Below are 41,179 nucleotides of genomic sequence, written 5' to 3' on the forward strand. Positions count from 1 at the left end.
CCTCCCCGGCCGGCCCCGCAGCGGGGCCGCCGCTGCTCCTGCCGCCGCTACAGCGGCAGGAGCAGCGGCACCATCACGACGCTCACGATGAGCACGAGCACGGTGAACGGCACACCCAGCCGCAGGAAATCGCCGAAGCGGTAGCGTCCGGGCTCGACGACCAGCGTGTTCACGGGCGAGGACACCGGTGTCATGAACGCGGAGGATGCCGCGAGCATCACGATCATCGCGAACGGATACGGCGACGCCCCGAGGTGGTCCGCGGCCGTGATGGCGATCGGGGCCATGAGCACCGCGGTCGCGGTGTTGGACACGAACAGCCCGATGACGGCGGTCGTCACGAAGAGGGCCGCGAGGATCAGCGCGGGGCCCGCACCGCCGAACGCGTTCAGCAGGGCGTCCGCAGCGAGGTCGATGCCGCCCGTCACCTCGAGGGCCTGCGCGAACGGCAGCATGCCCGCGATCAGGAGCAGGGTCGGCCAGTGGATCGAACGGTACGCCGACGGCATGTCGATCGCGCGGAAGAGGCCCATCATGAGCGCGGCGATCAGCGCCGCGATGACGTTCGGGACGATGCCGGTCACCATCAGCACGATCATCACGGCGACGCTCACGAGCGCAAACGGCGCACGGTCGGCGGCCGGCGCGACCTCGTCGCCCTCGGTGGGGAGGTCCATCGGCGCGAAGTCACGGGCCTCCTCGCGGAAACGGTGGATCTCGCTCCAGCCGCCCGTGACCAGGAGCGTGTCGCCCGCGCGGAGTCGCCGGTCGCTGAAGTCCTCACCGGCCGCGTGCCCCGCGTGCCGCACGCCGAGCACCGTCACCTCGTACTCGGTCCGGAAGCGCAGTTCACGGATGCTGCGCCCCATGGCCCGCGAGTCGGGAGTGACGATCACCTCCGCCATGCCGACCTGTCGCGCGTAGGAGTCGAAGAAGTCGCCCACGACATCGAGCCGTTCGAGATCGAGACGCCGGCACTCGGCCGGCGACGGCGAGATGTCGAGCACGAGGGTGTCGCCGCGCTGCACGATCGTCTCGCCGGCGGTGGTAAGCGTGGTCCCGCGCAGGAAGCGGTTTCGCTCGAGGCCGAGGACCGAGCTCAGCGAGGGCGCGAGATCCGCCGCGGCGAGGGGGCGGCCGATCAGCGGCGACGCGGCGCCGACGCGATAGCGCCCGGTGCGGCTGTCGACGCCGTATTCGGCGGTGAGGCTGCGGAACGTGCGGCGCTCGCGCCCGGACGCCCCGCGCTCGTCGCCGAGGAACCGGCGCGCCAGGAGGATGTAGCCGATGCCGAGCGCCAGGATCACGAGGCCGAACGGGGTGACGCTGAAGAAGCCGAAGCCGTCGAGGCCCACGCGGCGCAGCTCCGCGTCGACGACGAGGTTGGGTGCGGTGGCGATGAGCGTGAGCATGCCGCTCATGAGGCCGGCCATGCTGAGCGGCATCATGAGCTGCCGGGGCGACAGGCCGGTCCGCGCCGCGATGCTCAGCACCACCGGGATGAAGATGGCCACCACGCCGGTCGAGCTCATCACCGCCCCGAGCGCGGCGACCGACAGCATGAGCAGCACGATGAGCCGCGGGGTGCTCCTCCCCGCGTGCGCCGAGAGCCAGTCGCCCAGGCGATAGGTCACCCCCGTGCGCGAGAGACCCTCGCCCACCACGAACAGTGCGGCGATGAGGATCACGTTCGGGTCGGCGAAGCCCGCGAGCGTCTCGGGCACCGTCAGCACGCCGGTGAGCGGCAGGGCGACGATGACGAGCACCGCCACCGCGTCCATCCGGGGCCGGCCGATCGCGAACAGCGCGATCGTGATCGCCAGCAGCACGAGGACCAGGATCAGCTCGCCGCTCATCGCATCTCCGCCCGCGGGCCGGGGTCGCAGCATCCGCCCGCTCTGCGCATGCTATCGACGTGCCTGCGTCCACATCACGTGATCTCGCCGAGATCACCCGTCGTTCACGTGCGGAACGGGTGGTCTCGGCGAGATCACATGATGTGGTCGGCGCAGCGGCGCCGGGTCACTCGTCGCGGGTCGCCTGCCAGACGGCGCGGCGCGCGGCCTGCTGCTCGGGGTCGGGCACGGGCAGTGACGCGAGGAGGCGCTTCGTGTAGTCGTCGTGCGGGTCGGTCAGCACCTGCACCGTCGTCCCCTGCTCGCGGATCTCGCCGTGCCGGAGCACGATCACGCGGTCGGCGACCTGGTCGATGACGGCGAGGTCGTGGCTGATGAACAGCGACGCGAAACCGAACTCGCGCTGCAGTTCGGCGAACAGCTCGAGCACACGCGCCTGCACCGAGACGTCCAGCGCGCTCGTGGGCTCGTCGGCGATGAGCAGCTTCGGGTTGAGGATGAGCGCCCGCGCGAGAGAGGCGCGCTGGCGCTGGCCGCCCGAAAGCTCGTGCGGGTACCGGTCGCCGTACGCGGTGGGCAGGTGCACGGCGTCGAGCAGCTCGTCGACGCGCGCCCGGGCGTTCTGGGCCGACGAGTTGCGCCGGTGCACCACGAGCGGCTCGGCGATGCACTCGGCGATCGTGAGCAGCGGGTTGAAGCTCGTCGCGGGGTCCTGGAAGACGAACCCGATGTCGGGCCGGAGCTTCGCGAGGTGACGGGACTTCACGCCCTTGAGCTCCTGCCCGAGCACCGTGAGCGAGCCGCCGAGGACCTCGGTGAGGCCCACCATCGCGCGGCCGATCGTCGTCTTGCCGGAGCCCGACTCGCCGACCAGGCCCAGCACCTCGCCGGGGGCGATCCAGAAGTCGACGCCCTTCACGGCGACGACGCCCGGCGAGCCGAAGCGGCCCGGGTAGCCGATCTGCACCTTCTTCGCGACGACGAGGCTGCCCGCCGGTGGCTCCGTGGGCGCGGGCGCCGCGGGATCCTGCGTCGCGCTCTTGCCCCGGCCCACATGGGGCACCGCCTCGAGCAGGGACTTCGTGTAGTCCTCGCTCGGGGCGGCGAACAACTCGCGCACCGGTGCCTGCTCGACGATGTCGCCCCGGTACATCACGACGACGCGGTCGGCGAGGTCGGCGACCACGCCCATGTTGTGGGTGATCAGCACGATCGTGGCGCCGAACTCGTCGCGGCACGCACGCAAGAGCTCGAGGATCTCGGCCTGCACGGTGACGTCGAGTGCGGTCGTCGGCTCGTCGGCGATGATGAGCTTCGCGTCGAGGACCAGCGCCATCGCGATCACGACGCGCTGCTTCTGCCCGCCCGAGAACTGGTGGGGATAGTCGTCGACCCGCGTCTCGGGGTCGGGGATGCCGACCTTCCGGAGGATCTCGACCGCCTTCGCCTTCGCCTCGGATTTCGACAACTTCTCGTGCGCGCGCAGTCCTTCGGCGATCTGGAACCCGATCGTGAACACCGGGTTCAGCGCCGTCGAGGGCTCCTGGAACACCATCGCGGCGTCCCGACCGCGCATCTCCTGCAATTGGTCGTGCGACGCGTGCACGACATCGGTCTCACCGCCGTCGCGGCCGCGGATCAGCACGGCGCCCGACAGCGTCGCCGTCTCGGGGAGCAGCCCCAGCAGCGTGTTCGCCGTGACGGTCTTGCCCGATCCGGATTCGCCGACGATGGCGAGCACCTCGCCGGCCCGCGCCTCGAGGCTGATGCCGGTGACCGCCTTGACGGGCTCCGCGTCGGTCGCGAAGGTGACGTGCAGATCGCGGATCGACGCGACGGCCGGGATCCGGTCGTCGTGCGTGGTCTGAGGACTCATGCGGCACCTCCGGCGCGGCGACGGCGGCGCAGCCGCGGATCGCTGAGATCGTTGAGGCTCTCGCCCACCAGGGTGATGCCGAGGACGACGAGCACGATGGCGACGCCGGGCGGGATCGACGTCCACCAGATGCCGCTGGAGGCGTCCGCGACGGACCGGTTGAGGTCGTAGCCCCATTCGGCCGCTGCCGTGGCATCGATGCCGAAGCCCAGGAAGCCGAGTCCGGCCAGGGTCAGCAGCGCCTCGGACGCGTTGAGGGTCACGATCACCGGGATCGAGCGCAGCGAGTTGCGCAGCACGTGACGCGTGAGGATCCGACGTGTCGGCACACCGATGACGCGCGCCGACTCCACGAAGGGTTCGGCCTTGATCCGCACGACGTCGGCGCGGATGACGCGGAAGTACTGCGGCACGAACACGACGGTGATCGCGATCGCCGCCGACAGGATGCCGCTCCACAGCGTCGAGCGGCCGCCCGAGATGACGATCGAGATGACGATCGCCAGCAGCAGCGAGGGGAACGAGTAGATCGCGTCCGCGATGACGACGAAGATGCGGTCGAGCCATCCGCCGAAGTACCCGCTGAGCAGGCCGATCGCGATCCCGAGGAAGATCGAGAACAGGATCGCGCAGAGGATCGCGAGGATCGCGGTCTGGGCGCCCCAGATCGTCCGCGAGAACACGTCGAAGCCGCCCACGGTCGTGCCCCAGATGTTCATGGGGTTCGGCGGCTGCTGTGTGCCGAACTTCACGCCGTCGACGCTGCGCTGCGCCCAGCTGTACGGCGCGATCCACGGCGCGAACACCGCGACGAGCACGAAGACCGTGAGGATGACGAGTCCGGCGACGAGCATGAAGCGCTGCAGGCCCACGCTCTGACGCAGCTGCGAGACGACCGGGATGCGGTCGCGCAGGGGCGTCTTGCGCGTCGTGAGCTGTGTGGCGCCATCGGACGTCGCGACGGGAGCCGGGGCCTCGGCGGCCGGGGTGGTGGGTTCGCTGGACATCAGTACCTCACCCGCGGGTCGATGAGCACCGCGACGATGTCGACGATGAAGTTCGTGACGGCGACGATGACAGCGATCATGATGACGATGCCCTGCACCGCGACGAAGTCCCGCGCCAGGATGTACTGCGCGAGATGGAACCCGATGCCCTTCCATTCGAAGGACGTCTCGGTGAGCACGGCGCCGGCCAGCAGCAGGCCGATCTGCAGGCCGATGACCGTCACGATCGGGATGAGCGCCGGACGATAGGCGTGCTTGGTGAGCAGCCGGTACTCGCCCACGCCGCGCGAGCGCGCCGAGGTGACGTACTGGGCTCCGAGCGTGCCGATCACGTTCGTGCGCACCAGCCGCAGGAACACCCCGGCCGTCAGCAGGCCGAGCGCGAGGCCGGGCAGGATGGCGTGCCACAGCACGTCGCCGACCGCATCAGGACTGCCGAGGCGGATGGCGTCGATGAGGTAGATGCCCGTCGGATTCTCGAGCGACTGCAGCTGCAGCTCGGTGCGCGTCGAGGCGCGACCGGCGACCGGCAGCCAGCCGAGCCAGGCCGAGAAGACGAGCTTGAGCAGGATCGCGACGAAGAAGATGGGCGTGGCGTAGGTGAGGATCGCACCGATCCGCAGCACCGCGTCGGGCCAGCGGTCCCGCAGGCGCGCGGCGACGAGGCCCAGCGGGATGCCCACGAGGAACGCGACGATGAGCGCGTAGATCGCGAGCTCGAGCGTCGCGGCGCCGAACTGCAGCAGGATCTGGCTCACCGCCTGGTTGTCGGTGAGCGTGGTGCCGAAGTCGCCCCGGAAGACCCCGAAGATGTACTCGAAGTACTGGACGATGAGGGGCCGGTCGTACCCGGCGGCGTGGATGCGCTCGGCGAGCTGATCCGGAGGCAGCCGGCCGCCGAGGGCAGCCGTGATGGGATCACCGGTGATCCGCGTGAGGAAGAAGACGACGGTCACCAGGATGATGACCGTGGGGAAGATGAGGAAGAAGCGGATCAGGATGTAGCGCCAGAGTCCGCTGCCCTTTGCGGAGACGAGCGGGTCGGCGGTGACCGCTTCTTCGGCCGCGAGAACCATGCGTGAGCCTTAAGGGTATGGCGCGGGCCGGGGCCGGGCTCCGGAGCGGAACTCTCGTCCGCCCGGCGCCCGGCCTGCCGGCCCGCGCTGGGTACTACTGCTTGTTCAGCGGCGCGTAGCGGAACTTGAACGAGCCGTCGAGCGTTGCGCCGTCGACGTCGGCGCCGACGATCGCGATCTGCGTGCCCTGGAGCAGCGGCAGCGTCGAGATGTCCTGGGCGACGAGCTGCTGGATCTGGTTCAGCTCCTCCTCGCGCTTGCCCTTGTCGGTCTCGGACGCCTGGGTGGCCAGGAGCTCCTGCACCTGCGGGTTGTCGTAGTGGTTCGCCAGGAAGTTGTCCTTGACGAAGAACGGCACCAGGAAGTTCGACGCGTCGGAGTAGTCCGGGAACCAGCCGAGCTGGTACGCGGGGTACACGTCGGCCGTGCGGTCCTTCTGGTACTGCACCCACTCGGTCTGCTGCAGGTTGACGGTGAACAGGCCGCCCTCTTCGAGCTGCGACTTGACCGCGGCGTACTCGTCACCCGACGAGGGGCCGTAGTGGTCGCCGTTGTACTGCAGGTTGAGCTCCACCGGGGTCGTGACGCCTGCCGCCTCGAGGGTGGACTTGGCCTTGTCGACGTCCGGCGCTCCGCTGCCGTCGCCGTAGAGCTCCTTGAAGGGCTCGGCGGCACCGGTCAGGCCCTGCGGGACGAAGGAGTACAGGGGGGTGTAGGTGCCCTTGTAGACGTCGGTCGACAGCTCGTCGCGGTCGATCAGGTCGGCCGCCGCCTGACGGACGGCGAGCGACTTCGCCGCGTCGGCCTCGGACGTCGTCGCGCCGTACGGCATCGTGTTGAAGTTGAACACGATGTAGCGGGTCTCGCCGCCGGGGCCGTCGACCACCTTGACCTTGTCGTTCTTCGACAGGTCGTCGATGTCGGTCGCCGAGAGGCTGCGGTACGCCACGTCGATGTCGCCGTTGCCGATGTCGAGCTTCAGGTTCGAGGGGTCGGCGTAGTACTTGACCGAGATCCCGGAGTTCTCCGGGGCACCCAGGGCGCCCTGGTAGTCGGCGTACGGCGAGTACGAGATGAGCTCGTTGACCTTGTACGAATCGATGACGTACTGGCCGGCGAAGGCCTTGCCCTCGACGATGTCGTTGTCAGGCGTCACGGCGTCGGCCGAGAAGACCTCCTCGTCGACGATCGGGGCGGCGGGGCTGGAGAGGATCTGCTCCCAGGTCTGGTCGTTCTCGCTCTTGAGCGTGAAGACGACCGTGGTGTCATCGGGCGCGTCGACGCTCTCCATGCCGCTGAGGAGCGACGACGGACCGTTCGGGTCGGCGATCGCGAGCTGGCGTTCGAACGTGAACTTGACGTCCGAGGCGGTGAGGTCGTGGCCGTTCGCGAACTTCAGGCCCTCCTTGAGCTTCACCGTGTATTCGGTGGGCGACGTGAACTCGCCGGACTCGGCGATGTCCGGCGTGACGTCGGCCGTGCCGTACGCGCTGTTGAAGAGGAACGGGTAGATCTGGTTCATCACCGCGAACGAGCCGTTGTCGTACGAACCCGCCGGGTCGATCGACGTGATCTTGTCCGTCGTGCCGACGATGAGCGGCTCACCCGAGGCGTCGCCTCCGCCGGTGCTTCCGCCGTTCCCGCCGCCACCGGCGCAACCGGCCAGGAGGAGTGCCGAGGCGCCGAAGGCGCCGATCGCGAGGCCGATGCGGCCGCGCGTGCTGTGGTGCAGTGACATAAGTGCTACCTCTGCGTAGTGGTGTCAGTCGCGTCAGATGGTCGCGGCCAGAGGCTATCTTCACCCTGCGGGAGCGTTACGGCAATCCAGTAAACGATTCGTAACCAGAACGAAACCCGCCCGCGATCGAGCCGGATGCCCTCTCTACGCCTGTTCAGCTGGGCGAACTGCCCCCTGACTGCTCCGGTCCGAGGCCGAAATGCACGAGCTCTTCGCCGTCGAGCATGCGGCTGCGGATGATGAACCGGTTGCCCGTCGGACCCTCCACGCTGAAGCCCGCGCCCCTGCCGGGAACGACGTCGATGGTGAGGTGGGTGTACTTCCAGTACTCGAACTGGGCCTCCGAGATGAGGACCTCGATCGGGTCGTCCAGGCCGACGTCGAGGTCGCCCAGCCGCACGTCGGAGGGACCGACGATGAACATGCCGATCGGGAAGCACATCGGGGCGCTGCCGTCACAGCAGCCGCCGGACTGGTGGAACATCAGCCTGCCGTGCTGCGCCGTGAGCTGCCGCAGCAGGGCGGCCGCAGCATCCGTCACGGCCACCCTGCTGAAGTACTTCGTGTCTGACATGGCAGCTCAGAAGAAGCCCATGGCTCCGTCGGCGTACGACACCAGCAGGTTCTTGGTCTGCTGGTAGTGGTCGAGCATCTTGAGGTGGTTCTCGCGGCCGATGCCCGACTGCTTGTACCCGCCGAAGGCCGCGTGCGCGGGGTACTGGTGGTACGTGTTCGTCCAGACGCGGCCCGCCTCGATCGCCCGTCCGGCGCGATAGGCGGTGTCGCCGGAACGGCTCCAGACGCCGGCGCCGAGGCCGTAGAGGGTGTCATTGGCGATCGAGATGGCGTCGTCGAAGTCGTCGAACGACGTGACCGAGACGACGGGTCCGAAGATCTCCTCCTGGAAGATGCGCATGTCGTTCGTGCCCTCGAAGACCGTCGGCGCGACGTAGTAGCCGCCCGACAGCTCGCCGCCGAGATCGACGCGCTCACCGCCGGCGAGCAGCTTCGCGCCGCCCGCCTTGCCGATCTCGATGTACGACAGGATTTTTTCGAGCTGGTCGTTCGACGCCTGCGCGCCGATCATCGTCGCAGGATCCAGCGGGTTGCCCTGCACGATCTTGCCGACACGGCCGAGGGCGTCGCCGAGGAAGCCGTCGTAGATCGAGCGCTGGATGAGCGCGCGCGACGGGCATGTGCAGACCTCGCCCTGGTTCAGGGCGAACAGCGTGAAGCCCTCGAGCGCCTTGTCGTAGTAGGAGTCGTCGGTGGAGCGGGCGACGTCCTCGAAGAAGACGTTGGCGCTCTTTCCCCCAAGCTCGAGCGTCACCGGGATGAGGTTCTGCGACGCGTACTGCATGATGAGGCGGCCGGTGGTGGTCTCGCCCGTGAACGCGACCTTGCGGATGCGCTTGTGCTGCGCGAGCGGCGCGCCCGCCTCGATGCCGAAGCCGTTGACGATGTTGACGACGCCCGCGGGCAGCAGATCGCCGATGATCTCGAAGAGGAACAGGATCGACGCCGGGGTCTGCTCGGCGGGCTTCAGCACGACGCAGTTGCCGGCGGCGAGCGCCGGGGCCAGCTTCCATGTGGCCATGAGGATCGGGAAGTTCCAGGGGATGATCTGGCCGACCACGCCCAGCGGCTCGTGGAAGTGGTACGCCACCGTGTCTTCGTCGAGCTGGCTGAGCGAGCCCTCCTGCCCGCGCAGCACGCCCGCGAAGTAGCGGAAGTGGTCCACGGCGAGCGGGATGTCGGCGGCCAGCGTCTCGCGGACCGGCTTGCCGTTCTCCCACGTCTCGGCGACGGCGATGCGCTCCAGATTCTGCTCGATGCGATCGGCGATCTTGTTGAGGATCACGGCGCGCTCGGCGGGCGTCGTCCGCTTCCAGGACTCGAACGCCTTCCACGCGACGTCCACCGCGCGGTCGACGTCTTCGACGGTGCCGCGGCCGACCTCGGTGAAGGGCTTCCCGGTGACGGGCGTGATGTTCTCGAAGTACTGGCCCCTGATCGGCTCGACGAACTCGCCGCCGATGTAGTGCCCGTATCGGGGACGGTAGTCGGCGATCGATCCTCGCTGCCCGGGTGCGGCGTAGACGCTCGAGACGCCCTCTTCGACGATGGTCATTGCTGGTCTCCTTCGACGCTTCGCGACGGTCGTCGTCGCGTGTCACCGAAGGTAGGCGGCGCAACGTTGCACAACGTTGCGTCCGCACTCAGAGGTCGGCTTCGAGCCTCTCGATGCGGGTCACGAGGCCGGCGCGGCGGGGCGAGCGGGCGGGCAGCATCGACAGGCACAGCCGGAGCAGCGGGGCGTCGTCGGCGGCGGCATCCGTCTCGGCGAAGGCGAGGAGGACGTCGACGGATGCCTCGGCCATGAGTGCCTCGCGCAGCGCGACCCGGACGGTGTCGCGGAACTCCTCCACCCCGGGCGCGACCGAGTCGGGGAGCACGTCGCCGCGGTAGGCGGCCAGTGCGACGCGATGCGCACCGCGGTCGAGGAGCGACAGCACCTGATGCGCATCGGTCTCGACCTCGACGCCGAGCCGGTACGGGCGGGACTCGGGAACGAGAGCGGGGGCGGCGGTCGTGAGCGTCTTGCGGAGGCGCACCATCTCGGCGCGGAGGGTCACGGATGCCGCATCCCCCGCGCTTTCGCCGTACACGAGGTCGCCGAGCCGCTCGGCCGACAGGCCCTGGCGGTGGACTGCGAGCATGAGCAGCAGCTCGGCGTGGCGCGGACCGAGCTCGGACACCGTCTCGAACCCCTCGCCCGTGACCTCGAGCTGGGCGCGGTCGCGGCCCAGCACCCGCAGCACCGCCCGCGTGGGCTCCACCCGCCGGGCGGGCGCGCGACGTGCGGGTCGCGGCGGCTCCGCCCGGGCCCGGAGGCGCGCGACCAGGAGCTCTCCCTCGATCGCCCGGGCCGTGGCATCCACCAGCAGCTGCGCCTGCGGGGTGACGGCCTCGAGGCCGCCGGTCACGTCGATCACGCCGAGGATGCGGCGCGTCTCGGGATCGTGCACGGGCGCGGCGCTGCACGACCACGGCTGCACGAGCCGGTTGAAGTGCTCGGCGCCGGTGATCTGCACGGAACGGTCGAGCGTGATCGCGGTGCCGGGCGCGGCAGTGCCGACGGAGTCCTCCGACCAGTTCGCGCCCTCGACGAATCCCATGTCGCCCGTGAGACGCCGCACGTTGCGGTCGCCCTCCACCCACAAGAGGCGCCCGGATGCGTCGCCCACCGCGACGACGACGCCGGAATCGGATGCCTCGCCCGGCAGCAGCAGGCCGCGCACCATGTCGATCACCGCGGCGAGCGGGTGGGCGCGGCGGTACGCCTCGAGCTCCTCGGCCGTCAGATCGAGGGGCGGCAGCGCCTCCGCCCCGACGAGGCTGTCGAGGGAGCGGCGCCACGAGTCGCGCACCAGCAGCCGGACGTCGCGCAGTCGCTCGTCGGCGGCGTTGCCCGCCACGAGCTCCTCGTGGGCGCGCTCGATCAGCAGGCGGGAGGTCTCGGGCGACACCTCGCGGCGCTGCGACCAGGATGATGACACGGCGGCTCCGATCGACGTCGGTGGAGCGTGCCTCCAGTGTAGGTGCGGGCGGTGCTACGCCGCCGCGGTGGTGACCTTCGCGCGCAGCGGCATGAGCGCGCCGGCGACCTGGTCGATCGCGTCGGCGTCGACACCCGCCTCGGCGAGCGCCGCGGCCGCGTGGGAGATGACGCGGTCGAAGTCGGCGTCGGAGATGCCGCGACCGGCGTGGGCGACGCCGAGGTCCTTGCCCTTGTACCCGTCCGGACCGCCGGCCGCCGCGGCGAGGAAGAGCGCCATGTGGCGCTTCTGCTCGATCATGCGGGTGTGCTCGAAGAAGGGGGCCAGAGTCTCGTCGGCCATGATGCGGCTGTAGAGGCCGTCGACCACCGCGGCGATGCCCGCGCCTTCGCCGAGACGCTGGTACAGGGTCGCTTCGCTCGTGTCAGTCATGCGGATGCTCCGATCGTGAGGAGGGGGATGTCATCGTGCGGTCGTTCAGTATTCGAAGTCGCTGCGTCGCCGGCGGCCGCCCTCGTCCGAGGAGTCCGCAGGGGCGGGGGGGGGGGGGGGGGGGCGGGGGCGCCGCCGGCGCCGGCGCCGGCGAGGCCGGCGGGGCCGTTCGCGCCGGGGTGGCGCCAAGGCGTCCGAGTTCCCGTTCGATCGACTCCAGCAGCGAGTGCACCTGCGCGGTGGCCATACGCGCGAACTGGCGGGCGCGCACGACATCGTCCGGCGAAGCGGGACCTGCGACCCCGAGGTCGTCGGTCGCGAACGCGAGGGCGGGCGACCGGTCCGCGGTCCACGGCGGGGATGCGGAGGCGGATGCGGGGGCGGCTGCGCCTGCCGCGGGGGCGCCGGCCGTGGCCGCCGCGACCTGAGCCGGGTGCGCCGCCGCTTCCTTCTCGATCGAGTGGGCGACCTGCTGGGCCCGCTCGACGATCTCGCGGTACTGCTTGCGCGCGGTCTCGATGAGGTCACGGGCGTACGACTCGGCCTCGGCGACGGCGTCGTCGGCGATGCGCTGCGCGCTGCTGAGCAGCAGCACGGCGCGGCTCGAGATCTCGCCCTCGTCCGCGCTCACGCCGCTCGCGGTCAGCGCGGCGTTCTCGCGCCAGGCGACCTCGAGGGCGTCCGCCGCGGCGGTCAGCAGCGCGTCGACCTCGCCGCGGGAGTAGCCGTGGCGCTCGTCAGAGAACGACGCGGCGCGCAGCGTCTCCGGTGTGGTGGATACGGATTGGATCGCGGTCATGATCGCCTTCGCTCTACTGGACTCCCAGCGAGACGGCGGGGCGGACGAGCTCCGGGGAGTCTGCTCGTCCGGCGGCGGCGCTGGGTTGCTGGGTGAACGGGTCTTCGTACTTCTCGCTGCGGATGCGGTGCTCGTCGAGGCCTGCGCGGCGCAGGGCGGCAATGGTGTGGTCGACCATTCGCGGCGAGCCGCACACCATCGCCAGGCGCTCGTCCCACGGGCCGTCGGCGGCCGCGAGGTCGCCGATCAGGCCGCGGCGCCCGGGGAACGACGGGTCGTCCGACACGCCGTACTCGACGTCGAGCCAGGCCGCGTCGGCGTACCGCTCGAGCTCGGGCTTCGCATAGAACCCCCACGGATGCCGCACGCCCTGGTAGAGCGCGACGCGCGGGCCGTTCCCGCGGGCCGCGTGGCGCGCGGCGACCTGGTCGATCACGGCGAGGAGCGGCGCGAGACCGGTGCCGCCGGCGACGAGGAGGAGGTCCGGCCACTCGCTGTCGAAGGGGAGGGTGAGCAACTCGCCGATCGGCGGGCCGAGGCGCACGCGATCGCCCGCCTTCACGTCCCGCAGCAGTGCACCGCTGACCTGTCCGCCGGCGACCAGCTGGACGTGGAAGGTGATCGTGCCGTCGGCGCGAGGGGCGTGCGTCGGCGACAGGTAGCGCCACTGCCGGGGCCGCTGCGGGATCTCGAGAGCCAGGGACTGGCCGGCCTGGTAGCGGTACCGGTCGTCGGGGCGGATCGTCACGGTGCCGACGTCCATTCCCCGTCGCGCCGTCCCGACGACCTCCGCGGCCCACGTCGCGGGCTGCGACTCGACGGCTTCCGCGGCCGTGATCATGGTCGTGGCGATGAGCCCGTAGGCCTCGGCCCAGTCGGCCGCGAGCTCGGCCGTCCACGCGTCGCCGAGGAAGTGCTTCAGCGTCGCGAGCAGCGACGCGCCGACGGCGGGATAGTGGCCGGCGATCGTGCCGAACTTGCGGTGATCGCGGCCGAGATCCTCGATGTACGGCACGACATCGCCGACCCGGTCGACGTTGCTCACCATGTGGCCCAGCGCCTTGACGAGGCGATCGCGCTGCGCCGCCATCGCGACGGGGAACAGGTCGCGCGTCTCGGGGTGGGCGAGGAAGAGGTGCGCATAGAAGTACCCGGGAACCGCGTCCCCGTGAGCGGCGACCTGGCTCCAGGTCCGCTTGAGCGCTACCGCATCCACGTGTTTCCTGTCCCCTCGTCGGCGATCCGGTCTCGGGCGACGCTAGCGCGTTACAGATGTAACTGCAAAGCAACCACGTGCAACTGCAACCGGATAGCATTGCCCTGTACAGCGCTCAGGGGTGGTGCGCGACACAGGTCGGGGGGCCGGATGAGCGTGTTGTTGTCGAACGGGACAGTCTTCATAGAAGAAGGCCTGCGCGAACAGGCCGCCGAGCTTCTGCGCCGCATCCCCGACCTCAGCGCCGTCGGGTTCACCATCGCCGCCGAGGACGGCGCCCAGAGCGCGGTTCCCGCGGATCTGAGCTCGTTCCTGGCCCACGTCCTCAAGGGCTTGGCGCGTGGTCGCGTGTCGGTCGCCACCCTCCCCGATGAGCTGACCACGACCGTCGCGGCGGAGCTCGTAGGGGTGTCCCGGCCCACCTTGATGAAGCTGGTGCGGGCGGGCGAGGTGCCGTCCCACCAGGTGGGGAGCCACACGCGGCTGCGCACCGCCGACGTCCTGGCGCTGCGACGGAGCCGGGCCCGCGCGCGACGCGAGGCCCTCGACGCCCTGCGCGACCTCGACGACGAGATCGGAGCCGGATTCGGAGCCGATTGACAACCGGCGCTGGGTAGTCTGACCGGGTGCTGCACCGTGTCTTCGTCGACAGCGACGTCCTCGCCGCGCGCACCCCGTACGAATGGCTCGCGCTGCTGCGCCACCAGTCCGGGTCCTTCCAGCTCCATTCGTCCGCGGGTGTGGTGACGGACTCGGTCCGACTGTGGTCGAGGCGGCAGCCGATGCGACGCGCGGCCTCACGGCGCCGTCTCGAACTCCTCGCCGCCAGCCTCGACGAGATGATCGGCTCGGTCGACGCCGACATCGACCTCGACGATGCCGTCGAGCCCCGCCTCGCCGCGGCCGACGCCGCGACCGGCGGCGCCCACGTGCTGGTCTCGAGCCACCCTCACGGGATCGCTGCGGAGGATCCGCTGCCCTTCGACGTCTACAGCCCCGACGAGTTCCTCTGCCTCCTCGACGACACCGCGGGTGCGGACGTGAGGCACGTGACCTCCGCGCAGCACGCCCGCGCCCGCCGGACGGGGGATGGCCGCCGCCTGGCGCCGATCACGGAGGCGCTGACGGCCGCCGGATGCCCCGGCTTCGCCGCGCGGGTCTCCTCGCATCTGCACGCGCTCGCCCGGTGATCCACGCGAGCCGGCGGAGCGGAGGATCCGTCGCTGAAGCGGATCAGGCGCGCGCGGCCCACCACTCCCGCAGGCGCCGCTCTGCCTCATCCGCGCCAACCACGCCCTCGTCGAGGCGCAGGTCGAGGAGGAACTTGTACGCCTCGCCCACCTCGCGACCGGGCTTCAGGCCCAGCACCTCCTGGATGCGGTTGCCGTCGAGCTCCGGGCGCATCGCGTCGAGCTGCTCCTGCGCCGCGAGCTCGGCGATGCGGCGCTCGATGTCGTCGTAGGCGCGCGCGAGGCGCGTGGCCTTCTTGACGTTGCGGGTCGTGACGTCGGCGCGCGTGAGGATGTGCAGGCGATCGAGCTCGGCATCGGCGTCGCGGACGTACCGGCGCACCGCCGAGTCGGTCCAGGCGCCCTCGGAGTACCCGAAGAAGCGCAGGTGCAGCTCGATGAGCCGGCTCACGGTGGCGATGGTCGCCGAGTCGAAGCGCAGCTCCTGCAGGCGCTTGCGCGCCAGCCGCGCGCCCTTGAGGTCGTGGTGGTAGAACGTGACGCCGCCGCCCGGCTCGAGCCGGCGGGTCGCCGGCTTGCCGATGTCGTGCAGCAGCGACGCGAGCCGCAGGGCGACGTCGGGCGCAGCATCCGGATTCCGGGCCTTCTCGAGCTGGATCGCCTGCCGCAGCACTGTGAGGGAGTGCTCGTAGACGTCCTTGTGGTGGTGGTGCTCATCGACCTCGAGCTGCAGCGCGGGGATCTCGGGCAGGAACTCGGCCATGAGTCCCGTCTCGACGAGCAGGCGGATGCCTCGCACCGGGTCGTCGGTCGCGAGAAGCTTCACGAGCTCTCCCTGGATGCGCTCGGGGCTCACGATCTCGAGCGTCGTGCGGAGCTCTTCCATCGCGGCCTCTGTGGCGGGCTCGACGGCGAACCCGAGCTGCGATGCGAAGCGGGCGGCGCGCAGCATCCGGAGCGGATCGTCGCCGAAGCTCACCGCCGGATCGGTGGGGGTGCGCAAGACGCCGCGGACGAGGTCTTCGACACCACCGGTGGGGTCGACGAGCGTCTGCCCGGGGATCCGCAGCGCCATCGCGTTGACGGTGAAGTCCCGGCGCACGAGGTCGCCCTCGATGGTGTCGCCGAACTCCACGGTGGGCTTGCGGGTGACGCCGTCGTAGCTGTCGGCACGGTACGTCGTGATCTCGACCTGCTCGCCGTGGACGCGGGCGCCGATCGTGCCGAATGTACGGCCGATGTCCCACTGCGCGGACGAGATCGGCTTGACGATCTTGAGGATGTCGTCGGGGCGCGCGCTCGTCGTGAAGTCGAGGTCGTTGGTCGGCCGGCCGAGCAGCGCATCGCGCACCGGGCCGCCCACGATCGCGAGGTCGAAGCCGGCGTCGGAGAAGGCACGCGCGAGCGTGGAGACGACGGGGGACTCGGCGAGCGCGCCGAGGCGCGCGATGCCCTCGGCCATGTTGAGCATGACATCGAGCCTATCCGCGCGGACGGGACCCACCGAGACGGGCGCGTCAGTCGTCGTCGATGATCGTGATCACCCCGGTGCCGTCGGCGACGGTCGCGCCGGCGCTCACGTTGCTCAGCCCGACGATGATCGTCTCGTTCGCCTCGTCCGCCTTGTCGGCCACGATCGTGAGCGAGAACGTCCCCGACGTCTGCCCGGCCTTGATCGTGAGGGTGACCGTCGTCGCCCCCTTGTAATCGGTGCCGCTGGTCGCGGTGCCCCCGATCACCGAGACGGTCACGGTGATGTCGACGGTGGATGCTGCGGACAACGTGATCTTGAGGCTCGCGGTGGTGCCGGATCCCTTGCTGCCTTCCGTCACCGACGTGTCGGAGATGCTCAGGGTGGGGAGGGTCGCCGGCGCCGCGGACTCCGCCGGGTCGGCCAGCCGCGGGCCGGTGCCGACGCCGTGCTGGTCGAGGTCGGAACCGTAGTTGTTGTAGCGGTCGAGCTCGGTGGCGAGGGCGTTGATCTGGGCGTTGCTGCCACTGGCGAGCGCAGCGTTCACGCGGGCGATGACCTGGGCCGTCGTGTACGGGTAGGGGATCTCGGGGTGCGCCGACGACAGCAGGGCCGACACCGCGTGGCGCAGCAGGGCCGTCACGCCACCGCCGCCCGCGCTCAGCGCCTGCAGCAGCGTCTGCGACGCGTACGCGCCGGTGGCCGCGGTGAACACACTGCCGACGGTCTGGTCGGGGCGGTACAGCAGCGAGCCGTCAGGCAGCCGCGGCCACGCGATGGCAGCCCAGTTGGTCGCGTTCGTCTTCCAGAAGCCGGGCGTGTGGCCCTCGGCGGCGCCCGCGGCCACGGCGCGGTACACGGCGGCGTCGCGGTCGGTCGCGGTCTGGCCGGTGACGGCATCGGTGCCGGTCGCGGTCGCGGTGTTCGTGTAGTCGACGGTGCGGACCGTGCTGCTGTAGCTGTACAGCCAGACCTCGTCGGGGTCGAGCAGCCCGTTGCCGTTGGTGTCGCCGCCGACGAAAGTCGGCGCGAAGTCGTCGGCGGCGCTGCCCGGCGTGCCGTTGTCGTCGACGAGGCTCACCGCGATCGGCGTGTTCCCGGTGTTGCGCACCAGGTAGGTCCACACGATGGCGTTGCCGGCGAGCAGCTGCGGGCCGCTCGTGTCGGCGTCCTCGAGTCCGTTCGGGTGCCACGGGTCGACCGCGTTGATCGCCTTCTCGACGTCGATCCCGACGACGGCGCCGTAGACGTGCGCCGGGTCGTCATCGCTGAAGACGCGACCGAACCGGTCGGCGCCGGAGACCGTCGCGACATTGCGGAACGCGCCGACGGTCGCGATCGTCGTCCAGCGGTAGAGCCAGACCTCGCCCGTATCGAGGATCCCGTTGCCGTTCACATCGCCGCTCACGAGCGTCAGCGCCACGTCGTCGGCGGTGTCGGCCGTGCCGCGATCGTCGACCAGCACGATGTCCCCCAGCGGCAGCGAGCCGTCGATGAGGCGCACCTCGAACGACCACTCGATCGTCGAACCGGGCATCACTCGCACGGCCGCGGCGGCGCTGTCGGCATCCTGTCCGTTGGCGCGCTTGACGACCACGATGCCGGTCGGCGGGACGACCACCCCGACGTGGTGTGCGTCATCGGTGTCGCGGCCCGTGATCGCCGTGCCCTGCACGGTGCCCACGACGGTCGCGGTGTTGACGTACGCGCCCTCTGTCACGGTCCCGGTCGCGCGGTAGAGCCAGACCTCGCCGGGGTCGACCAGCCCGTTGCCGTTCGTGTCGCCCGACACGTACGTGGGGGCGAAGTCGTCCGCGGGGTTCGCGGGCGTGCCGTTGTCGTCTGTCACCGTGACCGCGAGCGCGATGTTGCCGAGGTTGCGCACCTCGTACGTCCACGTCACGGGGCCGCCCACCGGAAGCTCGATGCCGGGTGCGGTCGCAGCATCCTGTCCGTTCACGTACTTCACGATCCGGGGAAGCGCGATCGCACCGAAGTGGTAGGCGGCGTCGCGTGCCGTGGCCGGCGCGTTCGCCTCGTCGTAGGCGGTCACCGTCGCGGTGTTGCCGTAGAGCCCCGCGATCGCCGCGAAGACCCGGACCCCGAGCGACGTGAAGAGCCACACCTCACCGGGATCGAGCAGACCGTTGCCGTCGGCGTCGCCCGAGACGTACACCGCGGTGAAGTCGTCGCTGGCGTCGTCGGGGGTGCCGTTGTCGTCGACGACGGTGACGCCGTGGAGGCTGAACGTCGTGAGGCTGCGGACCAGGTACGTCCACACGACGGCGGTGCCGACGCCGATGGGCTTGGCGAGGACCGCCGTGTCGGCGTCGTCCTGGGCGGTCGGGGCGAGCGGGGATGCCGCGTTCACGGCCTTCTCGATCGAGACCAGGCCCACCGGGATGCCGAGGTAGTTCGCGACGTCGGTGGCATCGAGGCTGACGCCGCCTGCCGTTCCCCGCGCCGTCGCGATGTTGGAGTACTGGCCGAGGACCGCGGTGCGGATCGCGCGGTACAGCCACACTTCGCCGAGGTCGAGGATGCCGTTGCCGTTGGTGTCGCCCGAGACGAACGCGGGCGTGAAGTCGTCGTTCGGATTGCCGGGTGTGCCGTTGTCATCGCGGAGCGTGACGCTCGACACCGGGCCGCCGACGGCCGACACCAGGTATGTGAACACGACCTGCGAACCGACGATCAGGGTGGGCCCGGTCGCGAGGTCGGCGTCCTCGGCCGACGTCGGGTGGAGCGGATCGACGGCGTTGACCGCCTTCTCGACGAACAGCTCGGTGCCTTCCACGGGCACCCCGAAGTAGTTCGCGGCGTCGGTGGCCACCAGCGGCGCGTCCCCGGCGGCGCCGCGCGCGGTCGCGACGTTCGTGTACTGGCCGAGGATCGCCGCCCGGACGGCCCGGAAGTACCAGATCTCGCCGGGATCGAGGATGCCGTCGCCATTCGTGTCGCCCGACACGTACACGGGCGTGAAGTCGTCGCTCGGGTCGAACGGCGTGCCGTTGTCGTCGCGCAGCATGAGCGCCGAAACCGGGCCGCCGACGGCGGTGACGAGGTAGGTGAAGACCACCTGCGATCCGACCGTCACGCGCGGACCCGTCGGCGAGTCGGCGTCTTCGGCGAGCGTCGGGTGCAGCGGATCCACCGCGTTCACGGCCTTCTCCACGTACAGCACCGTCTCGTCGACCGGAATGCCGAAGTAGTTGGCCGCGTCGCTGCCCACCAGTGCGCGCCCGGCGCCGGTGCCGCGCACCGCCGCGATGTTCGTGTACTGACCGAGGATCGCGGTGCGCACGGCGCGGAAGACCCAGATCTCGCCGAGGTCCAGGATGCCGTTCTGGTTGGTGTCGCCTGAGACATAGGTCGGGGCGAAGTCGTCGTTCGGGTTGCCCGGCGTGCCGTTGTCGTCGATCAGCGTGACGCCCGAGACCGAGCCGTTCAGGGAGGTCACGAGGTAGGTGAAGACCACCGGCGAGCCGGCGGTGACGAGGGGGCCGGTCGCGGTGTCGGCGTCCTCGGCGGGGGTCGGGTGCAGCGGGTCGACGGCGTTCACGGCCTTCTCGACGAAGAGGAGCACGTCGTCGGGGCCCGCGATGCCGATGTACACGGCGGGGTCGCTGTCGCGCCGGGCCTGGCCGTTCGTGCCGACGCCCTCCGCCGTCACCACGTTCATGTACCGGCCGGCGCGCGCGATGCCGGTCGCGCTGAAGCGCCAGATCTCGCCCGGATCGACGAGCCCGTTGCCGTTCGCGTCACCGCCGAGGTACACGGGCGCGAAGTCGTCGCTCGGATCGGCGGGCGTGCCGGCGTCGTCGAGGAGCCGCGTGAGGCGGATCGAGATCGTGCCCGCGACGGTGACCTCGTACGTCCAGACCACGGTCGACCCGACGGGGACGGTCGGACCCGTCTCGTTCGCGTCCTGCCCGTTCACGTACTTCACGACGCGGAGGATCGTCTGCGGGTCGCACGGGCAGTGCAGGTTCTGCCCGCCGACATCGTCGCGCCCGGTGCCGCCGATGTTGCCCGGCTGCGGGTCGCGGGGGCCGCCGTGCTGGTCGTTCCACAGCTGGCCGTCGCTCGGTTCGACGAGCGCCTCCTCGTCGAACGGCTCGCCCGGAGGCACTCCCGGGCCCTCGTCGGAGCCGCCGGCGACCGACAGGGCGCGGATGAAGTCGCGGATGTGCGGGCTGAAGCCGCGATTGACGGTCGGCGAGCCGAACGGGCTGAACGGGACGAGGTAGCTGTTGAACTCGCCGCCCCAGTCGAACATGCGGTCCTGCGCGGTGTTGGCGATGAGCACGTCGCGCCCGGCGCCGCCGAAGGCGAAGTCGCCGTCGCGGAAGCGCGGGTCGTCGTTCTCGGGGTCGGTGTTCGCGCCGCCGGCCGTCTCGAGGTTGTCGTCGAGCTGGAGCAGGTCGTCGCCGAAGCCGCCGAACAGCCAGTCGCAGTTCGTGCCGCCGACGAGCCAGTCGTGCCACAGGTCGCCGTACATGCGGTCGCGGCCGTCGTCGCTCTTGACCTTCATGCCGTCGATGTCGATCGGCAGCCCCGTCGCCTCGTCGAGCACGTACGCGTCGAAGTTCAGGAGGAACCCGGGGATGATCGACCGCGGATCGTCGGCGTCGTAGTCGGCGAACATCGTCGTGTCGGCGTTGTAGTGCAGCGGGTTGGTGTCGACCGTCGGCAGCTCGGTCGCCAGGCGAGTGAGCGCCCCGATCCGCAGGTCGCGGTTGTAGAACTCCTGCATCGCCTCGGCGCCCGACATCGAGTCGCTGCCTTCGCCGCCGTGCATGAAGTCGTCGCCCAGACCGCCGTAGAGCACGTCGTGGTTGACCGCACCGTCGATCCAGGTGGCGAAGTCGGCACGCTTGAGCAGCTCCCCGAGGATGTAGATCTCGGCGCCCGTGAAGGGACCGGGGATCGACACGAACTGGGCCGCGTCGGCGGTGTTCAGGTTGTTCAGCGGCTCGGTGAGGCCGTTGCGGCTGGTCTGCAGCTTGCCGTCGTCGCCCATGATGCCGTCGACGCCGGTGCCGCCGTAGATGCGGTCGTTGCCCCAGCCGCCGTAGATGTCGTCGTCCTGGCCTTCGCCGAAGAGCACGTCGTCGCCGAGCTGGCCGTGGATCGTGTCGTCGCCGTCCTCGCCGTGCACGACGTCGGCCGCGCCGATGCCGGCGCCCGACCCCTGCGTGTAGTCGAGGAAGGTGTACGCCCGCGGCAGGAGGCGCACGGCCCCGGCGTAGGTGTCGTAGGTGAAGGTGAGGAACGCGGTGCCCGGCGTGTACGGGTCGGCGTCCGCTGCGGTGGCCACCATCCGCACGAGGCGGTGGATGTTGCCGTTGTCGCCCAGGATCACGTCGCTGTCCGCCGCGTGGCCGCCCTCTTCGAGGTCGCCGTAGTTGTTGCGGACGAGACGGATGCCGGCACCGCCGAAGATCGTGTCGGCGCCGTCCGGCCGGCGCGCGGCCGTCGTGAGGCTGAAGAGCTCCGAGCTGCCGCCGATGAGGTCGTCGCGGCCGAGGCCGCCGAAGATGACGTCGTTCCCGCCGTTGCCCTCGATGTAGTCGTCGCCGTCGCGGCCGGGTCCGGCCCAGTCCTCGGCCGACTGGCGCGTGGTGCGCACATCGACGGTGATCGCGCCGGTGTCGTCGATCGCCGATCCGTCGCCCTGGATCCAGTCGTCGCCGAGCTGGCCGAAGATGAGGTCGTCCTCGGCGCCGCCGGCGATCACGTCGTCGCCGTACAGCCCGGGCTGTGTCGACGTGTCGTGGTCGAACAGCATGACGTCGCGCTCCTTGGCGCCACGCGGGTCGTCGTAGGGGTTCGCCGGGTCGGTGCCGCAGGCGCCGCCGGCACCGCTCAGGATGTTGGCGCACCCGGTGTCCTGCGCGTAGATGCCGGTGCCGGTGAGGACCTGGAACCGCCGGCTCGAGATGTCGCCGGTGCGCAGCAGGCTCGCGTTGTCGCCGGCGATCGCGTCGTCATCCGCTCCGCCGTCGATGACGTCGCCGATGTCACTGCCGCCCGCGACGTTGTGGCCGCCGATGAGGTCGTCGTCGCCGTCGCCGCCGGTGATGCGGTCGGCGCCCTGGCCGCCGATGATGACGTCCTCGCCGCCGTCTCCGCGCAGCAGGTCGCCCGCGCCGCCGTGGCCGGCGAGCGTGTCGATCGACGTCCACCGGAACGGGTGCGCGGCGAGCGGCATGTTGAGCGGGAGCAGCTCGAGGAAGATGCCGAGCACGCCGTTGTACAGGACGGTGGACTCGACCTTGCCGTGGTCGCCGAAGATGAGGTCGTTGCCGTCGTCGCCCGACACCGTGTCGGCGTCCGTGCCGCCGAAGACGATGTCGTTGGCCGTGCCGCCGAAGATGACGTCGCCCGCGCCCTGGTTCGGGTCGGTCGTCGTGATGAGGTCCCACGTGCCGTTCGCCACGGCCGGCGTCGCGCCGTCGCGCACGAGACCGTGGTCGCCGAGGATGACGTCGGCCTCCGCGTCGCCGCGGATCGTGTCTGCGCCGTTGCCACCCAGGACGACGTCACGGTCGTCGCCGCCCGAGATCACGTCGTCGCCCGCCGCCACCCCCGGGTCGGTCGTCTCGATGACCGCGATGGGCGCGTCGGGCAGCGCCCACACGACGTGGCCGTGGTCGCCGAAGATCACGTCGGCACCCGCATCGCCCGAGATCGTGTCGCCGCCGTTGCCGCCGAAGATCACGTCGGCGCCCGCGTCGCCGGAGATCGCGTCGGCGAGGCCGTCGGTGGGTTCGAGCGTCTTCGCGTCGAGCCGTCGCGTCGTTGTCTCGATGCGCTGGGGCCTCAGAGCCGACCGCACGTAGCCGTTCGGGCCGACGACGGCCTCGATCGTGTCCTGCACGAGCGCGCCGTGGTCGCCGAAGATGAGGTCGTCGCCCGCGTCGCCGGAGATGGTGTCGCGACCCGCGAGCAGCGAGTCTGCCGCCGCCTCGGCGCTCACGCGGTGGGTGGGAACGCTCAGGGTGCGTGTGCGCACGTCGACGACGACGCCCGAGTCGCCCCAGATGAGGTCGCCGCCGGCGTTTCCGGCGATGACGTCGTCGCCCGAGCCGCCGGCGAGCACATCTCCCGCGCTCGAGCCGCGCAGGGTGTCATCGCCCGCGCCGCCGTAGGCGATCACGCCGATCGACCAGGCCGGGTTGCCGATGGCGGAGGCATCGATCGTGTCTCCGGCGCCGTTCGCGAAGCTGCGCGCGACGCTCACAGTGAAGACGGGTGCGTTGCCGATCTCGTTCGCGAAGGGCTTCGAGCCCAGCGACGTGAGCGACACGGTTCCGGCGTGTCCGCTGTACCAGAGCCCCGTCGCGTCGGTGTCGCCGTAGAGCACGAGCGGCGAGAGCGGGCCCGCACCGCCGGTCACCGTGATGGTGTCGCCACCGCCGCCGCCGTGGATGAGGGTGAGACCCCCGTGCACCGCGGGCACGCCGGTCGAGGCATCCGTTCCCGGAATCAGGGTCGACGCGACCGTGAAGGTGTCGGCGCCCGTGCCGAGGAATACCGAGATGACCTCGAGCGTGTCGCCGATCGTGATGCCGGCGCCGGACGAGGCGGGCTCGCCGTGCGCCGTCGGGATCGCGAAGGTCAACGCGCCCGCGAGGCCCAGCCCGGTGAGCGAGGTCGAGGAGAGCACACCGGTCTGACCGGTGGTGGCGCCGTCGTCGAACACCAGCAGCAGGTCGACCTGCTGGGCCTCGGTCGGCATCGGTGCCAGCGCGAACAGCGCCTGGTTCGCCTCGCCCGGCAGCACCAGCGCGATCCACAGCGGCCGCGCCGGTCCGTCGCCGCCGATGACTTCCAGCGGTCCATCGATTCCGGTGAGCACGTGCGAGCCCTCGCCGAAGACGATGAGCGCACCCGAGACGTCGCGCGCGACGACGTCGGGCCGCACGTCGCCGGCGATCTGCACCAGGTCGCTGCCGAGACCGGCGTACACGCGGGTCGCGACACCGGAGGCGGTCGAGAGCACGTCGACCGTGTCGTCGCCCTCCATCGCGTCGACCTCGAGCACCTCGATGGTCGTGTACGTGGCGCTGATCCCGGCGCCGTAGATGCCCGACGCCGTCACGACGATGTGGTCCGCGAACTCCGTCGCGATCATCATCGTCTTGTCGAACCCGTCCCCGCCGTCGATCGTGACGGGGCGGTTCTCGTGGTAGACCACCTGCGTGCCGACGAGCTTCGGCATCGGCACGCCGGGCGCGTCGGTGCGGAACACGATGCTGCACGTCGGGCTCACGGCGTCCGGGGTGCAGTCGCCGGTGGTCTCGGCCAGCGCGAACGCCCGCAGCGTGAAGAGGTCGTTGCCGGCGCCGCCGAGGAGAGTCAGCAGCGCCTCGTTCGCGTAGACCGCGAAGACGTCGTCGCCCGCGCCGCCGATGGCCACCGTCGCGCGACTGATCCCCGCGCTGAGCCAGCCGCGGGTCGTCGCGATCGTGCCGAAGATGTCGCCGCCGGCGAGATCGCCACCCGCCGGTGCCGGGGCTCCGTTGCGCTGCGTGCCGTACAGCTGGCCGATCTGGAAGGTGTCGTTCCCTTCGCCGCCGTCGAGCACCGTGCGGGCACTGTTGTCGTCGGAGGCGAACGTGTCGTCGCCGCCGAGACCGAGCACGATGAGCCCGCCGAGTGCGTCGTCGAGTCCGAGGTCGTAGTTGATCCGCTGCACGGACTGCGGACGGATGCTGCCGTCCCCGGTCGGGTCGGACGCCCGGGCGTCGTCGGTGTCGACGTGCAGCAGTGCGACGAACGCGGGCCGGTCCGGCGTCCAGCCGGCCTCGACGAGCGTCGCGAACCGGCGGAGGAGGAACACGTCGGCGCTGCCATCCGTGCCGCGGATCGTCAGCGTGTCGGTCCCGGAGTCGCCCGTGTCGAGCACATTGATCACGTAGTCGCGCTCGGCGCCCTCGCTGCCCGTGGTCTGGACGAGGTAGGTGTCGCCCTCGTCCTGGCCGTCGAGGGTCAGCGTGTGACCGAGGTCGACGAGCATCGTCTGCAACTCGGTGACCGTGAACGTGTCGGCCCCGTCGTCTGCGGTGCCGCCGTTCGCCGCCGTGCGGCTGCCGAAGACGTGCGTCTTCGCGCCGAGGTGAGTGCGCGTGAAGGTGAAGACGTCGGGCTCGGAGTCACCGAAGATCTGCGTGAGGTCGGTGCGGTCGGCGCAGCCGCCGGCGCAGAGATCGAAGACGCCGCCGACGACGCCGGCGAAGACCATCGTGGTGCCGGTGGCATCCGCGTTGACGCCTTCCGGAGCATGGTCGCCGTGGATCGAGATGAACCGGCCGGCGACGATCCACGTGTCGACGGGTGCGGAGACGTCGTCGCCCACCCACAGAGTGATGTCGGCGGCGGCCCAGATCCCGCTGCGGTACGCGGCGGTCTCGCCCTTGGGGAGGGCGTCGGTCGGGAGGTTCTGCGTCAGCAGCACCTCGCCGCGCGCGACGAGGATGAGGTCGTCGGGCTGGCTCGCATCGGCCAGTTGCGGGTCGGACACGAGCGGCGGGAGTCCGGTGGGGCCGCCGAGCGACGGGGGTCCGCGCGGCGAAGCCGAGTCGGGCACGGTCAGCACGACCGATCCGTTCGTGGAGATCGCGCCGAGGAGCACCAGCTCGTCGTCGGCCTCGGTGATGATCACGTCGGCGTAGCCCGAGGCGAACAGGTGACCCGAGCCCGCGCCCGCGATCGACGTGTCGACGATGAGGGCGGCGCCGAGGGTCGGGCCGCCGATGCCGCCGATGCCGCCGGCGAGGAGGTTGACCCGCACGCCCGAGACGATGGTGCGAGCGGTCGTGGTGCCGAGGAGGGAGCCGGCGCGCGTCGTGAGCACGACGTCGGCGGCCACCGTGCGGTCGACCGACCCCGACGTCACCTCGTCGATCCGGAGGTCGCCGCCGACCTCGGTGATCATCACGACCAGTCCGGCCCGTGCGATGAGCGCCCCGGCGGCCGTCTCGCACCCGACGACGGCGCACGTGACGGGGTTCGCGATCCCCTCGATGAGATCGACCTCGAGGAAGTCGGCCGCGGTGCCGATGCTGCCGTTCGGTGCGAGCAGGGTCATGCTGCGGCCTGCGACGTCGACCGGGTCGGACGCGTCGGACGCGTCACCGGGGTCGCCGTCGAGGATCGAGCCCTGCTTCGCGAGGAGTTGCACGTCACCCTGACGCGCGCGCACCAGTCCGAGCCGCAGGTCGCCCGCGTTCTCGGTCGCGACCACGTAGCCCGCGACGTCCACGTCGAGCACGGCCCGGACGTTCGCGGCGACGGCGTCGGCGAGTGCCGTGAACGCGAGGACGGAGATGCGGGATGCTGCGACCCCGGCGCCGAGGTCCTTCACCGAGATGTCGAACGCCGCGGTGAGGCCGGGCTCGGCGACGCCGACGGCCGAGACGCCCGCAGCGGTGATGGTCACCGGGGTGCGCGGCGAGGTCTGCGCGTCGTAGGCGAGATCGGTCCCGAGGTAGGTCGCAGACTCGAAGGCCGGAGCGGCCGTGCGCCGCTCGAAGCGATAGGTGCTGTCGATCACCGCACCGATGCCGCTCACGTAGGCAGCCGGGTCGCGCAGCAGCGGCGCGAACGTGTCGGGGCGGAAGTGAGAGGAGTGGTGGCCGTCGTACACCGGGAGGAGGGGCTGGAGCGGCGCCGCCGTCGCCGGCGTGTACGCGAGGACGTGGACCGTCACCCCGACGCCGTCGCCGATCTGCAGGCGGCTGTCGTCGAGGCGGATGTCGACGTCGCCCTGGGCCGAGCGCACCTCGTCGACGTAGACCGTGAAGACGGCCGGACGCAGCGCGTGCGTCGTCGGCACGCGGTCGACGGCGAGGATCCGCAGGTGGACGTCGCCCTGGGCGGTGGCCCACATGCGCGTCAGGCGCACGGCGTCGTCGGCGGTTCCGGGGGCGCCCCGGTCGAGGCTCTGGACCAGCGTGACGCGCAGGGGCACAGCATCCGTCCCGATCGCCCCGTTCGGGGCCTCCAGGTGCAGCACGTTCGTGACGATCCCCGCGCCGCCCGCGGCGAACTCGATGTCGCCGCTGGTGTGGAGGATGTGCGTCCAGCCCGTCGGGTTGTTGATGGGACCGGCCACGATGAGCCGTCCGGTCGCGCGCTTCTGGATGTCGATCGTCGTGCCCAGGGCGTTGCGGGTCACATCGAACTGCAGCGGGATCTGCTCGTTGAACGAGAAGCGCGTCCGGCTCAGCAGCCACACCGTCGGCTCGGTCATGACCGATGCCGGCGTCACCACGTCGATGGAGCCGAGCGTGATGGCTGCGTGGGAGTGGTCGATGATGACGACGTTCGACAAGGTGTCGCTGAACGTGAACAGCGGCCACCCGGTCGCCGCGCTCGTCCCGCCGTTCGTGATGGTCGCCTGCTGCTGCGCCTCGCCCTTGCGGTCGAGGCGTCCGTCGGCGGTGATCAGCACGTTGCCCGGGCCGTCGTTGGCGACCGTGACGGTGAAGGCGCTTCCCACCTGCTGACCGACGTACGCGTCCGCGCCGTCGATCTTCACGCCGTTGGCGACGACGACGTAGCCGTTCTCATCGATCACCAGTCGCGGTGCACCGTGGCTGCCGCCGAAGATCGTGACGTCGGCATCCCAGACGACGACGCCGAGACGCGTGGTGCTCGAGTCGTCGCTGTCGAAGTAGCCATCCTCCGTGCTGAGGTGCCACTTGTCCGCCTCGATCGTCGTCACGGCGGTCTTCGCGTCGACGTAGAGGGCCAGGCGCGGGTAGGCCGTCGCGGCCGTCAGACCCGACCACGGCTTCTCGAGGCGGGTCGCGTCCACCCGGACGCCTGCCTGCACCAACGCGGCGATCTGCGTCGTCACACTCGACGTGATGGTCAGCGCGCCGGTGGCGTGGGCCTCGTTGATGGGCACCGGGAAGGCGACGCCGAGCCGGCTCGCGAGGCGCTTGACGGTCACGTCGAGCGTTCGCGCGATGAGGTCGACGCCCGCCCAGCCCGTCACCACGGCGCCCGTACCGATGGTGATCGACGACACGATCGACCCGGTGAGGTCGGCGTACGAGCGGGCGGCCGCGCCGCCGAGCAGCAGTACCAGGATGGCCTCGGCACCGGTGTGGGCCTGCACGTCGACGTGGGAGGTGATCGCACGCATGCTCACCTCGTCGGCCTCGAGCCGCGCGTTCGGAGCGATGAAGATGGTCGAGGTCGTCGACACATGCGTCCCCGGAGGCTCGAAGCCCTCGTTGAAGGACCAGTTCGAGTCGGCGCCGGCGAAGCCGATCGTACCGATGCCGAGCGTGTCGGCCTCGGAGAGCCCGACCACCATCACGTCGGTCGCGAGCGCGAGCAGGCCCGCGGCGATCAGCGTGACCGCGATCCCGACCGTGATCTCGGCGTGCGCGCCGATGACGGCACGGGCGTCGCTCTCGGTCACGGCGATGAGCCCGCCGCCCTTGGCGATGGCGCGCACCTCGAGATGCGAATCGGCGGATGCTGCGATCCGCATGTCCGCGCCCGAGACGACGCGTGATCCGCTGCCGATGCGCGTGTGCGCGTAGCCGTTGCCGAGGGTTCCCGCGGCGCGGGCGATGCCGACCTTGATCGCGGCGCCTGCCCGGATGTCGGCGTAGACGCGTGCGGTGCCGGTGGCCGTCGAGTCGAGGGTCACGTCTCCGCCGGCGACGAGGGTCCCGGCCTGCGAGCACGTCTGGGCCGCAGCATCCCATCCGATGCAGGTGTCGACGCGCGGCGTGTACGTCAGCTCGGCCGTCGGCAGGCCCACGGTCACGATGAGCGCGCCGGAACCGCCCACCGCGGTCGCCTTGGACGCGCCGTCGCCGCCGGCGCCCAGCAGCACCGCGAGGTCGGTGCCGCTCGGCGACACGAGGCTGCCGGCGTTCGGGCCACCACCTGTGAGGTCGAGGTAGACGGCGAAGTCGCCGGTGGCAGCGCCGAGGTCCACGCCCTCCCCGCCGATGCGGTGGACCACCCCGGCGCCCAGCCCGGTCTTATCGAGCGTGATCGGTGTGCCGTTCGGGGTCTCGGAGAGCTTGAACGTCTCGTCGCTGCGCTGCACGACGTAGTAGGTGCGTCCATCGACGAGCGGGGAGATGCCGCCCTCGGTCGTGCGGGTCAGCGAGTAGCTCCAGTCGTCGGCGGGCGCGGGGCGCGTCACCGAGAGCGAGAGCGGCGCGGTCGACAGCGTCGTCGAGCACGAACCGCTCAGCCCCGAATCGCTGGTGAGCACCATGGTGCCGCCCGACACCGAGAGGACGGTGCGCGTGCCGGCGAGGCATCCGGTTCCCGTGAAGACGTCGCCCGCCGAGAACCCGGAGCCCGCCCACGAGCCCGAGCCGCGCGTCACTGTGTCGTTGTCGCCGTTGTCGCCCAGGGTGACCGTGCCCGAGAACCAGGCCCTGACGAGCTGCAGCTGATCCTTGTCGATGCGGATGACGCGGTACGTGCCGCCGACCGCCAGCCCGCTGACGGGGTTGGACCCGGGCCCCGCGGCCACGACGCGGAACACCACGACGTCTCCGGTGCCGAACCCGTGACCCCGGATCACGATCCGGTTCAGCGACAGTGCGTCGTCGAGGGTGAAGCTCGTGACCGTGCCGCTGCCGTCGACGGTCTCGCTGTAGATCTTGTCGACCGCGCCGCTCGTGAAGCCCTGGGCCTTGCCCGGATCGTGGTAGGTGACGGCGTCGCCGTCCTCGAAACCGTGGCCGGGGAGCGTGATCGTGTCGCCGGTGACGTCGCCGGGGGTGAGCACGAGCACCCCGTCCTCGGTCCCGTCCTGCAGTTTGATCGTCGTGGCGTCGATCACGAGCACGGTGTATGTCCCGGCGCCGAGGCCGGGGATCATGCCGCCCGCGATCCGCACGCGGTCGCCGGTGCGCAGCAGATGCGGTCCGTCGAAGCGGATCACATCGAACACCGGATCAACGGATGCCCCGGCGAAACGCACGCCGAACCGGTACACGCCGTCGTCGACGACGACGATCGAGAGGTCGCGGTCGGCGGGGATCTGCACGCCGCCCGCGGTGATCGGGTTCGCCCCGGCGACGTACCGGACGATCTGGCCGTCGAGGAGGCCGAGCTCCAGCGAGATCGTGTCCTCGGTCGCGTTCACCGTGACGATGTCGCTCGAGGGTGCCTCGCCCTGCCGGATCAGCGCGGCCGACACCGTCGCGTCGCCGCCCGCCGTGATGACGGCGCCCGATCCGACGAGCGCCTGCACGCGCGGGGTGACCGTGGTCGTGGCGTGCGCCGCGCCGCCGTCGCCGAGGCCCGCGCCGCCGTAGGCCTGCGAGGTCGCGTCCGCCTCGGCAGAGCCGGTGGCGGTGACCGACACGTCGCCGTTGCCGAGTCCGGGGGTGTTCGTCGTGGCGACGAGGCGCACGGTGATCTTCGCCGAGGCACCGATCCAGGCCTTCGTGTCGCCGGTGACCGTGCTGGTCGCCTCGGCGTTGCGGCCGCCGGCGATGCCGCTGCCGGTCGCGATGAGGGTGTCGACCTGCGTCCGCAGAGACGAGGTCGCGGCGACCGAGACGTGACCGTCGGTCACGTCGATGACCACGCCGTCCGCGATGTACGCGGTCGTGCTGCCGCTGACGGTGGCGGTGCCCTCGGCGTCGCCGCCGCTGGCGATGAGCGATCCGGTGCCGACCGTGACGGAGACGATGGCGATCGCGTGGGTCATGGTGGCGGTGACGTCGATGTCGCCGCCGGTGACCGTGGTGCTGCTGGCGAGGAACGCCTGCACCGAGAGGGAGGAGGTGGCCGTGGCCGAGTGGGAGTCGCCCGCCGCGATGAGGGAGCCCGATCCGCCGCGGAACCGTGCGGTGACGTCGATCGTCGCCTCGGCTGCGATACGGACTCCGGCGGAGCCGATCGTGAGCACCAGGCGCGGAGGCCCGCGGCTGGGGTCGGCGGCATCGACGAACGCGGTGACCACGCCCTCGACGCTCGCGGTGACGGGGCTCACCGATCCGGTGCCCGCACCGGCCAGGCCGACGGCCACCGCGAGTACCGACGCGTCCGCCCGGCTCTGCCCCGCCGTCGCGGTGACGACGAGTCCGTTCGCGGTGAACGAGCCGGGCTCTCCGGCGGGCCCTTCCAGCAGCCCGACGTAGCCGCGCGTGTCACCGGTGACCTTCGCCGTGGCGTCGATGATGCTCACCGCGATGAGGACCGATCCGGTGCCGCCGTTGCTCGTCGCCTTCGCCCAGGAGTTCGTGTTCACCGCGCTGATCTCCGCCGTGCCGGCGAGTGTGATCACCGTGGGGAGCGCGGGGACGGATGCCTCGGGGCGCTGCCCGATCCAGGCCTCGACGTCGCCGGTCACCTGCGCCGAGGTCTTCTCGCCGATGCCGGCGCCGATCAGGCTGACGCTGCCGAGCTCGGCGTAGACGTCGACGACCATGCGCGGAGCCTGCGCCGAGACCTTGAGGGACCCGGCCTCGACGCGCGTGCCGTCGTCGATGTGCGCGTAAGTGTTCCGGCTGATCGTCCCGGTCGCCGACATGACGCTGGCCGAGACGACGAGGGAGCCCGAGCCGCCGTACGTGCCCACCGAGACGTGTGCGTCGGTGGTGGCCAGCACCTCGACCGCACCCGCCGCCTTCACCGTCGAGCGCTGGGCGGGGACGGCCCCCTCCGGCGCCGACGAGCCGATCGCCGCCTCGGTGCGACCGCTGATCGTGCCGGTGCCCGAGATCTCGCCACCCGCGCCGCCGATCGAGACGGTGATGCTCACGCTCGAGTTCTTGGTGGTGCGGATGTCTGCGGTCTCTTCGGCCGAGACGGTGACCCCGCCGCCGGTCGAGGTGACCTTCGAGCCCAGGATGAAGGCGAGGACGTCGTGGGCGATGGTGTTGGTGAGTCGTGCGATGACGACCGATACGCCGATGACAGACACCTGCACGCCGAGGCTCGTGGATGTGGCGTCCACGGTGGACGTGTCCTCGGCGGACACCCGTACCGGTCCGGCTGCGGTCACGTCGGACCGGACGATCTGGGCCGTCGTGTGGCCGGTGATCGTGTTGGTGCCGACGATGCCGATGCCGACGCCGCCGAGCGAGATCGGCACTTCGGAGATCTGGATGGCGACGCCGATCGCGACGGCGGCCGCCTCGGCCCAGAGCGTGCGCTGCGAGTCGGCCGTCACCGACACGCCCCCGGCGCTCGCGACGGACGAGTCGCGGATGAACGCGTCGATCGCCCCGTCGATGACGTTGTCGGCCAATGCGACGGCGATCGAGATGTTGATCGCCAGGCCGTCGCCGGTGCCGATGGCGACCGAGAGGGCGCCGACGCCCATCTTCGCGGTCAGCGTCGACACGTCCTTCGCCGAGACCACGAGACCGCCCGTGCCGATCTGCACCGCAGCGGCGCGGCCGGGGAGGGTGGTCTTCGCGTCGTCGATCGCGGCGACCACGATGTTCGTGACGGTGTTGCCCGCCCATGTGACCGCCAGCGCTCCGGCGAAGCCGACGCCTTCGCCCATCGTGATCTTGCCGGAGCCGGCGGCGGCGAGCGTGAGCGTCTCGATCGTCGCCGCCGCGTCGGCGGCGACGCGCGCCGAGACCGCGTCGACGAGGGATGCTGCGACCCGGGCGATCACCGTGTTCGTCACGCGCGACTCGCCCACCGCGATGCCCGCGCTCAGGACGGCGCCCGAGCCGCTGCCCGTTCCTGTGATGGCCAGACCGAACCCGCCGGCGTCGGAGTGGATCCTGGACCGGTCGGTCGCGGTGACGGTGAGCGCCCCGCTTCGCGCGAACGCCTGTGCGCCGCCTCGCAGCTCCGCCGCGACGTCGCGGGTGATCGTGTTGATCGCGACCGACAGTCCGGCCGCGAGGTCGAGCCCGTTCGACTCGCCCGTGCCGAAGTGGAAGGCTGCCGCGATACCGAGCGCCAGCACGTCGATCGTCGTCTGCTGCGTGGTGCCGGCCGAGATCGTGACGGAGTCGCCGCGGACGGTCGTGCCGTCGACGATGGCGTGCACCTCGCTGTCGATCGTGTTGAGGGCCACCGCGATGCCGAGCGCCAGGTTGAGGCCGTTGCCCTGGCCGAGTGCGAGCAGCAGTCCGAGCGCTCCCGCGTCCGCGGTGATCTTCGACACGTCCTGCGCCGTCACGGCGAGGGCGCCGGCCGACGTCGTCACGATCCGCGACGGCGTGCCGCCCTGGATGAGCGCCCGCACCGAGGTGTGGATCACGTTGCTCGCGCCCGCTCCGCCGCCGGCCAGGTTGAATCCGCTGGGCGAGCCGAGCTGCGCGTTTACGGCGCCGCCGAGCACGAGCGCATCGATCGTCGGCGAGGACGTCGCCGAGACCGACACGCCGGTCGCCGCACTGACCGCCGAGGCGTCGATGACTGCCTCGATCACATTGCGGTGGCGCGCCGTGGGCTGCGACGGATCGTGGGTGTAGATCTCGTTGATCGCGACGCCGACGCCGATCCCGCCCGAGAATCCTGGCTTGTCGCCCGACGCGTACTCGGCCGCGATGCCGACGCCGGCGCCGTCGGCGTGAATGGTCGAGGTGTCGGACGCCCGCACGCTCACCGCGCCGCCGGTGGAGGTGACGACACTGTTCACGACGGCCGCCCGTACCAGCGGAACCGCCCCGGCGTCCCATCGTCCCCCGATGCTGTTGAAGGCGCCCGCGCCGCCCCCCGCGAGCTGGAGCGTGGGGTTGCTGGTGGCGACGCTCACCGCGACGCCGAAGGTGAGCGCATCGATCGCGGCCGACGCGACGCTCGAGACGACGAGGTCGCTAAGGGCGGTCACGGTCGATCCCGTGATGAGGGCGAGGGTCTCGCTCACCACGTCGTTGACGGCGACGCCGATGCCGATCGCGACTGAGGCCGGGTTGCCGCTCTGGAAGAGGTCGGCGGCGAAGCTGATGCCGCCGGCGTCCGCGGTGATCGTCGCGGTGCTCTGGGCGTCGACGAGCACGCCCGCGCCGCCTGCCGTGACCGTGCTGTTCGCGATCGAGGCGCGGACGATCTGGTCGATGGTGTTCCCCGAGCCGGCGCCGGCGCCCGCGATCGGGTCGGTCGTGAAAGCCCCAGCCAGCGTGATCGCCAGGATCGTGGGCGACGACGTCGCGGCGACGACGACCGCGTGATGCGCGCCCGATCCGGCTCGCGGGTCGTCGGCGAGCGCGCCGCTCGTGGACACCGTCACGCCCCTGATCGTCGCGCGCACGTCGGAGACGACCGTGTTGTCGGCGACCGAGATGCCGAGGACCCCGGCGATGGGCGAGCGGACGGGCTTGCTCGCCGAGATCGCGAGGGCGCCTGCGCCGGCGACGATCGACGCCGTGCTCTCGGCCTGGACGAGCACCGCCCGGGCCGCGATGACCGACGCACCCACGGGAGAGTTCGCCACGCTGTCGACGAGGGAGGCCTCGACGACACTGTCGACGATGTTGATGAGGACCGATCCCGCGCCCGCGATCCGCGTCCCCGTGCCGGCGGCCGAGACGGCGACGCCGACCGCGACACCCATCACCGAACCGCCCGCGAGGGCGCGCACCGCGACGTCGCCGGTCGTCGTGATGTCGGTGTCGTCGATCCGTGCGCGCGTGGTGGTGTCGACCTCGTTGTAGCCGAGGGCCGCACCGACGGCCCCGCCGCCGCCGATCGTGAGCCCGCCGGCGCCGGCGATCGAGAAGATCCCCGTGTCGTCGGTCGCGGCGATGGTCACCTTCAGCCCGCCGAGCCCGACCACTGCGCTGCTGGTGAGCAGCGCCTCGGTCGTGGCGACGACGATGTTGATCGCCATCATGAAGCCGAGGCCGAGAGTCGTCTTCGGTCCGAGCGCCGCGCCGATGCCCGCGCCCACCGCGTAGATGCGCGGGTCGGTGCCGGTGTTGACGTTGTCCGCCGTCACGGAGAAGGTGCTGCCGCCCACGGTCAGGCGCGAGTCGGTGATCGTCGCGCGCGTGATGACCGGGCGGTCGTCGGTGCCCAGGAGGTTGAGACCGACGCCGATGCCGACGCCGACCTTTCCGCCGAACGCGATCCCGCCGCCGACCGAGATGATGCGTGATCGGTCGAGCGCGCTGACGGTGACGTTCCCGCCGATCGTTCCGATCATGCCGCGGATCGCCGCATCGGTGACGTTGAAGATCACGTTGGCCGAGAACGAGCCGGCGGCGCCGATGCTGTCGTTGGCCAGAGCGCCGGCGAGGCCCGCCGAGATCGCGAGGAGGTCGCCGCCGCGGATCGCCGACACCGACACGCTTCCCGACGTGACCGCATCGGTCTTCACGATGAAGGCCCGGACGGCGACGTCGAGGTCGTTGAAGCTGAATGCCCCGGCGATGGACTTCGAGTCGGCCAGCGTGCTCACCACGAACGCGGCTCCGCCGGTCACCGACAGCTGGAAGAACTCGTCGAGTGCGGTCACGGTGATGCGTCCGGCGGAGATCCTCCCGGCATCCGCGATCGAGGCCTGCACGGTGTCACGGACGATGTTGACGGATGCTGCGCCCGCGACGCCCACCCCGGTGGTCGGCGTCTGCACCTGGGTCCCGAGGATCTGCAGAGCCTTCTGCGGGGTGCCGACGGGCGGGGTCGCCGCCGGGGGCGTCGAGATGGAGCCGGCGATCGCGAAGGCCCACAGATCGCCGTCGAGCTTCGCGAGGACGTCGACCTCCTGGTCGACGTGGATGTTGCTCCCGTTGCGCGCCGCACCCGTCGCGCCGGCCACCGCGTCGGGCGAGCCGATCACGGCCTTCGTCGTGCGGTCGAGGTTGTTGATCGCGACCGAGATGCCCACGCCGATGCCCGTGCCTGCCGCGATGCCGCCCACCCAGGTGACCTGCGTCATCAAGTCGCCCGCGTACAGCCGGACGTTCCGCCCGGTGACGATCGCGTCCGACGAGAGCCAGACCAGCGTGTCGCTCGTCTGCCCGACGTAGGCGAGCGACCCCGCGATCGTGACCTTCCCGCCCTGGCTGCCGGCCTGCACGAAGTCGAGGTGGAAGACGGCCTCCTCGGCCTTCATGTTGAAGCCGCCGTCGGCGCCGCTGTAGATGCAGGTCGGGTCGGTGTCGCCGGGGCCGTCGATGCAGGAGCCGCCGCCGACGATGGCGTGGGTGGTGTTGTTCTGCACGAAGATGTAGAACGCGCCTCCGGCGCCGCCGCGCTGTCCGCCGCCGCTGATGGACGGCCGCGACAGCCGGTCGATGTCGAGCAGCTTGCCCTTCTCGTCGAGGTCGATGTCGGGCAGCGAGAAGTTGCCGGTCATCGTCATGAGCTGCTGGTAGTTCGTGGCCTCGACCGAGAAGACCTGCTCGTTCTCGATGCCGTCGGTGTCGGGCCCGGCCGCGTTGTCGTTGTGCGGGTGTGCAGACGTGCGCCAGGCGACGTCCTGGTTGATCCGGACGGCTCCCTCGACGGTGGCGATCGCGTTGTTCGTGAGGACGACGACGGTGACCGCACCGGCGAGGCCGATGTCGTCGGCGGTGGTGGCGGCCGTCGTCCACGCGTTGAACATGCTCTGGAGGCCGAGCGTCGCGTTGAGGTAGCCGAGGACCGAGTTCCACCCGTCGTTGCGGAGCTTGTCGACCCACTCGGCGTTCGACAGCGGGATGTACTGGTCGAAGCGGACCAGGAACGGGTAGCTCACGTCGGCGATCACCCGCGTCGCGCGCAGCCCGTCGAGCGCCGCGCCGCTGCGGACGGTGGCGGTCGCGTTGTTGTCGAAGATGCCGATCGACACCGCGACGCTGGCGGCATTCGCGGCGCTGGTGCCGGTGCTCGAACCGGAGCGCGTCTCCTGCGGCTCGAACGTGGCGTCGGCACTCAGCGTGTAGCGCTGGCCGATCGTCGCCTTGACCTCGAGGTCCTCGTTCGACTTCACGACGGCGGCAGGGCCGACCTCGGTGACGACATCGTGGTCGGCGAAGAGGAAGGCGATGGCGCCGGCGACGGCGATTCCGGGGTTCGCACCGGCACCCGGCTTGCCCTGGTTGTCGCGGTACGGCTTCGTCAGCTCGGTGACGAACTTGTCGGCGATGTTGGTGCCGATGATCTCCTTGAACTTCGCCCACAGGTTCGTGTTCGAGCTCTCGCTCTCGAGCCCTGCGCTGGCCGAGGCGCTTTCCGTGGCCTCGAGCTTGGCGATGATGCCGACGCCGGTCGCGAATCCGGTGTCGAGGACGTGCTTCGCCGACAGGGTGTAGGTGCCCGGGCCGGCGGGGCCGATGTCGATCAGCACACCGGCGCGGGCTTCATTCTCGGTCTCGGCGAGGCCGATGATCTGCGCGTCCGTGAACCGGGTGTTGCCCTGCAGGTTCTTCTGGTTCGTGCTCGCGACGACGTAGTACGTCTGGCCGTCGACGAGACCGCTGATCGGGGCGTTGCCGTTCTGGCGGTACACGACCGCCTGGCCGAGCTCGAAGGTGTTGAAGACGCCGCCCGGCCAGCCGAGCGTGATCGTGTCGGCCAGCGCGTCGACGCCGGATGCGGTGAAGTCCCGGTTGTTCGTCGAGGGCGCGGGAAGCCCTGCCTTCTTGTCGAGATCGATCACGAACTGCGCCAGGCACGTGAGGTACGCCGCGTAGCCGTCGTCGGTGCCGCAGGTCGCGGCGCGCACGGCCATCTGCTCCGAGGCGGCGAGGGCGATGAACTCCGACTCGTTGAGCGTGGTGGTGTCGGGGTCGTCGGCGAGCCACACCACGTAGTAGACGCGGCCGTCGACCAGACCCCCGATCGGGGCGCCCCGACGGGTCGAGTACGTCACCGTGTCCTCGGTGACGAGGGCGTGCGGTCCGACATGGATCCGGTTGCCGGCGTAGTCGACGTACCCGGCGTCCGCGAGGTTCGTGGCGAGGGGGTCGATCTCGATCTTCACCATCGAGCAGGGGACGGGATCCTTGCCTTCGACCATGACGCACCACGTCATGTTGGCGATCACCGTGCCGAGGACGGTCGTCTTGATGTCGGCATCGGACAGCTCGATCGCGAACGCGAGTCCAGCGGTGCCGTCGGCGTACAGCCCCGACTCCGCCTCGGCCTCCGACTCGATCGTGCCGCCGGCGACGATGTTGGCGGTCTTGCCCGCCTCGATCTTCGCGCCCGCCTCCACGGTGATGTGCGAGGTCGTGACGGCGTTGCTGACCGCGATCGCGATGGCGCCCTGCGAGCTGCCGGGGTTGGGGATGCTCGCGAGCTCCCGCGCGGTCGACGAGCTCATCGACGCGTTCGCGGTCGCCGTCGCCGTGATGACGACGGCGGCGGTGCTGGTGATGAGCGCGTTGCGCTTGATGAGCACGGTCGCGGAGGCTTCCGCACGCGTGTACCCGACGCTCACGAGGCTCGAGCTGGCGGTGCCGTTCGCGGTGGCCGTGGCTACGGCGTACATGCCGACCGTGTCGTCGCCGATGAGCTGCGCGGACTCGCCGATGGTGATGGTCGCGGTCGACTTCTTCACCAGCAGCTTCACCGGCAGCGCGATGAGGCCCTCGATCCAGCCGGTGAGCGGCTCGATCACGTAGTTCGCGACCTCGCGCCCCACACCGAAGTACTCGGCGAGGCTGCGGTCCTCGGCCTGCGCGATGAAGAAGATGCCGGTCGCCCGCACCTGGGCGCGGTCGCCGATGGTGATCGAGACGTTGCGGTCGGTGAAGAACAGCGGCGACAGGTTCTCGCCGAAGGCGAGGCCGATCTGACGGACGCGGAACGTGACCCAGCCCGAGGCGCCGCTCGTGTCGATCGTGACGTCCGCGTCGACGGTGATGTGCGCCGCGTACACCTCGAGGATGCCGCCCTTGGTGTTGACGTTCCCCATGAAGCGCACCGAGTCGGGGTTCGGGTCGTCGACGAAGATGGGCAGCTCGTCGCTGAGGCGGCGGTTGCCGTAGATGTAGAAGGACGCCTCGCTCACCCATCCGGCGGCGAGGCCGGTGACGATGATCGTGTCGGCGCCTTCGAGGCCCTCGACGACAAGCGAGACGTTGGGAACCGTGAACTCGAACGCGAAGGTCACGATGCCGTTGACGGGGTTGTACCAGCCGATCGATCCGAAGCTCACGATCATCTTGTCGTCGGTGAGACCGGCCGAGATGATGATGGTGTCGTTCGACGAGCTGCCGACGATCCGGACGATGTCGGGATCGGTCGCGAGGCCGACGTAGACGATGGGCTGCTGCTGGTCGAGGCCCGTGTAGGCGATGGTGCGGCCGAAGAACGACGCCGTGCCCGAGGCATCCGTTCCGGTGACGTTGTAGACGGCGGCGGTGATCGGTCCGCACGAGCCGGTGCACGAGACGATCAGCGAGTCGGAGCCGCCGGTCCCGCCGGAGATCGAGCCGATCGATCCGGTGATCACGAAGACGTCCGTGTTGTCGTCCGCTCCCACGAGATGCTCGAAGGACGAGAAGGCGATGCCGGCGACCGAACCCGCGTTCGCACCGTCGACGTTCCAGCGCACGTTCGCGTTCGGAGGACCACGGATGCTGTCGGCCGAGCTCTGCGTGCCGATCAACGTCGCGATGCCCGTGAAGGCACCGAACCCGAGCACCAGATGGGCGGGTGGGATGTAGGAGAGGGCGATGTCGGAGCCGTCCGTGAACGGTGACGCGGCGCTGGAACCGGCGACCTGGACTGACAAGGTGCGGTAGCCCGGCAGCCCCGGAACCGTGATCCCGAGCAGGTCGAAGAGGATCCACTTGGTGGGGTCGTTCGCGTCGCTCACCAGCAGCTGGCCCGTGCCGTGCGAGGTGTCGATGTCGTCGATGGCTGCGGCGACCGAGGCACCCGCGGCGTCGGTCGTGCTGACCCGCACCTGGGTGGCCTGGTTCTGCACCGCCGTGTCGAACCGCACCGTGCCCGTGACCGGAGCGCCTGCGGAGACGGAGGAGGAGAAGACGGCGGCGATGTCGACGGCGCCGCCGGCGATGATCGCGACGATCGCGCCGCCGAGAGCCGAGAAGTCGAGCACGTCGACGGGCGCCGCCGCCGAGGCGTCGATGCCACCGCCGAAGACCCCGCCCGAGAGAGCGCCGCCCGCCTGCACGACGAACGTGTCGTCGCTCGTGCCGCCGACGAGGGTCCCGACCCGCGTGAACGAGATCGGTGCCGGCGCCCCGGCCCACGTGAGGGTGCCGGCATCCGTCCCGGTGATGGTCCAGGTGTTCGCGACATCGAGCGCGACCAGCGAGTCCGCGCCGCCGCCACCGTCGATCGAGGCGGTCGCGCCGCCGGGTCGCAACGCGAACGTGTCCGCGGCGGAACCGCCCACCAGCCTCTCGACCTGGGAGTACGCGAAGTGCGTCGCGTCACCGGAGTCCGCCCCGGCGATCACCCAGTCGGTGTCCTCGTTGCGACCGATCACCGTGTCGGTGCCGCCGCCGCCCACGATCACCAGCGTGACGAGGTCCGAGACGGCGCCGACGCGGAACGTGTCGTTCCCGGTCCCGCCGCGCACCGTCAGCGTGGCCGCCGCGATGCCGAAGACGAAGCGGTGCAGTTCGCCGGTGTTGCTGAGGAATTCGACCGACACGCTCGTCGCGTCGATGCTCTGCACGCGGATGTCGTGGTTCACGCCGTCGTCCGCCTGGATGCTGCACGCCGTGCAGTTGAGGTCGACCGGCTCGAGCCCGTCGTACGCCGTCACGTTCCCGTCGCGCGCCACGGTGCCGGATTGCGGTCCGGTGACCACGGCCTGCCCGCTCGTCGCGGCGCCGGACGAGACCAGGGTGTCGTAGCCGCCCGCGCCGCCGTCGACGGAGGCGATCGAGCCGGAACCTTCGATCACGAACGTGTCGTCGCTGCCGGCCGCACCCTGCAGGTGCTCGACCCCCGAGAACGAGACGGACGCTGCGCCCGCGAGCAGAACCCCGGATCCGGCGCCCGTCACGACCCAGCGCGCCGTGACGGCGGGGCCACTCAGCGTGTCGTAGCCGCCCGCGCCGTCGAACGAGATCGCGAT

General features: G+C 70.7%; 15 protein-coding genes. 2 read left to right on the forward strand and 13 right to left on the reverse strand.

What is annotated here, in order from left to right; translation table 11 throughout:
- Window positions 1-47 precede the first annotated feature (47 nt).
- The 11 genes from ACLBXX_RS18890 to ACLBXX_RS18940 all read right to left on the reverse strand — a co-directional run bounded on the left by ACLBXX_RS18890 (window position 48) and on the right by ACLBXX_RS18940 (window position 13,560).
- Window positions 48-1,856, reverse strand: coding sequence for an SLC13 family permease (locus tag ACLBXX_RS18890; RefSeq protein WP_447659293.1), 1,809 nt, complete (start codon window positions 1,854-1,856; stop codon window positions 48-50).
- Between the two features lie 166 nt (window positions 1,857-2,022).
- Window positions 2,023-3,732: a dipeptide ABC transporter ATP-binding protein gene (locus ACLBXX_RS18895; RefSeq protein ID WP_447659294.1), complete on the reverse strand. Its 1,710-nt coding sequence runs from the start codon at window positions 3,730-3,732 to the stop codon at window positions 2,023-2,025.
- Complete coding sequence (locus ACLBXX_RS18900; RefSeq protein WP_447659295.1) at window positions 3,729-4,739, reverse strand: ABC transporter permease; 1,011 nt, start codon at window positions 4,737-4,739, stop codon at window positions 3,729-3,731. Before ACLBXX_RS18900 ends, ACLBXX_RS18895 begins: the two co-directional genes overlap by 4 nt.
- Window positions 4,739-5,815 (reverse strand): ABC transporter permease, encoded by a 1,077-nt coding sequence (locus ACLBXX_RS18905; protein ID WP_447659296.1) that lies wholly within the window; start codon window positions 5,813-5,815, stop codon window positions 4,739-4,741. Before ACLBXX_RS18905 ends, ACLBXX_RS18900 begins: the two co-directional genes overlap by 1 nt.
- Before the next feature lie 94 nt (window positions 5,816-5,909).
- Window positions 5,910-7,553: an ABC transporter substrate-binding protein gene (locus ACLBXX_RS18910; RefSeq protein WP_447659297.1), complete on the reverse strand. Its 1,644-nt coding sequence runs from the start codon at window positions 7,551-7,553 to the stop codon at window positions 5,910-5,912.
- Between the two features lie 154 nt (window positions 7,554-7,707).
- The gene (locus tag ACLBXX_RS18915) at window positions 7,708-8,127 is read right to left on the reverse strand and encodes a DUF779 domain-containing protein (RefSeq protein ID WP_447659298.1); all 420 of its coding nucleotides are present in this window, start codon (window positions 8,125-8,127) and stop codon (window positions 7,708-7,710) included.
- Between the two features lie 6 nt (window positions 8,128-8,133).
- Window positions 8,134-9,684, reverse strand: a complete 1,551-nt coding sequence (gene exaC / locus ACLBXX_RS18920) for an acetaldehyde dehydrogenase ExaC (RefSeq protein ID WP_447659299.1) — start codon at window positions 9,682-9,684, stop codon at window positions 8,134-8,136.
- An 88-nt stretch (window positions 9,685-9,772) separates the two neighbouring features.
- A complete protein-coding gene (locus ACLBXX_RS18925) occupies window positions 9,773-11,113 on the reverse strand; it encodes a GAF domain-containing protein (RefSeq protein ID WP_447659300.1) in 1,341 nt (446 codons plus the stop codon).
- 54 nt (window positions 11,114-11,167) lie between these two features.
- Complete coding sequence (locus ACLBXX_RS18930) at window positions 11,168-11,545, reverse strand: group I truncated hemoglobin (RefSeq protein ID WP_447659301.1); 378 nt, start codon at window positions 11,543-11,545, stop codon at window positions 11,168-11,170.
- Window positions 11,538-12,344 carry a DivIVA domain-containing protein gene (locus ACLBXX_RS18935; RefSeq protein ID WP_447659302.1) on the reverse strand — a complete coding sequence of 269 codons (807 nt, stop codon included), beginning with the start codon at window positions 12,342-12,344 and terminating at the stop codon, window positions 11,538-11,540. The genes ACLBXX_RS18930 and ACLBXX_RS18935 overlap by 8 nt, the downstream gene beginning before the upstream one ends.
- Window positions 12,345-12,357: 13 nt before the next feature.
- Window positions 12,358-13,560, reverse strand: coding sequence for a globin domain-containing protein (locus ACLBXX_RS18940; protein ID WP_447659303.1), 1,203 nt, complete (start codon window positions 13,558-13,560; stop codon window positions 12,358-12,360).
- Between the two features lie 150 nt (window positions 13,561-13,710).
- On the opposite strand from ACLBXX_RS18940, the gene ACLBXX_RS18945 reads away from it, so the two are divergent.
- Together ACLBXX_RS18945 and ACLBXX_RS18950 are read left to right on the forward strand one after the other, a co-directional pair.
- The gene (locus tag ACLBXX_RS18945; protein ID WP_447659304.1) at window positions 13,711-14,160 is read left to right on the forward strand and encodes an excisionase family DNA-binding protein; all 450 of its coding nucleotides are present in this window, start codon (window positions 13,711-13,713) and stop codon (window positions 14,158-14,160) included.
- A gap of 26 nt (window positions 14,161-14,186) precedes the next feature.
- Window positions 14,187-14,750, forward strand: coding sequence for a hypothetical protein (locus ACLBXX_RS18950; protein ID WP_447659305.1), 564 nt, complete (start codon window positions 14,187-14,189; stop codon window positions 14,748-14,750).
- 43 nt (window positions 14,751-14,793) lie between these two features.
- Here the strand turns inward: ACLBXX_RS18950 and ACLBXX_RS18955 are convergent, their stop codons facing one another.
- Both ACLBXX_RS18955 and ACLBXX_RS18960 read right to left on the reverse strand, forming a co-directional pair.
- Entirely contained in the window at window positions 14,794-16,221 is a 1,428-nt protein-coding gene (locus ACLBXX_RS18955; RefSeq protein ID WP_447659306.1) for a CCA tRNA nucleotidyltransferase, read from the reverse strand.
- A gap of 46 nt (window positions 16,222-16,267) precedes the next feature.
- Complete coding sequence (locus ACLBXX_RS18960) at window positions 16,268-41,107, reverse strand: Calx-beta domain-containing protein (RefSeq protein WP_447659307.1); 24,840 nt, start codon at window positions 41,105-41,107, stop codon at window positions 16,268-16,270.
- Window positions 41,108-41,179 lie beyond the last annotated feature (72 nt).

It is taken from the genome of Microbacterium sp. C23T, assembly GCF_053345975.1.

Excerpts from the sequence above, each read along its gene's own strand:
- ACLBXX_RS18900 (WP_447659295.1), bottom strand. The coding sequence starts at position 4,739 with ATGTCCAGCGAACCCACCACCCCGGCCGCCGAGGCCCCGGCTCCCGTC.
- ACLBXX_RS18955 (WP_447659306.1), bottom strand. The coding sequence starts at position 16,221 with ATGCTCAACATGGCCGAGGGCATCGCGCGCCTCGGCGCGCTCGCCGAG.
- ACLBXX_RS18910 (WP_447659297.1), bottom strand. The coding sequence starts at position 7,553 with ATGTCACTGCACCACAGCACGCGCGGCCGCATCGGCCTCGCGATCGGC.
- ACLBXX_RS18915 (WP_447659298.1), bottom strand. The coding sequence starts at position 8,127 with ATGTCAGACACGAAGTACTTCAGCAGGGTGGCCGTGACGGATGCTGCG.
- ACLBXX_RS18945 (WP_447659304.1), top strand. The coding sequence starts at position 13,711 with ATGAGCGTGTTGTTGTCGAACGGGACAGTCTTCATAGAAGAAGGCCTG.
- ACLBXX_RS18905 (WP_447659296.1), bottom strand. The coding sequence starts at position 5,815 with ATGGTTCTCGCGGCCGAAGAAGCGGTCACCGCCGACCCGCTCGTCTCC.
- ACLBXX_RS18890 (WP_447659293.1), bottom strand. The coding sequence starts at position 1,856 with ATGAGCGGCGAGCTGATCCTGGTCCTCGTGCTGCTGGCGATCACGATC.
- exaC (WP_447659299.1), bottom strand. The coding sequence starts at position 9,684 with ATGACCATCGTCGAAGAGGGCGTCTCGAGCGTCTACGCCGCACCCGGG.
- ACLBXX_RS18930 (WP_447659301.1), bottom strand. The coding sequence starts at position 11,545 with ATGACTGACACGAGCGAAGCGACCCTGTACCAGCGTCTCGGCGAAGGC.
- ACLBXX_RS18895 (WP_447659294.1), bottom strand. The coding sequence starts at position 3,732 with ATGAGTCCTCAGACCACGCACGACGACCGGATCCCGGCCGTCGCGTCG.
- ACLBXX_RS18935 (WP_447659302.1), bottom strand. The coding sequence starts at position 12,344 with ATGACCGCGATCCAATCCGTATCCACCACACCGGAGACGCTGCGCGCC.